We start from the raw sequence: 57671 nt of genomic DNA on the forward strand, positions 1-57671 counted from the left end.
GTGGCGGGTGCCGGGGCGATGCGCCAGATGTTCGTCAACATTTTCCCAAACTGCCTTGCGCCGCTGATTGTTCAGGCCTCGCTCGGTTTCTCTAACGCCATTCTCGATATGGCTGCCCTCGGCTTCCTGGGGATGGGCGCACAGCCGCCTACGCCGGAGTGGGGCACCATGCTCTCTGACGTGCTGCAATTTGCGCAAAGCGCCTGGTGGGTCGTGACCTTCCCTGGGCTGGCAATTTTGCTGACGGTACTGGCGTTTAACCTGATGGGTGACGGTCTGCGTGACGCGCTCGATCCCAAACTGAAGCAGTAAGGGGAGCGAGATGGCGTTATTAAATGTAGATAAATTATCGGTGCACTTCGGCGACGAAGGCACACCGTTCAAAGCCGTAGACCGCGTGAGCTACAGCGTAAATCAGGGCGAGGTTGTCGGCATCGTCGGCGAATCTGGTTCGGGTAAATCCGTTAGCTCGCTGGCGATTATGGGGCTGATTGATTATCCCGGCCGTGTGATGGCGGAAAGCCTGCAATTCAACGGTCAGGATCTGAAGCGTATCTCTGAGAAAGAGCGTCGCAATCTGGTGGGTGCCGAAGTGGCGATGATCTTCCAGGACCCGATGACCAGCCTCAACCCGTGCTACACCGTCGGCTTCCAGATTATGGAAGCGATTAAAGTGCACCAGGGCGGCAACAAGAGTACGCGCCGTCAGCGCGCCATCGACCTGCTGAACCAGGTGGGTATTCCGGACCCGGCTTCGCGATTGGACGTGTATCCGCACCAGCTTTCCGGTGGGATGAGTCAGCGCGTGATGATCGCCATGGCGATTGCCTGTCGTCCGAAGCTGCTGATTGCCGATGAACCGACTACCGCGCTGGATGTGACCATTCAGGCGCAGATCATCGAACTGCTGCTAGAGCTTCAGCGCAAAGAGAACATGGCGCTGATCCTGATCACTCACGATCTGGCGCTGGTAGCCGAAGCCGCGCACAAAATCATCGTGATGTACGCAGGCCAGGTCGTTGAGACGGGCGCGGCGGGCGATATCTTCCGCGCCCCGCGTCACCCGTACACCCAAGCTCTGCTGCGTGCGCTGCCGGAGTTTGCTCAGGATAAAGCGCGCCTGGCATCGCTGCCGGGTGTCGTACCGGGCAAATACGACCGCCCGAACGGCTGCCTGCTGAACCCGCGTTGCCCGTATGCGACGGATAAATGCCGCAGCGTAGAGCCTGAGCTGAACACCGTTGACGGTGCTCGCCAGTCGAAATGTCACTACCCACTCGATGATGCCGGGAGGCCCACACTATGAGTACGCACGAGGCCACCTCGCAGCAGCCGCTGCTGCAGGCAATTGACCTGAAAAAACACTACCCGGTGAAGAAGGGGATGTTTGCCCCGGAACGCCTGGTGAAAGCGCTGGACGGCGTATCATTTACCCTGGAGCGCGGCAAAACGCTGGCGGTGGTTGGGGAGTCCGGCTGCGGTAAATCGACGCTGGGTCGCCTGCTGACGATGATCGAAACGCCGAGCGGCGGTGAGCTTTATTATCAGGGGCAGGATCTGCTCAAGCACGACCCACACGCGCAGAAACTGCGTCGACAGAAAATCCAGATTGTATTCCAGAACCCTTACGGTTCTCTGAACCCGCGTAAAAAAGTGGGGCAGATTCTGGAAGAACCGCTGTTGATTAATACCTCGCTCAGCAAAGAGCAGCGCCGTGAAAAAGCGTTGGCGATGATGGCAAAAGTGGGCCTGAAAACCGAGCACTACGACCGCTATCCGCACATGTTCTCCGGCGGCCAGCGCCAGCGTATTGCTATTGCCCGTGGTCTGATGCTTGACCCGGACGTGGTGATTGCCGATGAACCGGTTTCCGCGCTCGACGTATCGGTGCGTGCGCAGGTGCTGAACCTGATGATGGATTTGCAGCAGGAGTTGGGGCTGTCCTACGTCTTTATCTCCCACGACCTGTCAGTCGTAGAACACATTGCCGATGAAGTGATGGTGATGTATCTGGGGCGCTGCGTGGAGAAGGGGACGAAGGACCAGATCTTCAACAATCCTCGCCATCCGTACACCCAGGCGCTGCTCTCCGCGACCCCACGTCTGAACCCGGACGACCGCCGCGAGCGTATCAAACTGACCGGCGAGCTACCAAGCCCGCTGAATCCACCGCCGGGCTGTGCGTTCAACGCCCGCTGCCGCCGCCGCTTTGGCCAGTGCACGCAGCTGCAACCGCAGCTGAAAGAGTATGGTGGCCAGCTGGTGGCGTGTTTCGCAGTCGATCAGGATGAGAATCCAGAAAAAACGGCGTAGCCCGATACTCATCCGAGATAGCAGAGCCGCAGGGATAAAACCCTGCGGCTTTTTTTGTCCCTGTAGCCCGGGCGAGGCGTTTACGCCGACCCCGGGGCTACTCGGTACTCATCCCGGCGTCGCTGCGCTCGGCCGGCCTACGGGTAGGTCGGGTGCTATTCTGAAAATGGGGTAGAGACGGCGAGTTGAAGGGCTGATTGCAGTAGTATCGTCGGCAAGCCGGGTTTCCCGGTGAGGCGCAATGTTGCGGGGGCTTGATCCCCGGCGGCATCGGTTGCTGGAAAGAGAAAACCCCCGCACGTTGTTTGGTATAAACCAGCAACATAACGGGGGCTATCACTTGACCAGACATCAAGAGAATAGCCGCGAACTGTTGCTATTGCAACCAAGGCGGCTACATGACGCTCGCAGAGCTTGGCGTGCTTTTCTGGCACGATCTGGCAGCTCCGATTGCGGTGGGAATTATCACCAGCGTGATTCTGAGCTGGTGGCGTAACCGGAAATAACGTCAACTGACGGGCGTTTGTCCGCCGCAGTGGCAGCATGCGCCCGAACCGGGCCGCAGGGGTAAAACCCTGCGGCCTTTTTTGTATTGGTAGCCCGGGCGAGGCGTTTACGCCGACCCCGGGGCTGCTCGGTACTCATCCCGGCGTCGCTGCGCTCGGCCGGGCTACGGGCAGGTCGGGTGCTATTCTGAAAATGGGGTGGAGACGGCGAGTTGAAGGGCTGATTGCAGTAGTATCGTCGGCAAGCCGGGTTTCCCGGTGAGGCGCAATGTTGCGGGGGCTTGATCCCCGGCGGCATAAGTTGCTGGAAAGAGAAAACCCCCGCACGTTGTTTGGTATAAACCAGCAACATAACGGGGGCCATTCTTTGACTCGCAAACAAAGGATAGCCGCGAACTGTTGCTATTGCAACCAAGGCGGCTACATGACGCTCGCAGAGCTTGGCGTGCTTTTCTGGCACGATCTGGCAGCTCCGATTGCGGTGGGAATTATCACCAGCGCGATTCTGAGCTGGTGGCGTAACCGGAAATAACGTCAACTGACGGGCGTTTGTCCGCCGCAGTGGCAGTATGCGCCCGAACCGGGCCGCAGGGGTAAAACCCTGCGGCCTTTTTCGTTTTACTGTGGGTACGGCACCCAGGAACCGCCGTTCAGGCGAACGTATGGTTTACCCTGATACTGAACGACGACGGCGTTAGAGTTCTCTGACACCGCGGCGGTCTGCGGCAGGTTGCCGGTAAAGGCCGACCAGTCGACGCTATCTTCGGTGAAGATTTTACCGTCTACCGCGCGGGCAACCAGTTCGGAAACCGCCAGGTAGCTGCTTGGCTGATTAATATCGATAGCGGCCCCCTGATGCGGTGCTTTCATACCGAAGAATTTAATCGCAGCCGGTACGTGGGTAATCGACGGGCTTGGGATGTCGCGCAAGCCAGAAACCTGCATTTTATCGCCCTGCAGCGCCGCGCCGTGTTCCGGCACCACGATGACCATCACTCTACGCCCCGACTTCTCGAGTTCGGTAAAGAAATCGTCCAGTTCATCAAACAACTTCTGCGCTCGGGTCTTATAGTCCGCCGTTTTGCTCTGCCCCTGATAATGGTTACCGTCATGTAGTGGGAGAATATTGTAGAAGGTCGCGGAGCGTCCACCGGCAGGCATATCCGGTGATTGTAACCAGCGGTCGAGTACCGCCAGATCGTCATACACCGGTGAACCATCGAAGGAGAGCAGGTTAACCGGCAGCTTGCTCTGGTCCATCAGTGGGCTTTGCATACCGCCATTTTCACGCACTTCTTTGAGGAAATCACCGAACACACCGTTGTGGTCCAGCATCAGGTGCTGGGTGAAGCCCAGCTTCGCCAGGTTATCAAACAGGTAGCACTGGTTGCCCGCTGGCTGATACAGGTTGGTGTGCGACGGCTGACCGCAGCTTGCACGCAGCAGACGAATCGCCGCTGGGCCGCTGTATGAGGTGGCGGAGTTGAAGTTGCTAAAGCGAATATCAAAGTGTGACCACAGCGGATGCTGCATCAGACCCGCGGCCTCCACATCGGAGTTAGCCAGCGAACAGATGTTGATAACCAGCAGATCAAATGGCTGAGCATCTTCCGGCAGTTGTGCCGGGAAGGTGGTGGTCCGTTTGCTTTCAGAAGCATAGAAGCTGTTCAGCCAGGCGTTCAGGTTATCTGACGTTGGTGCAGCGGTCTGTGCGGGGGTATCACCGCTTGCTGCTGCGCTACCTGCCGCCGCGGCAGGGGCCGTGGTGGTAGCAGCGGTAGCGTTAGTTGCCTGCCCAGTAGGCCACAGGTTAATAGAAGGGAGCAGTGGGCTGATGTTAACCCATATCATCGCGGCGACGACAAAAACGGTAATACGAATCCACTGGTTTAAGAACAGCCAGGCGACCACGAGGACAAAGAAGGCACCGACCATCTGCCAGTTAATAAAGCGGGTGACCAGATCCCAGATATAGTCAGCGCTAAAGCCCGCAATCTGCGAACCCTGGCTCATAATGCTTTCCGGGCCTGGCAGCCAGGTATCGTGCCAGAACAGCGCAAAGCCGAGTGGAATGGCAATCCAGTTGCGCCAGCGGTGCAGTCGGCTGTTCGGCAGAGGGAAAATCAGGAACGCCATGAAAACGAGGTTCATCATCGGATGGAAATTAAGGTATCCCGCCCACAGCAGGCCAAACTTGACCAGGAAATAGAGGTTCCAGCCAGACAGGCCCCGCCAGTAGTGCCAAAGCGGTGAAGGGGTAGCGGCGTCTTTTTTCGTCGATTTAGTCATTTTTTGATTTTGCCCTGACGGCCAGATCCCGGCGCAATACGCCGACGGGTTTAACATAGCGAGGTTTTAGAAACATCAAGCGGAACGTGTTCTCAATACGGCGCTGATAATGACGCGCCAGGTAACCCAGCGGGAAAAAGATCAGCGCGCAGAGGATCACGAGTTGAATAATATCGCTTATCGACATCATGATGATGTTCCTTTGGCATCTGTAGACAGGCGGCACGGTTCGGGATAGCGGCGCCAGCTGTTATCTTCGTAGGTCGCGTTAATCACGTTTTTTGGCTTCGGCGAGATCCGCAGCGGCTGCGTCCAGAGCTCCTGCTTCACGTCGCGCATATCAACCAGTTCTGCGGCGATCTGCTTATCTTCGAACCAAATCATGCGGTTAGAGAATATATCCCCGGTTGGCAGCGGGAAAATATGGTTCAGGGCTTTGTCGAGGTCGTTGACGCGGCAGAAGGAGAGGAACAGCACCAGGCGGCGATCGGCAATGGTCACGATATCGCCCATACGGTGCGGACGGCACAGGGTCAACGCCTGCTCAACGCGCAGTCCCGGCGCGGGTCTTAGCGCCACCATCACGCCTTTGCTGTCCGCAGGCAGCAGCGTGTTGTTGATGACTTTTTGCACCGCGTCGCAGAATACGTCCCACTTCTGGTAGCCCTTGAGCTTCAGCGGCTCAGTGTTGGCCAGCAGCGTCGTTAAATCTTCCGGTACGTGACGACTAAACTGCTGCGACTGAACGCTTTCAATTAAGGTCAGACTACGTGAGAGGGGGGCGCTTGCGGAGATAACGATGTTGGCCCCGCAGCTCAACAGCAGGCGTTCATCGGTGGCACGCAGGCTAGGAGTGGTCTCTCGGACAACAATTTTTAATGCGCTGCCGCGCTGTCGACGCAGCGTATGAATATATCGAGCAAGCTGCTCTATCTGGCTATTCTGGCTTAGCGAAAATATGACGGTTGCGGCCTGGGCGGTACGTGCGGCATTAAAAACGGCATCGTTGGTGTCGAATAAAGTCCAGTGCTCAGAAAGTGCGGGCGCACCTTCAAGAATAACGATGTTGCTGAGCACTTCTTTTTCGTCACTACGTGGCTGAACGTTTGCAACCTCTTCTTGCGCTAAATGCCAGCCGTTGTCGTTTTGTTTAATTAAGAGCTGTTGGCGGGCGCTAACGCCTTTTTCATTAGACCAGTAAGATATATCGAATAGTTGACTATCGCCCTGGTAACGTAAACTTGCCAGGCCGGAAAGGGCGCGATACTCGCCGAGTAAAACGGAAGTTTGGGCATCGGCATTGTTGCCGGGGCTGAGCACCAGAAGCGTGCAGCCATAGTATTTAGCCCATTTTTGAGACTTGTTTACCCAATCGTGGATTTTATCAGCTGGAATATTTTCCCAGGCATTGTGGGCGCATAACAGAATGACGAAATAACCGTTGGGTTCAAGCGTGCGCAGCAGGTCGCGGCGCATAAAGTATAGGCTATCTGCGCTACCCGGCATGGTAAACAGCGATATTTTATCAGGACCGGAGTTTCCCTTTAATTCTATAAGGTTATTGGGGTTTTGGCCCATGCACACCACCGCCACTTTCGCCGTATTCTGCTGCGCGGAGAGCGTCTGGTTGAGCAGGCTTACGGCATCTTCATGACGGTCAGTATTAATCCACCACACGCCGCCCGCAGGCATATGGCTCACTTCATCCCAAAGTGACTGGATACCAATAGAAAATATGGGGTTCATCGCGTCCCTCTTATCGACGATAATCCTGCGTTTAAGTTTACTAGTGTAAGCGCTAGAATAAACCTAATATTGAAATTAAATAGCATCAGATTTAGCATGTATACTCTTCATTATTAGAGTGAACATCAGGTGATAAGAGAATAAATCCCCTGAAATCTGCATAACTATGTAGTTGATGTGAGTAAGTTCTGAATCACTCGCCTACAATCTGAAGTATGACGAGTATAAACGAATTTCATGGAAAGGTTGCCCTTCAAGTGATGGGTGCATTCGTACTTTGAATTCAGAGGGAGAAAAAAATGTCAGATAATGAACCGGCGACATCAGTTGATTCTCAACTTGGCTACACTTTTCAGAATGATTTTATCGCTTTAAGTCGAGCTTTCTCTCTTCCCAATATAGATTACACTGATATTTCCCAGCGTGAGAAATTAGCCACGGCGTTTAAGCGCTGGCCTCTGCTGGCAGAGTTTGCAGAACAAAAAGCCGAACAAAAATAAGGAAGCCATAATGGCTATTCTGGGATTGCAGGGCGTACGTGGCGGCGTAGGTACAACGTCTATCACGGCGGCATTAGCGTGGTCATTACAGCTGCTCGGGGAGTCGGTGCTGGTCATCGATGCGTGTCCTGACAATATGCTACGTCTATCATTCAACGATGAAATTGGTCGTCAAAGCGGTTGGGCGCGAGCAGCGCTGGACGGTCAGGACTGGCGCGACGCCGGTTTGCGTTACACTTCGCTGATTGATGTTCTGCCATTCGGTCAGCTGCAACCGGGTGAGCTGGAACATACCGGAGCCCTGAGTGATACGCTATCGATGATAGTTTCTCTGGTGCAAACGCTGGAGCGCGAAGGCCACTACCAGTGGATTCTGCTGGATCTTCCCCACGGCTTTTATCCCTGGACCGCATCGCTTGTCGAAGCCTGCCACTTTACGCTAACGATTCTTAAACCGGATGCTAACTGCCACATTCGCCTGCATCAACAACCTCAGCCTGCCAACACGCATCTTTTGATCAATGGGTTACGCATGAGTAGCCCGTTGCAGGAAGACCTTTACCAGGTCTGGCTGCAAACCCAGCGACGTCTGCTTCCGGTGGTCATTCACCTCGATGAAGCGATGGCCGAAAGCCTGGCCAGCAAGCAGCCGCTGGGCGAATATCGCCATGATTCCCTCGCAGCTGAAGAGATGATCACTCTCGCGAACTGGTGCCTGATGCACTACGCGGGGCTTCGCCCGGTAACGGAGCGCGAAGCATGATTCGCCTCGGCAGCTGGATATTCGTGCCGCCGGTTTATGCGCGACTGCGCGAGCGCTATCTCGGCTATCGACAGGCGGGCTCATCCTGGCTTTCCGCGACCTTAACCTGCCTGTGGGTGGGGCTGGCGTGGCTCTTTCTGCCGCTGGAGAATCCCCGCTGGCAGGCACTAAGTGCCCGTCAGGATGAACTGTTCCCGCATATTAATTTTTCCCGGCCGCGTCCGCTTGATCCATTGCGTTTCGCGCTACAGGCGGTCTGGCTCATTGCCACCAAACCATCAGAACAGCGCAGCACGCGCCCGTGGAAAGCGCTGGCAGGCATTGACCTGATACGTGAGCGTTACAATCGCTGGGCAGAGGAACTGCCGAATCGGATGCGCGCGCAAACCGGTCATCTCGATGCCAAAAAAGAGCTGGCGCACCTGAATCCAAAGCTGCGCCGCCTGATTCTTGGTGTCGTGGTCACGCTGTCGCTGATGCTGGCGCTGGTCTGTATTACTCAGCCATTTAACCCGCTCTCACAGTTTATCTTCCTGCTGCTACTGTGGGGTGTGGCGCTACTGGTGCGACGCATCCCGGGGCGCTTCTCGGCGCTGATGCTGATTGTGCTTTCGCTGACGGTTTCCTGCCGCTACATCTGGTGGCGCTATACCTCAACGCTCAACTGGAATGATCCGGTCAGCCTGGTGTGTGGTCTGATCCTACTGTTTGCCGAAACCTATGCCTGGATTGTGCTGGTGCTGGGCTATTTCCAGGTCGTCTGGCCGCTGAACCGCCACCCGGTGCCGCTGCCAAAGGACATGAACGAATGGCCTTCGGTTGATATCTTCGTGCCGACCTATAACGAAGACCTGAACGTGGTGAAAAACACCGTTTATGCGTCGCTCGGCATCGACTGGCCAAAAGATAAGATTGAAATCTGGATCCTCGATGACGGCGCCCGCGAAGAGTTTAAGCAGTTCGCCAAAGATGTGGGCGTTCACTACATAGCGCGTACCACGCATGAACATGCAAAAGCGGGGAACATCAACAACGCGCTGAAGTATGCCAAAGGCGAGTTCGTGTCGATTTTCGACTGCGACCACGTGCCGACGCGCTCGTTCCTGCAGATGACCATGGGCTGGTTCCTGAAGGATAAGAAGCTGGCGATGATGCAAACGCCGCACCACTTCTTCTCGCCTGACCCGTTTGAACGTAACCTGGGCCGTTTCCGTAAAACGCCGAACGAAGGCACGCTGTTCTACGGGCTGGTGCAGGACGGTAACGACATGTGGGATGCGACCTTCTTCTGCGGCTCCTGCGCCGTGATTCGCCGTAAACCGCTGGATGAAATTGGCGGTATCGCCGTGGAAACCGTGACCGAAGATGCGCATACCTCGCTGCGTCTGCACCGTCGTGGCTACACCTCTGCTTACATGCGTTTGCCGCAGGCGGCGGGGCTGGCGACGGAGAGTCTGTCGGCGCATATTGGCCAGCGTATTCGCTGGGCGCGCGGCATGGTGCAGATATTCCGTATGGATAACCCCTTGTTTGGTAAAGGGCTGAAGCTACCGCAGCGGCTGTGTTACCTCAACGCTATGTTCCACTTCTTGTCGGGCGTGCCGCGGCTTATCTTCCTCACCAGCGCCGCTGGCCTTCCTGCTGCTGCATGCCTACATCATCTATGCCCCGGCGCTGATGATTGCGCTGTTCGTCCTGCCGCACATGATTCACGCCAGCCTGACCAACTCGAAAATTCAGGGCAAATACCGCCACTCCTTCTGGAGTGAAATCTATGAAACGGTACTTGCGTGGTACATCGCGCCGCCGACGATGGTGGCGCTGTTTAACCCGCACAAAGGTAAATTCAACGTCACCGCGAAAGGCGGGCTGGTGGAAGAGGAATACGTCGACTGGGTTATCTCGCGCCCGTATATCTTCCTCGTGCTGCTGAACCTGGTGGGTGTGGCATTTGGTATCTGGCGCTACCTGTACGGCCCGGCGGATGAAACGCTGACCGTGTGGATAAGCCTGGTGTGGGTGTTCTATAACCTGATTATCCTCGGCGGCGCGGTGGCGGTGTCGGTGGAAAGTAAACAGGTGCGTCGTTCGCATCGCGTTGAAATCAAAATGCCGGGGGCGATTTCCCGTGAAGACGGTCACCTCTTCTCCTGTACGGTGCATGACTTCTCTGACGGCGGCGTGGGTATTCGTATCAACGGTGACGCCCAGGTGCTGGAAGAGCAGAAGGTCAACCTGCTGCTCAAACGCGGCCAGCAGGAGTATGTCTTCCCGACGCAGGTGGTGCGCGTACTGGGCAGCGAAGTGGGTCTCAAGCTGCTGCCGATGAGCACCCGTCAGCATATCGATTTTGTACAGTGTACGTTTGCGCGTGCGGATACGTGGGCGCTCTGGCAGGACAGCTTCCCGGAAGATAAACCACTGGAAAGCCTGATGGATATTCTGAAGCTGGGATTCCGTGGTTATCGTCACCTGGCCGAATTCGCGCCACCGGTGGCAAAAGAGATTTTCCGGTCGCTCACCTCGCTGGTGGCGTGGGTGGCTTCGTTCATTCCGCGCCGTCCAGAACGTGAGGCGGTAATCGAGCATCCGCTATCGGCTATGGCTCAACAATAATGATGATGAACCAATGAAAAGAAAACTTTCCTGGATTTGTGCAGTGGCGGTGGGCATGGGCAGTTTACTGCCGCTCACGACGCATTCAGAACCGACAACAGAGGTGGCCGTAACGCCGACTGTTCAGGACAACGCAGCGGCTCCTGCCCCTGCCGATGCGGCAACCACGTCGCCGGTGGTGGTGGAAGATGCGCCATCTCGCGACGTAAAGCTTTCTTTTGCCCAGATTGCGCCGCCGCCGGGTAGCATGGTTCTGCGCGGAGCGAATCCTGACGGTGGCATCGAGTTCGGCATGCGCAGCGACGAAGTGGTGTCGAAGGCGCTGCTGAATCTGACCTACACGCTGTCTCCATCATTACTGCCGACCGTCTCTCAGCTGAAGGTTTATCTTAACGATGAGCTGATGGGCGTGCTGCCGGTTACCAAAGAGCAGTTGGGTAAAAAGGTTTCGACGCAGATCCCAATCGATCCGCTCTATATCACCGATTTTAACCGTGTGCGCCTTGAGTTTATTGGCCACTACCGCGACGTCTGCGAAAACCCGGCGAACACCACCGTCTGGCTGGACGTGGCGCGTAACAGCTCGCTGGATTTAACCTACCAGTCGCTGAAGGTACGTAACGACCTGTCGCATTTCCCGGTGCCGTTCTTTGACGCCCGCGATAACCGCGCGCTGAATCTGCCGATGGTCTTTGCCGGCTCTCCTGATCTACCACAGCAGCAGGCGGCCGGTATCGTCGCTTCGTGGTTTGGCGCGAAGGCCGGCTGGCGCGGCCAGACTTTCCCGGTGATGTTTAACACCTTGCCGGAAAGTAACGCTATCGTCTTTGCCACTAACGGAAGTCGTCCTGACTTCCTGCGCGATCACCCGGCGGTGAAAGCACCGACGATCGAAATGATCGACCATCCTAACAACCCGTACATGAAGCTGCTGGTGGTCTTTGGTCGTGACGATAACGACCTGCTGAAGGCCGCTCAGGGCATTGCGGCCGGTAATATTCTGTTCCGTGGCGACAGCGTGACGGTGGATGAAGTTAAACCGCTGCTGGCCCGTGCGCCGTACGACGCTCCAAACTGGGTGCGTACCGACCGTCCGGTCACCTTCGGTGAGCTGAAAACGTACGAACAGCAGCTACAGTCCACTGGGCTGGAACCGGCCTCTATCAACCTGTCGCTGAACCTGCCGCCGGATCTCTATCTGCTGCGCAGCACCGGCATCGACATGGATCTGAAATACCGTTACACCATGCCGTCGGTGAAGGACAGCTCACGGATGGATATCAGTCTGAACAACCAGTTCCTGCAGTCGTTTAGCCTGAACAGCACGCAGGATGTGAACAAGTTGATGATGCGTCTGCCGGTGCTGCAAGGCCTGCTGGACGGTAAGAATGACGTCAGCATCCCGGCGCTGCGTCTTGGTGCGATGAACCAGTTGCGCTTCGACTTCCAGTATATGAACCCGATGCCTGGTGGCTCGGTGGATAACTGTGTGACCTTCCAGCCGGTACAGAACCACGTGGTGATTGGCGACGATTCCACTATCGACTTCTCGCACTACTATCACTTCCTGCCGATGCCGGACCTGCGTACGTTCGCCAATGCAGGCTTCCCGTTCACCCGTATGGCAGACCTCTCTGACACGGTTATCGTCATGCCGAAGCAGCCGTCTGAAGCACAGGTGAGCACGCTGCTGAATACCGTGGGCGTGATTGGCGGCCAGACCGGTCTGGCCGGGTCGAACATGACCATCGTCGATGACGGTAGCAAGATTCAGGACAAAGACGCTGATCTGCTGTTGATTGGCTCTATTCCACAACAACTCAAGAACGACAAGCAAATTGACCTGCTGGTGGATGCGACCCAGAGCTGGGTGAAAACGCCGATGCGCCATAACGACCTGCCGAGCATCTATCTGGATACCGACGATCGTCAGCCTAGCGTACAGGCTGGGATCACCTCTTCTGGCCCAATGGCTGCCGTGGTTGGCTTTGAATCACCGTATTTCAAACAGCGTAGCGTGGTGGCGCTGCTTGCCGACAGCGCCAGCGGATATGACCTGCTGAACAACGCGTTGAACGATAGCGGTAAACGTGCGGCGATGTTTGGTTCGGTGTCGGTGATTCGTGAGTCCGGCGTGAACAGCCTGCGCGTAGGCGATATTTACTATGTTGGGCACCTGCCGTGGTTCGAGCGCGTGTGGTTTGCACTCTCTAACCACCCGGTGCTGCTGGCCATCTTTGCGGCAATTAGCATCGTGCTGCTGGCTTGGGTACTGTGGCGTCTGCTGCGTATCATCAGCCGTCGTCGTCTGAACCCGGAAGACGAGTAAGCCGCGATGAAAATGCTTCGCTGGATAGTTCTGCTATGTGTCCTCGGCGGTCAGGTACAGGCCGCCTGTAACTGGCCTGCCTGGGAGCAGTTCAAGCAAGATTTCGTGAGCGCGGAAGGTCGCGTTATCGATCCCAGCGATGCGCGTAAAATAACCACCTCGGAAGGGCAAAGCTACGCGCTGTTCTTTGCCCTTGCCGCGAACGACCAGCAGACTTTTGCCGCGCTGCTTGGCTGGACGCAAAACAACCTCGCACAGGGCTCGCTGCGCGAACACCTTCCAGCGTGGCTGTGGGGCAAAAAGAGCGATGACGAGTGGACGGTGCTGGACAGCAACTCCGCCTCGGATTCCGATATCTGGATTGCCTGGACGCTGCTGGAAGCCGGTCGTCTGTGGAAAAATGAAGATTACACGGCAACGGGTAAGGCGCTGCTGGCGAAGATTGCCGACGGCGAAGTGGTGAAAGTCCCCGGTCTAGGGCTGATGCTGCTGCCCGGCCGGGTTGGCTTTGCTGAAGAGGCACGCTGGCGCTTTAACCCAAGCTATTTCCCACCGCAGGTGGCGCAGTATTTCAGCCGTTTTGGCGCGCCATGGACGACCCTTCGCGATACCAACCTGAAGCTGCTCCTCGATACCGCTCCGAAGGGTTTCTCGCCGGACTGGGTAAGCTACGACAAAAAAAATGGCTGGCTGCTGAAGGAAGCAAACCTGGTAGGCAGCTACGATGCCATTCGCGTCTATTTATGGGTGGGCATGTTGCACGACGCCGACCCGCAAAAAGCCCGTCTGCTTAAACGCTTTAACGCGATGGCGGCACAGACCGTGAAGCAGGGCGTTCCCCCGGAAAAAGTCGCGACGGCTACCGGGGCGGTGACCGGCGATGGCCCGGTCGGTTTTTCAGCTTCGCTGATTCCATTCCTACAAAATCGCGATGCGCAGGCCGTTCAGCGCCAGCGCGTAGCTGACCATTTTCCCGGCGCGGATGCTTATTATAATTTTGTTCTGACCCTCTTTGGTCAGGGCTGGGATCAACACCGTTTTCGCTTTAGCGCCCGCGGCGAATTACTACCTGACTGGGGCCAGGAATGCGCAAGTTCACATTAAGTTTAATCACCCTCTCTCTGGGCCTGACGCTGGTACAGCCAGGCTATGCTGACACCTCGGCAGAAGAGCAGCTGCTCAACCAGGTGCGCCTTGGAGAAGCCAGCAAACGGGATGATTTGGTGCAGCAATCGCTGTATCGGCTGGAGCTGATTAATCCCAACAATCCACAGGTGCTAGCGGCGCGTCTGCGCTACCTGCTGCGCCAGGGCGACACCGCTGGCGCGCAAAAACAGCTGCAAAAGCTGGCGCAGGTCGCCCCCAATTCAACGGAATATAACACCGCCCGCGTGGAAATTGGCCTGAACACCGATGCGGGTCGTCAGGCGCTTCAGCAGGCGCGTTTGCTGGCGACAACCGGGCACGTGCCGGAAGCGCTGGCCGACTATGAAAAAGCCTTTAACGGTGCGCCGCCGGACGGTGACTACGCGGTAGAGTACTGGACCACGGTAGCCAAAATTCCGGCACGACGCGATGAAGCGCTCAAACACCTGCAAACGCTGAACAAGCAGAACCCAGGTAACGTTGGCCTGCAAATGACGCTCGCCAATATGCTGCTTGCCGCTAACCAGCGTGATGACGCGTTTAATGTGCTGGAGCAAATGGCGAAATCGTCAAGCGGGCGCGGACCGGCGAGCGACCTGTGGTTTAAATCTATCAAAGACCAGCCCGTCAGCCCGTCCAGCGTACAAGCCCTACAGCGCTATCTGATGATTTTCAGCAGCGGTGAATCGGCGGACAGCGCCCGGGCGATGCTGGCCGATCAGCAAAAGCAGATGGCGGACCCGGTTCTGCGCGCCAAAGCGGTAGAACAGGAAAAAGTGGCGCAGGCAGCGGACAATACGCCGCAGACCTGGCAACTCTATTGGCCGCTGATTCGCAAAGGCGATGCGGCGCTCAAGGCCAACAATCTGGCGCAGGCTGAAGGTTTCTACCAGCAGGCGCGTAAGCTTGATGCAACGGACAGCTATGCGGTGCTGGGGCTGGGCGATGTGGCGATGGCGCGCAAAGATAGCGCCTCGGCAGAACGTTTCTATCAGCAGGCACTGCGTCTCGACCGCGGCAACAGCAGCGCGGTACGTGGACTGGCGAATATTTATCGCGCCGAGTCGCCGGAAAAAGCGACCGCCTTTATCAACAGCCTTTCCGCCAGCCAGCGCCGGAGCATTGACGATATCGAACGCAGCCTGACCAATGACCGTCTCTCCCAGCAGGCTGAAGCGTTTGAGAATCAGGGGCGTTGGGCGCAAGCGGCTGAAATTCAACGCCGTCGACTGGCGCTCTCGCCGGACGATGTGTGGATCACCTATCGTCTCTCCCGTGACCTGGTGAGCGCCGGGCAGCGCGGCGAAGCCGACAATCTGATGCTCAATCTGGCGCGTAAAAAGCCAACCGATGCCGATCAGGTCTACGCCAACGGGCTTTATCTTTCCGGCAATGGTCAGGACCAGGCCGCGCTGGCGCATCTGGCGGCGCTGCCGCAGGCGCAGTGGAGCGATAACATTCGTGAGCTTGACCAGCGTCTGCGCAGCGACCAACTGATTGCTCAGGCCAACCGTCTACGCGATGGCGGCCAGGAAGTGCAGGCGATTGCGCTGTTAAAACAGCAGCCTGAATCCGCTCGTATTCACTCGACGCTCGCTGACTGGGCGCAGCAGCGGGGCGATAATGCCGTTGCGCTTGCGGAATATAACGCCGTGCTGGCGAAAGACCCGCATGACGACGATGCGCATCTGGGCATGGCGGAAGTCTATGCTGCTGATGGCAACGCGCTGGCAGCCCGCCAGCAACTGGCGCAATTGCCCGCGGAGGGCGAACGTTCACTCAATACTCAGCGCCGTATCGCGTTGGTTAGCGCAAAACTGGGTGATACCGCCGCGGCTCAGCAAATGATGACCGCCCTGATCCCGCAGGCAAAAGCGCAGCCACCGTCAATGGATACCGCGATGGTGCTGCGTGATGCCGCCCGTTATCAGGCGCAGGATGGAAACCCGAAACAGGCGCTGGAAACCTACAAAGATGCGATGGTAGCCGCGCAGGTCACGCCAACGCGGCCGGTGGATAACGACACCTTTACCCGTCTGACGCGTAACGACGAAAAAGACGACTGGCTCAAGCGCGGCGTGCGCAGCGACGCGGCGGATTTATATCGCCAGCAGGATTTAAACGTCACGCTACAGCACGATTACTGGGGTTCAAGCGGTACGGGTGGCTATTCCGATCTGAAAGCCCATACCACGATGTTCCAGGTGGACGCACCGCTGGCCGATGGTCGCATGTTCTTCCGTTCGGATCTGGTGAACATGGACGCGGGGAGTTTCTCCACCGATAAAAATGACCAGTATAAGAAACAGTGGGGCACCTGTGATTTATCTGCCTGTAGCGGGTCAACGCACCAAAGCGACAGCGGTGCCAGCGTGGCGATTGGCTGGAAAAATGACACCTGGAACGCAGATATTGGCACCACCCCGATGGGCTTTAACGTGGTGGACGTGGTCGGTGGCCTGAGCTACAGCAGCGACGTCGGCCCGCTGGGTTACACGGTCAATGCGCATCGCCGTCCGATCTCCAGCTCGCTACTGGCATTTGGTGGGCAAAAGGATAACGACAATGGTGCACACACAGGCACGACCTGGGGTGGTGTGCGCGCTAACGGCGGCGGCATTAGCCTGAGCTATGACAAAGGTGAAGCCAACGGCGTATGGGCTTCGCTCGGTGGCGACCAACTGTCGGGTAAAAACGTAGACGACAACTGGCGTGTTCGTTGGATGACGGGGTATTACTACAAGGTTATCAACGAGAATAACCGTCGGGTGACCGTTGGGCTCAACAACATGATCTGGCACTACCAGAAGGATCTGAGCGGCTACACCCTTGGTCAGGGGGGCTACTACAGCCCGCAGGAGTATGTGTCGTTTGCGGTGCCGGTTAACTGGCGTGAACGTACGGAAAACTGGTCGTGGGAGTTAGGTGGTTCGGTTTCCTGGTCGCATTCGCGCACCAGTACGGAGCCGCGCTATCCGCTGATGAACCTGATTCCGCAACCCTGGAAGCAAAAAGCCAGCGAGGATGTAAACCACGGCGGCAGTAGCCAGGGCTTCGGCTACACCGCGAGAGCCATCATCGAACGTCGTGTGACATCCAACTGGTTTGTGGGCGCAGGTGTCGATATCCAGCAGGCGAAGGATTACACCCCGAGTCACGCGTTGCTTTACGTGCGTTACTCTGCCGCCGGCTGGCAGGGCGACCTTGATATGCCACCGCAGCCGCTCACGCCTTACGCAGACTGGTAATCCTGCCGTTCCGAATATAGGTATTCGTCTTATATAACCCGGTACTACGCCGGGTTATAATTATTACGACGGAGTCTATTTTGACTTTGTCGCCAGCCTCGTTATTCTCGATGCCTGAGCAATACGTTCGTATTAGTGGAGAGCTCTTTTGCGCGTTAGCCGTTCCCTTACAATAAAACAAATGGCCATGGTGGCAGTTGTTACCATGTTGTTTTTATTCGTCTTTTGCTTCATCTTATTGTTCCACTTTGTCCAGCAGGATCGCTATAACACCGCGACGCAATTAGAGAGTATCGCCCGCTCGGTACGTCAACCGCTGTCGGCGGCCATCCTTAAAGCCGATATTCCCGAGGCAGAATCCATTCTTGGACGCATTCAACCTGCGGGCATCGTGAGTCGTGCCGACGTGGTGCTGCCAAACCAGTTTCAGGCGCTGCGGATGAGCTTTATTCCAGAGCGTCCGGTTCCGGTTAACATCACGCGTATTTTTGAACTCCCGGTACAAATTTCACTGCCGCTGTATTCGCTGGAGCGTCCGGCAAACCCACAGCCGTTGGCCTATCTGGTGCTTCAGGCTGATCCTTATCGTATGTATAAGTTCGTGATGAGCGCGCTGGCAACGATAGTGACCGCTTACTTTTTACTCGTTTTGATGCTGACCGTGGCGCTGACCTGGTGCATCAATCGGCTGATTGTCAGGCCGCTGCGCAGCATTGCCTATGAGATTCACGACCTGCCGGGGGCCGATCGCATTGGCCATCAGCTTTCGCTACCGCGCCTGCATCATGACGATGAAATCGGTACGCTGGTACGCAGCTACAACCGTAACCAGCAGGCGCTGCTGCGCCAGTATGACGAACTGAGCGGCCAGTCGACCCGTTTCCCGGTCTCAGACCTGCCAAATAAGGCTTTCCTGTTAGGGCTGCTGGAGCAGAGTCTGGCGCGCAAAACGCCGGTGGCGTTGCTGACCGTCGCCTGTGAAACCTTGCAGGACACCGCGGGCGTACTGAAAGAAGAGCAGCGGGAAATGCTGCTGCTGACGCTGGCTGAGAAGATTAAACAGGTTATTTCGCCGCGCATGGTGCTGGCGCAGGTGAGCGGCTACGACTTTGCGATTCTGGCCTACGACGTCAAAGAGCCGTGGCATGCGATTACATTGGGTCAGCAAGTACTCACTATCATCAATGAGCGTTTGCCGTTGCAAGGTATTCAGCTTCGTCCGAGCGCCAGCGTGGGTATTGCGATGTACAACGACGGACTCACGGCGGAACAGTTCTATCGACGCTCGCTCTCGGCGGCCTTTACTGCCCGTCGTAAAGGGAAAAACCAGATTGAGTTTTTCGACCCGGAGCAGATGGTAAAAGCGCAAAAGCGCCTGACTGAAGAGAGCGACATTCTGACCGCGCTGGACAACCAGCAGTTTTCTATCTGGCTCCAGCCTCAGGTAGCGACCACGACTGGCAAGGTGTGCAGCGCGGAAGTCCTACTGCGTCAGCGCCAGCCGGACGGCAGCTGGGCGCTGCCCAACGATCTTATCGACAGCATTGAGTCCTGCGGCCTGATGGTGACGGTCGGGCACTGGGTGCTTGAAGAATCCTGCCGCCAGCTTGCCGTCTGGCAGTCGCGCGGCATTATGCTGCCGATTTCAGTCAACATCTCTGCGCTACAGCTTCTGCATCACGATATGGTTTCTGACATGCTGGCGCTGCTCAACCGATACCGCATCGCGCCGGGTACGCTGATTCTGGAAGTGACGGAAAGCCGACGTATTGACGACCCGAAAGCCGCCGTGGCGATTTTACGTCCACTGCGTAACGCCGGGGTCAGAATTGCGCTGGATGATTTTGGTATGGGCTACGCCGGTCTGCGTCAGCTACAGCATATGAAATCGGTCCCCGTGGACATTCTCAAGATTGACAAAATCTTTATCGACAGCCTGCCGGAAGATACCAGCATGGTGGCGGCTATCATCCAGCTTGGGCGTAGTCTTAACCTGAAGATGGTTGCAGAAGGTGTTGAAAGTAAAGAGCAATATGCGTGGCTGCGAGCGGCGGATGTCGATATCCTGCAGGGCTTTTTGTTTGCGCGCGCCGTGCCAATCGACGTGTTTGAGCAAGATTATTTGGGTAAGGACAATTCACTGCTTCCGGGAGAGCAGAGTTAGTGATTGTGCGTGTCAGCTCAAAGTTTTAACAATTAAGTATCAAATTAACGTACAAATATTTCGATTATGTTTCTTGGATGTTATTTTGTGCCGACAGGTAAAAATAATCCCTACATTTCCTGTGGCTATAGCTTAAGGACATCCTATGAAAACCTCTTTCTTCAAAAGCCTCTACTTCCAGGTGCTGACGGCGATAGTGATCGGTGTGTTGCTCGGTCACTATTACCCGGAACTGGGCGCTCAAATGAAACCGCTCGGCGATGCCTTCGTTAAACTGATTAAAATGGTTATTGCGCCGGTTATCTTTTGTACGGTAGTCACCGGCATTGCGGGCATGGAAAGCATGAAAGCGGTAGGGCGCACCGGCGCCGTGGCGCTGCTCTACTTTGAAGTGGTCAGCACCATCGCGCTGATTATTGGCCTGATTATTGTTAACGTGGTTCAGCCGGGGGCGGGAATGAACGTTGACCCCGCCACGCTTGATGCCAAGGCCGTGGCGATGTACGCCGAGCAGGCAAAAGACCAGGGCATTGTTGCCTTCCTGATGGATATTATTCCTTCCAGCGTTATCGGTGCCTTTGCTAGCGGCAACATTCTTCAGGTGCTGCTGTTTGCGGTGATGTTTGGCTTCGCGCTGCATCGCCTGGGCAGCAAAGGCCAGCTGATCTTCAACGTTATTGAAAGCTTCTCGCAGGTTATCTTCGGTATCATCAACATGATCATGCGCCTGGCACCGATTGGTGCGTTCGGGGCGATGGCCTTCACCATTGGTAAATATGGCGTCGGTACCCTGGTGCAGCTTGGTCAGCTGATTATCTGTTTCTATATCACCTGTATTCTGTTTGTGGTGGTGGTGCTGGGTTCAATTGCCCGCGCGACCGGGTTCAGCATTTTCAAATTTATCCGCTATATCCGCGAAGAGCTGCTGATTGTGCTGGGGACCTCCTCTTCCGAGTCGGCGCTACCGCGTATGCTCGATAAGATGGAAAAATTGGGATGCCGGAAGTCGGTGGTGGGGTTGGTTATTCCGACCGGCTACTCGTTTAACCTCGACGGTACCTCGATTTACCTGACGATGGCGGCGGTATTTATCGCCCAGGCCACCAACAGCCACATGGATATTTTCCATCAGGTGACGCTGCTGGTGGTGCTGCTGCTCTCTTCTAAAGGGGCTGCTGGGGTAACCGGTAGCGGCTTTATCGTGCTGGCGGCGACCATCTCTGCGGTAGGTCATCTGCCGGTTGCCGGTCTGGCGCTGATTCTGGGTATTGACCGCTTTATGTCAGAAGCGCGAGCGTTAACCAACCTGATTGGTAACGGCGTGGCGACGATTGTGGTGGCAAAACGAGTGAAACAGCTGGACGCTAAACAGTTGGACGACGTGCTCAATAACCGTCCGACGGCTAAAAAATCGCACGAATTATCCTCTTAATCTCCTCACTTAAGCCCGTACTCCCTTGCTGGAGTGCGGGCTCCTGCGCATAATTAGGCGGCGTCATTATTTGGCTGCTTATAGCCAGTATTTTATTTTCCTTAGCCATGTGACGTTTTTGCGATTGTGTGGTCTAACTGACGTATTTACTTCATTATTTTAGGCAATCGCCCGCGGCGGTTGTCTTTTATACCCTAAAGAGCCCGCGCTCAAGCAGCCCGGACTCCGCTGGGGATAACCAGGAACGTTCATCAGGGGTTCACATGCAGGGCACAACAATTCGACTTTTAGCCGGTGGTTTGCTGATGATGGCAGCAGCCAGCTATGTGCAGGCAGAAGCACTCCAGCCGGACCCGGCCTGGCAACAGGGTACGTTGTCTAATGGCTTTCAGTGGCAGGTGCTTGCCACTCCGCAGCGCCCGAGTGACCGTGTAGAAATCCGGCTCTCGATTGATATTGGTTCATTAGATGAAAGCGCCCAGCAAACGGGTTATAGCCACCTTATTCCTCGTATCGCGCTAACCCAAAGCGGCGGCTTGCAAACGATGCAGGCACGCTCCATGTGGCAGCAGAGCATTGATCCAAAACGCCCGCAGCCGCCCGCGATCGTCTCATATGATTACACCCGATTTAACCTGAGCCTGCCAAACAACCGCAACGATCTGCAAAAAGAGGCGTTGAACTGGCTGGCTACCTCGATGGGTAAATTGAGCATCACGCCGGACACCGTCAACTACGCGCTGGGCGTGCAGGATATGGTGGCAACCTGGCCGCAGGATACCAAAGAGGGCTGGTGGCGCTACCGCCTGAAGGGTTCTACCATGCTGGGTCATGACCCGGCTGAGCCGCTGAAACTGCCGGTAGATGCGAAGCACTTAGCCGAGTTTTATCAAAAATGGTACACCCCGGATGCCATGACGTTGATTATCGTCGGCAACGTGGATAGCCGTTCTACCATTGAACAAATCAGTAAGATTTTCGGTGAGCTTAAGGGCAAGCGTGAAACGCCAGCCGCGGTGCCAACGCTGTCGCCGCTGCGTCCGGAAGCGGTAAGCATCATGACCAACGCCGTGCGCCAGGATCGTCTCTCCATTATGTGGGATACCCCGTGGCAGCCGATTCGTGAGTCCGCCGCGCTGCAGCGCTACTGGCGAGCTGACTTGGCGCGTGAAGCGCTGTTCTGGCATATCCAGCAGAAGCTGAGCCGCACAAACGTGAAGGATATCGGCCTGGGCTTTGACTGCCGCGTACTGTATCTGCGTGCCCAGTGCGGCATTAATCTGGAATCTCCTGGCGAGAAGCTGGAGAGTAATCTGAGCGTGGTGGCGCGCGAGCTGGCCGCTATCCGAGAAAAAGGTCTGCCGGAAGATGAGTTTGATTCTCTGATTGCGCAGAAAAAGCTGGAGCTGCAGAAGCTGTTTGCTACCTACGCGCGGATGGATACCGAAATGCTGATTAGCCAGCGTATGCGCTCGTTGCAGAACCAGGTTGTTGATATTGCGCCGGAGCAGTACCAGAAGCTGCGTCAGAGTTTCCTCGAGTCTCTGACCCCGGATATGCTAAATCAGGATCTGCGTCAGCAGCTGTCTCAGGATATGGCGCTGATTCTTCAGCAGCCGACCGGTGAGCCGGAGTACAACATGAAGGATCTGCAAGAGGTGTGGGGCAAGATTATGCTGACACCGACGGTGGAAGCGGCGACGGCGACGGAAGAGAGTCACCAGGATGTGACGGATATTCCGCCAGCGCAGTAGCGGTTTCCCGCTAACCCTCTCCCCATGGGGAAAGGGTACCTCCTGGTTTTCTCCCTCGCCCCTTTGGGGAGAGGGCCGGGGTGAGGGGAAACGCACAGACGAAAAAAAACCTCTTCCAACCGGAAGAGGTTTTTTTATACCCGCAAACTTACGCCGGCATCGCGTCGCGTGGAATAATCGCTCCACGGTGCTGAATCACGGTGCTCGCCGTCTGGTGACCGCGCTTCGCCGCCGCCGCCGCATCGCCGCCGGTCAGGCGAACGGACAGATAGCCTGCGCTGAAGGAATCGCCCGCCGCGGTGGTATCAACCACTTTCTCTTTCGGCAGCTTAACCGCTGGCACATCAACCAGCGCTTCGCCGGTAATCGCCACCAGGCAAGAGTCTGCGCCGCGTTTCACTACCACTTCGCTGACGCCAGCGGCCTGAGTACGTGCGATAACTTCTTCAACCGGCTTCTCGCCCCACAGCGCGTCTTCATCATCCAGCGTCAGGAAGGCAATATCGGTGCACTGCAGCATTTGTTGGTAAACCTGCTGAGTCTCTTCTTTGCTGGCCCACAGGCGCGGACGGTAGTTATTGTCGAAGATGACCTTACCGCCGTTAGCGCGGCACTGTTTTAGCAGCGCAATCAGCTTCTCACGGCTTGCCGGGCTGAGGATCGCCAGGCTGATACCGCTCAGGTAGAGGTAGTCAAAACCTGCCAGCTGTTCACAGATAGCGGCAGACTGCTCGCTCTCCAGCCAGAACTTCGCCGCGGCTTCGTTACGCCAGTAGTAGAACGTACGCTCGCCGGTCTCATCGGTTTCGATGTAGTACAGCCCTGGCATACGATCGCTCATGCGTTGAATCAGGTCGGTTTTGACGTTCTCAGCCTGCCAGGCATCCATCATCTGCTGGCTGAAGGTATCCGTACCGAGCGCGGTGACGTAATTGACGCTGAGTTCAGCAGGAGAGACCTGGCGAGCAATATAGACGGACGTGTTTAAGGTGTCGCCGCCAAAGCCGCGGTTAACTTGTGCGCCCTTCTCGGACAGCTCAATCATGCATTCGCCAATCACGGCAATTTTTTTGGACATAATCATCAACCTGATTCGGTAAATTTTTCGTAGTGTGCGCTGTGGCTAATCGTTGGTCAACTATATTAAAACAACATTCCATTATTTTTTTTGAGCTAGCGCGTGTTACGACCGATTTATTCATTTTAGCGGTAATAAAATGGCTAAAACTGAACATAAAGTTCTCACTTACCCCGCCGATAACTTTATCACTAGACCCTCTGACCCTCTCTTCACAGGAAGCTTAAATGACGTTAAAGCAGGTGAACCAGCGGGCGAGAGTACCTGATGCGGAGCTGGAAAGCCTACAGCAACTGCGATACTGGCAAGAGTGTGAGCGTGTCTATACCTACCAGCCTATCTACACTATTCATGGCCGTTTGATGGCGATTGAAGTGTTAACGATAGTGACCCATCCCTCTCAACCACAAAAGCGTATTGCCCCGGATCGTTACTTCGCTGCGGTTTCTATCGGCCAACGCATCCATGTCATCAAAGAACAGGTGGCAATGCTGGCAAAAAGAAAGCATTTCTTTGAGCAGAATAAGGTGCTGGCATCGGTGAACGTCGATGCGATGACGCTGCTGGAAATGCGTCAGGACCGGATCCTGAAAACCATGATTGAGACGCTGCCCTGGCTACGCTTCGAACTGGTTGAGCATATGGCGCTGCCGCAAGACTCTACGGTGGCCTCGCTGTGTGAATTTGGCCCGCTGTGGCTGGATGATTTCGGCACCGGCATGGCCAACTTCTCGGCGCTAAATGAGGTGCGCTACGACTACATCAAAGTGGCCCGCGATCTGTTCATCATGCTGCGCAAAACTCCTGAAGGCCGTAGATTGTTTATCCTGCTGATTGAGCTAATGAACCGCTACTGTGAAGGGGTGATTGTTGAGGGGGTTGAAACGCTGGAAGAGTGGCGTGAAATTCAAAACTCTCCCGCCGCCGCCGCGCAGGGGTATTTCCTTTCCCGACCGGTGCCGATGGATACCCTCGAAAACGTGTTAACGATCTTGTGAAACGCCCGCTTCCTTATGCCTGGACTATAGTTTTATAGGCAGAGTCATCAGGAAAGGGGATAACAATGTCAAAAACAGCCAGGGCTATATCCTGGACCGCAGGGATTATTTTGTTGTTGATTGTAGCTATCGCTATCTTTATCGCTACATTCGACTGGAACCGCCTTAAGCCAACCATCAACCAAAAGGTCTCGGCCGAGCTGAACCGACCGTTCGCGATACGCGGCGATTTAGGCGTGGTATGGGAACGTCAAAAAGAGGAAACCGGCTGGCGGAGTTGGGTGCCCTGGCCACACGTCCATGCCGACGACATTATTCTCGGCAACCCGCCGGATATTCCTGAAGTGACGATGGTTCACTTGCCGCGCATTGAGGCCACGCTAGCGCCGCTGGCGCTGCTGACAAAAACAGTTTACCTACCATGGATAAAACTTCAGCAGCCCGATGCGCGCCTTATCCGCCTGTCGGAGAAAACCAATAACTGGACCTTTAACCTCGCCGGCAGCGACGAGAAAGAGGCCAATGCACAGCCTTCCCCATGGTCTTTCCGTCTCGACAATATTCTCTTCGATCGTGGGCGAATTACGATTGATGACAAGATCAGCAAGGCTGATATCGAGATCCTGATCGATCCGCTGGGTAAACCGCTGCCGTTTAGTGAAGTCACCGGTAACAAAGCCAAAGGGGATAACGCCAAAGCCGGTGATTATGTTTTCGGCCTGACGGCGAAGGGACGCTACAACGGCCAGCCGCTAACCGGAACCGGCAAAATTGGCGGTATGCTGGCCCTGCGCAGCGACGGTACACCGTTCCCGGTACAGGCAGATTTCCGCTCCGGGAACACGCGGGTCGCCTTCACTGGGACGGTTAACGATCCCATGAAGATGGGCGGGGTCGATTTGCGGTTGAAGTTTGCCGGTGACTCTCTGGGAGCGCTGTATGAGCTGACCGGCGTATTGCTGCCGGAAACGCCGCCGTTTGAAACCGATGGGCACCTGGTGGCGAAGATCGACGCGCAGAAATCTTCGGTCTTTGATTATCGTGATTTCAACGGCCGTATTGGCGACAGCGACATTCACGGATCGCTGACCTACACCACGGGCAAACCTAGACCTAAGCTGGAAGGCGATATCGAGTCGCGCCAGCTGCGCCTCGCTGACCTGGGGCCGCTGATTGGCGTCGATTCGGGTAAAGGCACGAAGTCGAAAGAGGTGAAAAAGGACATTCAGCCTGCGGGCAAAGTATTGCCATATGAGCGCTTTGAAACCGATAAATGGGGCATGATGGATGCCGATGTCCGGTTTAAGGGCGGCAAAATCGAACATGGTAGTACGCTGCCAATAAGCAACCTTTCTACCCATATCATCCTCAAAAATGCCGACCTGCGTTTGCAGCCGCTGAAATTTGGCCTGGCGGGAGGGACTATCTCGTCCAATATTCACCTGGAAGGCGATAAAAAGCCGATGCAGGGGCGAGCGGATATTCAGGCGCGGCGGCTTAAACTCAAAGCGCTCATGCCCAACGTTGAGCTGATGCAAAAGACTCTCGGCGAAATGAACGGCGACGCGGATATTCGCGGGGTGGGCAACTCGGTAGCGGCGCTGCTGGGTACCAGCAACGGTAACCTTAAGCTGCTGATGAATGACGGGCTGGTCAGCCGTAATTTGATGGAGATCCTCGGACTCAACGTCGGTAACTTTATCGTTGGACAAATCTTCGGTGATGATGAGGTACGGGTGAACTGTGCAGCAGCAAATCTGGATTTGGTTAACGGTGTGGCGCGGCCGCAAATTTTAGCCTTCGACACGGAAAATGCCGTCATCAACGTGACCGGTACCGCCAGCATGGCCTCTGAGCAGCTTGATTTGACCATCGACCCGGAGAGTAAGGGGCTGCGTATTATCACTCTACGTTCGCCGCTGTATGTGAGGGGCTCGTTCAAAAATCCACAGGCGGGGGTTAAAGTTGGGCCGCTGATTGCGCGCGGTGCAGTGGCGGCAGCCCTTGCGACGCTGGTGACGCCCGCAGCCGCGCTGCTGGCGCTGGTTTCGCCGTCAGAAGGGGATGCGAATCAGTGTCGGACCATATTGTCCCAGATGAAGAAGTAATGAGGCGTTAGCTGTGGTGAACGGCAGGCCGGATGGTGGCGTAAACGCCTTATCCGGCCTGCCGTATCATTTTGCTTTTATAACGAGTGATGTTTGGTTTCGTGGGTCAACAGCAACGCAATCAGCGTCAGTGCCGCCATGGCTGCCAGATAGACACCCACGTAGAACAACCCATAGCTACTCTGCAACCAAGCCGCGATATACGGTGCAACAGACGCGCCCAGAATCGACGACACGTTGTAGGAGAACGATGCGCCGGTATAACGCACTTCCGTTGGGAACAGCTCCGGCAGCAGCGCACCCATTGGGCCAAAGGTCAGACCCATCAGGCTCAGACCAACCAGCAGATACAGCATAATCAGCGCCGGATTACCGGAGCCCAGCAGCGGCTGGAAGAAGAACAGCGCGAAGATAATAATCAGGCTGGTGATCACAATCATGCTTGGGCGACGACCGAAACGGTCAGCCAGCAGGCCAGCAATCGGCACCATCACGCCAAACCCAATCACCGCCAGCATTAACATCCACAGCACTTCGTTACGCGGCAGCCCCAGGCCATTTGGCGCGGCGGCAGTGCTGTAGGTCATCGAGTAGACGGTCATAATATAGAACAGCGTATAGGTCGCCAGCATGATGAAGGTGCCGAGCACCGTCACGCGGACGTGCTTGCTGAGCAGGGTGCCCATTGGCACTTTCACCTGTTTCTTCGCGGCAGCGACTTTGGCGAACACCGGCGTTTCGTGCAGCGAGACGCGCACGTACAGGCCGATAATGACCAGCACCGCAGAGAAGATAAACGGTACGCGCCAGCCCCAGGTCATGAACTGCTCGTCGGTCAGCAGCCAGGAGAGCAGCAGGAAGGTGCCGTTAGCAAAGAAGAAGCCAATCGGTGCGCCCAACTGTGGGAACGAGCCGTACAGCGCACGTTTGCGCGGCGGGGCATTTTCCGTTGCCAGCAGCGCCGCGCCGCCCCATTCACCGCCCAGACCCAGACCCTGACCAAAGCGCGCCAGCGCCAGCAGGACCGGCGCCATAATGCCGATGGTGGCATAGCTCGGCAGCAGGCCGATAACCACGGTAGAGATCCCCATGGTCAGCAGTGAAGCGACCAGCGTGACCTTGCGCCCAACACGGTCACCGAAGTGGCCGAAGAGCGCGGAACCTATAGGACGAGCGACGAAGGCGATAGCGAACGTTGCCAGCGATTGCAGCGTTGCCGCCGTCGGATCGCCCTGTGGGAAGAAGATATGCGGGAACACGATGACCGCGGCGGTGGCGTAAATATAGAAGTCGAAGAACTCAATGGCGGTGCCGATGAGTGAGGCCACGACGACTTTGTTACGCGAGTTAACCGGAGCGGAAGCCTGTTCGTTATCGAGTGTTGTGCTGGTCATAGTCTTTTCTAATATGTATAGCGAACGAAAGGCCATATTAGACATAGCAAAAGCGACATTTCAATCTGTAACAGGATTGTAAAATGGCGCAAAGAGCAGCAAAAAGTGGATAATTTCTATACCCGTAAATTATCAAACATGAAATGCTTCACATTTTTTGTAGATTAGATGATAAAACTGGTTTTTGGTTAAATAAAAGTTACAGGCTGGATTTATATGCTAATTCGGCGGGTTGGGCTGAAATTTTCAGCCCAACATAGCGTTTAGCGGTGGGTTTTTCCCGGCATTCTCGGGTCGTCTTTGTACTCTGCGGTGGCAATCCACGCAGCGCAGAACAGCGTCAGACGGGCGAAGAAGTAGAAGAACGCCATCAGGCCAAGCACCGAGCCAAACGCGGCGCCAGAAGGAGATTTCACCAGCGTTGGCAGCGTCCAGGTCATGATGATTTTGATCACCTCAAAGCCGATGGCAGCGATAAAGGTACCGCGGATTAACGCCTTTTTACGCGGGCGATGGCGAGGCAGTCGCCAGAAAATCCAGAAGAACAGCAGGTAGTTGGCGAAAATTGAAATCGCCAGGCCAATCAGCCGCCAGGCGGGCTTCAACCACTCAATGCTGTCGAGATACAGCGCCGAGATAATCATTTGCTGTGCGGAACCTGCCACCGACGTAATCGAGAGGGTGACAATCAGCGCAATCAGCAGGCCAATCAGCGAGATGAAGTCGCGCAGGTACTTAATCCAGATGGCCTCCTGATCCTGCGGCGTACGTTCCCAGACGTCTCGCGACTGGGCGCGAATGGCCTCGCGCAGGTTGCCCATCCAGTTGATCCCGGAGTAGAGCGCAATACACAGACCGACAAGACCAACGGTGGTACGCTGCTGGACGGCGGTGTTGATGGTGCTTTTGAGCGTGGCGGCGAGCGTTGGGTCGCTGACATTGGTCAGGATCTTATTGAAGATGTCCTGCAACAGCGTCGGGTGCGAGGCGAGGATAAACCCGGCGGCAGCGAACGACACCATCAGGATGGGGATCATCGATAAGAATGAAAAATAGGTGATCGCCGCGCCAAACTGATTTCCCAGCCGATCGTTGAAGCGCTCGGCGGCGCGAATCAGGTGCGCGATAATCGGCTGGCGCTGAATCTTCTGCGCCGTGGTGGTGACGCTATCCAGCGCCTTGCTAGCCTTTTGCTGTAGACGTTTATCGTTGTTTTCCGACGTCATCAGGTTGATTTTCCTTTTTATTGCTTTTACTTAAGTATAGAAGGTTCCCGGAGTCGGTGCGTTACACCTCGTCCGGGGGACCCATCGCGACCTGTAACCCGGCCAAGCAAAGCGCCGGCGGGATCAATCCACATACCCCTGCAACACCCCGGTTAACCACTCCATAAACAGGTGCACCCGCCGCGAAAGATTCCGGCGGTGCGGATAAATCAGCGACACCGGCATCGGCTCCGCCCGGTACTGCGGGAGAATTTCAACCAGCTCACCGCTGTGCAGCGCCTCGCGCACGCCCACCCGTGGCACCTGAATAATCCCCAACCCTGCCAGGCAGGCGGCGTGATAAGTCTCGGTACTGTTCACCGTCAGCACCCCGCCGGTTTTGACCCACTGGGTGCCGTTCTCTTTGGCCACTTCAAACCCCTGCGGGCGTACGCCAAGACTGGTGGCGTAGTGGACCAGCGCATGGTTGCTGAGGTCGTCCAGTGACTCCGGATAGCCAAAGCGCGACAAATAGCCTGGGCTGGCACAGTTGATGACGGTCAGCTTACCGAGCGGGCGGGCAATCAACCCGGAATCTTTCAGCGAACCCACGCGCACTACGCAGTCGAAGCCTTCCCGAATGACGTCCACCAGGCGATCGCTACTGCTGAGTTCGATCTCAATACCGGGATAGTGCTGTAAAAAAGCGGGCAGTTTGGGGATCACGATTTTACGCGCCACGCTGACCGGCATGTCCACGCGCAGCCGCCCGCTGACGCTGCTGGGGTCGCTCTGAAACATGCTGTCCAGTTCGTCGAGGTTGCTGAGCAGATCCTTAGCGCGCTCGTAGTAGACCATCCCATCCTGAGTCAGCAGCACCCGTCGAGTGGTGCGGTGTAGCAGGCGACAGCCCAGATGGTTTTCCAGCGCCTGAATTTGCCGCGATACGCTACCTTTAGGAAGGCCCAGGGTATCTGCCGCGCGAGAAAAACTCTCCAGTTCAGCGACGCGGATGAACAGCTGCATTGCGTGAATTTTATCCATCAGAATGCCCTATTGTTGTTCCAGATGAGACAGTGAAGCGTAATCAGGGATATTTATTGTTCTTTTATCACCTAATAAGCTTGTTCTCAACGAACACACCCACTGAAATGAGGTTTCCCATGACTCAACGTATTGCATTAGTAACCGGCGGTAGCCGCGGACTTGGCAAAAATGCGGTGCTGAAGCTTGCCGCGCAGGGAACGGATATTATCTTCACTTACAATAGCCAGCGTGATGCTGCACTGGAAGTTGTGGCCGAAATTGAGCAAACAGGGGCGAAAGCAGTCGCATTGCAGCTGAACGTCAGCGATGTTGCTAGCTTTGCTACTTTCACCCAACAGGTGAAAGAGGCACTGAATCAGGTCTGGGGTCGCGAGACATTTGATTATTTAGTGAACAATGCTGGCATTGGGCTCTACTCCTCCTTTGCCGAGACGTCAGAGGCGTTATTTGATGAGCTGATGAATATTCACTTTAAGGGACCCTTCTTCCTGACCCAGGGGCTGCTGCCGCTGATAGCAGAGGGTGGGCGTATTCTGAACGTCTCGACCGGACTGGCGCGTTTTGCCCTGCCGGGTTACGCCGCTTACGCTTCAATGAAAGGGGCAATGGAAGTGCTGACCCGTTACCAGGCGAAAGAGCTGGGCGCGCGCGGTATTTCGGTCAACAGCATTGCACCGGGGGCGATTGAAACGGATTTCGGCGGCGGTCGCGTTCGCGATAATGACGATCTGAACAAGTATGTCGCCTCGCAGACTGCGCTGGGCCGCGCAGGCCTGCCGGATGACATTGGCGATGCGATTGCCGCACTGCTCAGCGATAACCTACGCTGGATGACCGCGCAGCGTATTGAAGTCTCGGGCGGTATGTTCCTGTAAGCCACCGGATAACGCCTTTGAGAATCAAAGGCGTTATTTACACATCGTGCCAAATAAAGTCCTATTCCGGACTAGCCACTTCCCATTCTCCCGAGAATAATCTAAATTCCACCAATTAATATTTTCCCATCGACAGCTATATCATCCAATTCTTAATTGGGATGTGATAACTTATTTGAATGCGTAATCGCAGTGAGAGGGTTGTAAACATTCATAATTGTGATGTTTAGATTGCCAGATATCTACGTAAAATGACCCAGGCCAAACGACGGGTTCTTATTTTATGCCGTGAGGATTACTCTTCACGCCATTAGAATTCGCTTTACATTTTTATGGGGAATCCATTATGCAGGTAGTGATGTTTGACAGGCAGTCAATATTTATTCATGGAATGAAAATAAGCTTACAGGAACATATTCCAGGAATTGATATTTCTGCTGTTAGTCAGGCCGATGACCTGTGGCGGCAGCTGTTACAGCACCCGGATGCGATACTGATTCTGGACGGCGGTCTGGATCATGACTTCTGCCAATGGCTGTTGCAGGAAAAACATCAGCAGTTCCCGGAGTCAAAAGGTATCATTATTGTGAATGATTATAACCGCACCTGGCTGAATGACATGCTGGCCTATAACGTACAGGCTATTATTCCACGAGATGCTAGCGTTGAGATATTTGTGCAGACAATCAAAGGTGTGATGCGGGGGCTTATTTGCCTGCCGGGCGACTGGCGTATGGATTATGAACATGATAAGCAGGGGTTGGATAATCTCAGCCAGCGTCAGCGTGAAATATTATTGTTGTTGGCAAACGGTGAGTCGAATAAAGAGATCAGCCGGGCGCTGGATATTAGCGCCGGAACGGTGAAGGCGCACCTTGAGTCGTTGTACCGCCGGCTTGGCGTTAAAAACCGCACACAGGCTGCCATGCTGCTAAATAATCGAAAATCTTCAGGTAATATCTGCCTGGAATAATTCTGCTTCAGCCTGGCGCTCTGTCGCCAGGCTGCTCTGCAGTTTCCCTTCCTGTTGCCAGCCTGCAATAGCGTCAGCAAACAGGCCTTGATTAATGCTATGCAGGATAGGGGATTGTTGTAACGCCTCGGGCCCAAGACTGAATGCCAGCGATAGCAGGGCATCGAACTGGCGCTGGCTGACTGGCACCCGTAAGCATTGATGGAGTAAATGCTGGTAATCTGCGACATCCTGCTGAAAGAGCATTTCAGCCTGGCAGAGAGTTATTGCGGTCTCGAAGCGCTCATGGCCGCGTATCAGATGCCCGTAGCCTATCACCCACAGTCCCCCTTCATCCCGGTATGGTTCTCGCGACAACCCTTGATAACGCTTAATAAACTCTAATCCCGGCTGGCTCGGCGTAGCGATATTCAACATCTTTTCCCCTCATTTAACAGAATGAAAAGTGTAAAAGAGCCGTTTTGACACCGCTATTAGCCAGATGTCTGTGAATGATTATGTTCATGACTCAATAGGCTGAAGAGCCAGTCATTTTGCCACTCTCCTGCCAGGAAGTAGCTTTCTCGTAGCTCGCCTTCAAGCACAAATCCCATTTTTTCAAGCGTTCGCCGCGAGGCGATATTGCCCGCAGTGACCGTTGCCGTCAGGCGGCGTATGCCGCCGTGTTGAAAGGCGTAGTCACATACCGCACGAAGGGACTCGCTGCCATAACCTTTCCCCTGCGCTTCAGGGGCAAATAAAAAACCCACCTCCGCACAGTCGCTGTCCCGATGGATATAGCCCGTTACGCCCAGTGGCGTTTGCAGAGAGTCGCGCACTACCAGACATAACCAGTGTTCAGCACCGGGTGACCAGGGATGCAGCCTGGCGTCAAAAGCGGCCCTGATATCCTCTTCGTGTCGGTTATCAGCCACATAGCGCATGACCTGTGGATGCTGCTGTAGCGATAAGAAAAAAGACCAGTCGCTTTCGACGATTGGGGTACAGACTAAACGTTCTGTGGTGAGCGCGATCATAATTTCACATTCTGAAGGGGGGCCGGGACTGCTAATTTGCCTGAATTGCTCTATGGTGTAACGACAAAAATAACAAATAAGTAACCTATTAATCCTAAGGCGAAAAACCTTGCTGTTGATTAAGGAATGGGAAAATGTCGACGTTATCGCGACAGGTTGGCCAGCAGTATGAGCATTGCCTGAGCGTGATACGTCAGGCTTCGTTAGAAATCCTCACGCTGCTAAAGCTGCGCGTGACGGAAGGTAAAGATCCCCGTTGGTTTCTGGAGCAGCTTGATCAAGCACGACTTAACCTCGGCGGCTGGGGAGCCGTGGCCAAGCGGCTTAATATAAACGACAGCCAGTTGAGTGAATTTATGCTCCAGTTGAGGCATCTCCAGCAGGGGATCCCCTCCTATGAGCATGGCCTCACGGCAACGGAAAATCAGCTGATTGCCGCCGAACGGTTTGTGGTGACGCTTGAGCAAATCAAGCAGCAGCAGCCGTTACTGATGTTTAATACCGGCTATGCTGGCGATGCCGAACAGCTACAGGAACAGGCCGAACGGCAGATTCGCACCATTCAGCTTACGCTGCGCGGGCTGGTGATGCAGGTCTGGCCGGATATTCCCCACCTCCACCAGTATCTTAGCGTTCAGTTTGGTTCACACGATGTGATGCGCTGGCGTTCGCGCAGCCCGACGGAAAACGTCCTTGATGGCATGACGTTTAGCGAGCTGGCGCTGTTAATTGTGGATAAAAAGGCGTTCACGCGTTACTACTCTTCGCTTTTTAACCATTCTACCTCACTGACGTTTCTCGCCGAGCAGCGTCTGACGCTGCACACCTTTCTCGACGATGTGCGCCGGATGCGCAATACGTTGCTGGCACACCACCCGTTGACGGAAATGGAGTGCCAGCTGTTAGATCTCTATACCGAGCAAATCACCACCCCGGTTCAACACGCCTACGAACAGGGGCGCACGCGGGTTAACCCTGCCAGCCTGATGGTGGCGGACGGCAGTGAAATTCAGCGCTACTGGACGCTCGCACGGGACTTTGCCCATGCCTGGGGCGTTGATGGAAAACCGATTGCCGATAGTATTGAGCGTCTTTCGCATAAAGCGCGTGAACGCGCTGACACTCGCGAGCGGATTGCCGCAGCGGTACTGTGGGGGGCGGTTGCGGTATCGGTGTTAGGGATGGCGCTTGGCGGTATCAGTTTGCTGACTTCATCGCCGGAGTCGCGGCCCTACGTTGAACCTCCGCAGCCGGTTGTCGTGACCGAAGCCGAGAGTCCTTCGCCGACATCACCTCGTGAGATGCTGGCTCGTCGTGGGATCCTGTGGGATCGCAATGCGCTGCGTTCGGCCATTGATCGTAATGATACTGAAGTAACCACGCTGTTTTTACGCGCCGGCATGACCTGGCAGCTTGCGTGGACGGATGCGGCGATGGCGGCCCAGCATGAGGACGTGTTGAATCTGTTGCTGCGCTACCATTTGCAGATGGATGAACCTAAGCCCTGTCGGCGGTTTATCAACACGCTGACGCACGAGCTTTCACAGGGCGCTCAGCTAACCGCGATTCGTAAATCTTACCTTCAGTCTTTTTGTACCACGCCTGCGGTGGTGGCGCGTCAGCGCCTGGCTGTGGATAACGCCGAGCGGCGCAGTAAAGCGACGGGAGATGCCGATAGTAAAAAATGGTTGGCGATTCAGAAGTCGGTGTACGACGTTATCCGCTGAGGACAGGCACGGTGCGGTTCTCTCCCCCCATAAGGAGAGGGAACCGCACGATTGCAACTCAAAGCAGCCGGAAGTTCGCATCAGGCGTCATTTTTGCCGGAACCAGACTGTCTTTCACCATTTCCTTCAGGTCTATCTCAATAGCGTTGCATATCGCATTGAGCGGCAGGTCGTTATCTTCAGTACCGAAAGGGTCCTCGAGTTCGGTGGCGATAGCGTCGAGTGCCAGTAGTGCGTAGGTGGTGAAAATAGAAAACAGCAGCGTCATAAAGCCAAAATCATGAATCAGCAGCAGCGGATAGACGGCGCAAAAAATACCGACCGTCCGGTGAAGCAGCAATGAATAGGCGTAGGGAATTGGCGTATTGCTGATACGCTCGCAGCCCCCCTGAATAGTGCTCATCTGATTCAAATAGTCATTGAAATTACGGTACACAAACTCGTTGGGCCGATGCAGATAAAGCCACTGCCCGATATTTTGCAGCAGGGCGTTGCAGGGCGTCGTGAGGTGTTGGTAGTCCAGCGCGCGTGAAACCGGTACTGGCCCATGACGCAGTTTGGCTTTTAAGGTTGCGCAGTAGGTGACAACCAGGTCCAGTATCACCATTTTCTCTTCCGGGCTGGCCTTGGTGGTATTGATCACTTCCCGCATGAGCGATCGGCTCGCGATGAGCAGATCCCCCCACAGTTTGCGCGCTTCCCAGTAGCGCAGCCACGCCGTATTGTTGCGAAACCCGATAAAGACCGATATTGAAATCGACACGCCGATAAAATAAAACGAGCTCTCTTTTGCGATAATGCCGTGCAGGTGCATCAGCGGCAGCAAGAATAGATACGCGATGTTCAGCATGATGAAAAAACAGAGCTGGGGGGAAATTTTTCTCATGATAGACCCGCGCCATGAGAATAACTTACGCAACCAGGTTTGCTCCGGCCTGACGATCATGGGTTATGCCTTCTCTGGGGACAACGCTAAAATCGAGTCATAAACCATCTGTAGGCGCTCCAGGTAATGAGCAAATACGCGGGTTTTGTCATTAATGGAAATATGGCGGTCCAGATTACCCTGCATGTCGATGCAGGCAGACGGTAGCTCAATACGACCAAGCTCGGCGGATTCCGCTTCGAAGTGGATCTCTATTTCACCAAAAAGACGTGAACGAATAATATTGATGTAGACGCCATCGAACACGCACACGCAGAGACGGCCTTTTTCACTAGGCTGAATATAATGATGGTATAAACGTCCAGTGGTGGTGATTTGGGTGATAAGTTCCATGGAATAGAGATTCCAGTATTTATCCATTTTATTTTTCTGATTAAAAATCAGAAGCGATTTTTCTTCCGCAGAAATAGCGCTAGTGGTCATCTTATTTACTTATCGATATAGGTGGTTTAGGTATATGTAATGCGGCAACGCCACATTACATGGCATTATGGATAACGTCGTACTGGGTCACAAAATTGATATAGTCACGAAGTACCGCAGGGTTATGCGTTTTGCTCTGGTAAATCATCCAGAGATCTATTTTTTGTACTTCCCATTGCGGTAAGAGGGCGGCGAGCTGGCCGCTTTGCAAATAGGGTTTAACGATATATTCGGGCAAAATCGCGACACCGGTTCCCTGCAGCGTTTGCTGCAAGATATAGGTCAGATTATCGCTGGTATGGCGCAGCGGCATCGTCAATTCATAGGACTCATCGCGCTGGAAGAGCGTAATGCTTTTCCAGGTGCGGTGGATTATTAACTCGCAGGTTTTCAGCGCGTCAGGATGCTGAATATCGTGCAGTGATTTGTACTCTGGCGTGCAGACGATAAAACGGTTAAACGTCCCAAGAAAACGGCCAATGCAGGTATCATCGGATGGTTTACCGATGCGGTAGGCCACGTCAAACTCACTGCCCACTGAGCCGTAAAAGGAGTCGGCGGTTAACAGCTCAAGTTCGATATCCGAATGCGTCTGCAAAAACTGATGGTGTACCGCGGGAAGAATGCTCGCCATAAAACCCGGTGGCGCGATGATTTTCAGCTTTCCTCCGGTCTTGCTATGCAGCGCCTGGACCGTTCGGTCTCCGCGAACGCTGGCATCCACTATCTCATGGCAGTAGGCGAGGTAGCGCTCTCCGTCGGCCGTCAGCGATATTTTGCGCGTCGTGCGATTTAACAATCTGAGGTTGAGATACTCCTCAAGAGCGCTAATTCTCTGGCTGATGCGAGATTTTGTCATACCCAGTTCAGCGGCGGTTTTTGTAAATGAACCGTTTTCAACCAGCAGCGCAAAAAGCGCCATATCCTGAACGTGCTTGAGCATAACTTAACCTTAATGTATGACAGCGCGAAATTATACGGAGGGGTAATTGTCCTGTATATACCGGATTGTTTAATTCCTCACAGCGAATTGTTTAATTATCCGCACTAACAAAATAACATACTTCCGATATGAACAATGTGGCAATAAGCGTAAATAATAAAGTAGCTGTTGAATGCCTCTTACTGGTTATAAATATAATCAATGATGATTATTTTTGCTGATTATTTTCCTCGCCGTGATAGCCAGGTTAAAAAACAGTACGAAAGGAAGTGAATAATAAATATATGTTTCTAAAGCGTAAATAAGGTAGGCCGGATAAGCGAAGCGCCATCCGGCTCGATGTTGCACCGTGCCGGATGGGCCAGTTTGCCAGGTTAGTTCAGCGTAATACGCGCGACGCTATCCGGCCCTTTGGTGGAGTTATCTTTGTTGAAGTCCTGCTTCAGCGTCACGTACAGCGTGTTGCCATCATCAGAAAGCAGCAGGCTGTTCGGATGCGTACTGAAATCCCAGCTCTGCTTCACGGCATAGCTGGTGGCATCAAGACGCAGGACTTTTTTCGACTCGCGCTGGCTGATGAAGATCTCATTGCGCTTCGCGTCAAACTTAATACCCAGCGCATCGCCGTCAATACGTTTAATCACTTTGCCGGTGTGCTCATCAAAGACCAGCGTGGTTTTGGCCTTAGAATCATCGGTGACGAACAGGCGGCCGGTTTTTGGATCTTCCGCCATATTCAGCAGTAGATATTCCTTACCGTCGGCAGGCGTCCAGCGCTGCTCGATTTTGTAGCTTTGCGGGTTGATGACCAGCACTTCGCCGCCGCCGTTGGTCGCGTAAATGCGTTTAGTCACCGGAGAATAGATGATGCCGGTAACCCATTTACCTGCGTTATCGATACGCGCTTTCACGGTCATGGTTTTAGCATCGACCACCGAAATATAGCCCGGGTCGGCGACGCGGCCGATAAACAGCAGACCTTCGTGGAACAGCACCTCACGTGCGCCCGCAGGGTCACCGTCTTTGTCTTTGCCGTCGAGCATCAGACGTTGCATCACCTTGCCACTTTTCGCGTCCACTTTTGACACCCCGCCATCCAGCGAGTTGGTGACGTAGAACGTCTTGCCATCGCTATCGACCGCCATGCCAAAGTTTTTCAGATCGGTATGGGTGATACCGGTGACGGCAAGCGAGGTAGGGTCTACGCGATAAATCACGCCGCCGTTCACATCTTTAAAGCTCTGCGCGCTGGCAACAAACAGTGATTTCTCGCCGGAGAACAGCGCCATTTCATACAGACCATCGCCCAGCGCATTTTGCGTGACGCCAGCAGCGGTTTTCAGCGCCGCGGCGCTCTCGGCAGGCTGCGCATTTTCAGCAAGGGCAGGCAGCGAGTGGAGGGTAAAAGCAGCGACGAGTGCGGCGCAGAGCGCCGTTTTGCGCGGGCTGAATAACGTTACCATTCGAAACTCCATCATTGGATAAGCGGTTCCCGGCAGAGGCTGTGCGGTGACGGGACAATGTAATAAGAATGAGAATCATAATTATTTATCACAAATGCGCAAATTCGCCGATCCTATTTTTCAGTGGTCACGCACCCACATCTGTGCAAATTGAGCGCAAGCGAAGCGGGGAATTATGTCAACACTTTGATAATAAACATGTATACATTTCCTTACATTTAACTGATAAAACAGACTGCTTCATTTAAAGCGAGTAATTATCATTGGCATTCTCATTTGTGGTCGTTATCGCTTTTTATGCAGCTCAAAAGCTTACGGAAAAGCGCGTCATTTCTCGGCGCTGCGAGCGGAAAGACCTCACTCACAACAACAAGATCTGATGGGACCTAATATGTTTTTTAACGGCAGGGAAATCAGCGGGAAACCGCTCACCGTTTCGCTTCTTGCGCTAGCGATTCATGGCTTCGTTCACCAGGCTCAGGCCGCAGAAACCAGTCAGGAGATGGTGGTCTACGGCAGCGGAGAAAGTACGTCCGACGAGCAGCAGGATTACGCGGTAAAAACTACGCATGCGGGCACCAAGATGAATCTGGCACCGCGTGATATTCCGCAGTCCGTCAGCGTCGTCACGCACCAGCGCATGCAGGATCAGGACCTGCAAACGGTAGACGAAGTGTTGACCAACGCGACCGGCGTGTCGTCGCAGCAGATTGACTCTGAACGCAGCTATTACTACTCGCGCGGTTTTGAAATCACTAACTTCTCCTACGATGATATTCCCACCTCGCTGGGCGATGCCTGGAACTATGGTGATGCGGCGGAAGATACCGCCATCTATGACCGTATTGAGGTGGTGCGCGGCGCTAACGGGCTGATGACCGGGGCGGGCGACCCGGGCGCGACGGTCAACATGGTGCGCAAACGGGCTGACAGTAAGGTGGCAACCGGCAATATCAGCGCCAGCTATGGCAGCTGGAACAAGCAGCGCTATGTCGCCGACCTCTCTACGCCGCTGAACTCTGACGGCAGCCTGCGTGGGCGCATCGTCACCGGCTATCAGGATCAGGACAGCTGGCTTGACCGCTACCATAAAACCAAGAAATTCTTCTATGGCGTGGTGGATGCGGATCTTACCGACAGCACCACCGTGTCGCTGGGTTGGGACTACCAGAAATCTAATACCGGGAACCCAACCTGGGGCGGGCTGCCAAGCCTCTACAGCAACGGCACGCGTACGCACTATGACCGCAGCACCAACACGGCGGCAGACTGGACGCGCTATCAGGTTGAGTCCCGCAAGGTGTTTGTCGACCTGACCCACGAATGGGATAACGGCTGGTCGTATCGCTTTAATGGCACCCACGGCGAGCAGACCTTCAATGACACGCTGCTGTACGTGATGGGCAACCCCGATGCCGATACCGGCGACGGTGCCACCGGTTGGGGAAGTAAAGATAAAGGCAAACGTACCGTCGATTCCTTCGATACCTACGCCAACGGGCCATTTAAGCTATTGGGGCGTCAGCATCAGCTGATGGCCGGTGCGAGCTACAGCCGTCAGCACAACGCCACCTTCAGCCAGGATGGGCCGATGGATGCCAGCCAGATTGGTATCTTTGATAACAACTGGAACGGCAGCGTAGCGCAGCCGGAATGGGGCGACTGGTATCAAAATGCCGACGACATTGTGCGGCAGAAATCAGCCTATACGGCGGCTCGCCTGTCGCTTGCCGATCCGCTATCGCTGATTATTGGCGCGCGCTATACCCAGTACAGCACCGACGGCAGCAGCGGCGATATGCGCAAATATAACATCACACCGTACGGCGGCCTGGTGTATGACCTGACCGAAAGCCTGTCGGCCTACGCCAGCTACACCTCAATTTTCGCACCACAAACCAAACGTTCGGTCGATGGTTCATGGCTGTCGCCGGTGACCGGTAAGAACTATGAAACCGGCCTGAAGGCGGACTGGGCGGACGGGCGCTTAACCACCAACTTCGCGGTGTTCCGTATTGAGCAGGAAAACGCGGCGGAAGAGGTGAGCGGTGAGTTTGTCAACGGCTCCAGCGAGCAGGCGTACCGTTCGACCAGCGGCGCGGTGAGTAAAGGGGCAGAATTTGAGGTTAACGGCGCGGTCACCGATAACCTGCAGCTGACCTTCAGCGCTACGCGCTACGTTGCCACGGATAGCGATGGTCGCTACAACAGTTTTGCGCCGCAGACCCAGCTTAAGCTGTTCACCCGCTACCGCGTGCCGGTGATGCCTGAGTTGACCATCGGCGGCGGTGCGAACTGGCAAAACCGGGTCTATAAAGACGTGACCGGGCCGGACGGCGAAACTCAGCGTCTCTACCAGAGCAGCTACCCGCTGGTGAGCCTGTTCGCGCAGTATCAGGTCACTAAACAGCTGGCGGTGCAGGCCAACGTCAACAATCTGTTTGACCGTGAATACTACTCGTATCTGGATGATTCCGCGGTGTACGGTGAGCCGCGTAACGTCTCGGTCAGCATGACCTACGCTTTCTAAAACCACGCCCCGGCTTCACGCCGGGGCTACTCCTGCCGGGGTTGGGCAACCTGGCGGCGGATTTCCTCTAGCACTTCATCCAGAATAAACTGTACACGCCAGGGCTGATATTCACGTTTGCGGTAGATAGCCACCAGATCGAGCCACCATTCGTACTGTTCGGCGAAGCAGGGAGCGAGTACTCCGGATTGAATATCGGCCTGCACGCTACTTTTAGGTGCAAAGACAATGCCCAGCCCGTTGCGCGCCAGCTCAAGTGCCGCCTGAGTGTTGTCGCAGATGTAGTTGCCGGTAACGCGAAAGTCACGAACCTCCTGGCTTCCGGCGAGGCTAAAGCGCCAGATGTTGGCGTCATTAATTAGCATTGAATCCATCAGAATACAGGAGTGTTTGTCGAGATCGTCCGGCGAGCTGATAGGGTGCTCCGCAAGATACTGGGTGCTGGCATAGGCGCTGACCGCATATTTCGCGATAAAGCTTGCCACTAAGGATTCATTTTTGGGTTGCACGCAGGAAATTAAAATATCGCAGTCATCAGGAAATTCGGAACCTTCATAAAATGACTTTCGTTCCAGATTAAATGTTTTCAGATATAAACTGATGTTTCCGATATCTTTTATGGTATTTACCACGTTGCGTGCCAGATAGGCGTTAATCATTGTTGGTGAGTAAATCGTGACGCGGCCATTTTTTTCATGCTTATAGTCAGCCACGAAATGATTAAGTTGGTTTTCTTTTTCCAACAGGTCGTTAACGTAAGGCAGCAGTGATTCGCCAAAGCGAGTTGGCGTGAGCTTACGCGAACTACGCTCAAAAATTTTAAGCCCAATTTTTGATTCAACATCAGAAAGATAGCGGCTGACATTGGCCTGAGCCATGCCCAGCACGGTAGCAGCGTGGCTAATATTTTCGCTGGCGGCCACCACCGATATTATTTTTAATTCCTGAGGCTTAATCTGAAGTTTCTTCATTGCCCAGCTCTATATATAAATTGATATAGATCTATATAAATATTGAGATTGCATCAATATAAATACGAATATTATCATACTTGACACTAGGGTATTATATTAGGTCGGGACAACGGGAATGTCAATTAAGCGTAATGCGGCGCTGCTTTTAATTATGTCTTTTATTTCAGGTATGTCATCGGCAGCGTTATCGGTTGGGGCAGGAGCGGTATTTAATGAATCTATTTATCGCGGATATAATGAAAATACTCATGCGGTGCCTATTGTTAATTACGAAGGCGATTCATTTTATATTCGCCAGACCACGCTAGGCTACGCATTCTTTAAAAATCAGCGCGATGAAGTCAGCCTGACGGTCTCCTGGCTGCCGCTGACCTTCGATCCGTCGGATAACGACGATAGCGCTATGAAGCAGTTAGATAAGCGTAACAGTACCGCAATGGCCGGCGCGGCGTGGTATCACCACGAAAAGTGGGGCAGCGTGAAAGTTTCGGCGGCGGCGGATATTCTGGATAACAGCAACGGCTGGGTGGGGGAACTCTCTTATTTCCGCGTGCTGCCAGTGGGCCGTTTGGCGATTATCCCTGCGCTGGGGGTTTATTACTATGACGATAGCTTCAACCGCTATTACTACGGCGTGTCGAGGGCGGAATCTCGCCGCAGTGGATTAGCACAATGGTTGCCGGGCAGCAGCTGGATGCCATACGTTGGGCTGACGATGAAGTACCCGCTGACCAACAACCTGATGCTGACGGCAAATGCGAGCTACAGCGTGCTGCCGGATGAAATTAAAAATAGCCCGATGGTTGATCGTGATGGCAGTTTTACCCTGTTGACTGGGGTGACCTGGCGGTTCTAGGGTTTAGTGCAATCCCGGCGGCGCTTCGCTTGGCCGGGCTACACGCGCATGCAGCCCAGGCGAGGCGTTTACGCCGACCCCGGGGAAGCGCGCATAAAAAAAGCCAGACATTCGTCTGGCTTTTTGTCGTTCAGGCAATGTGCCTTAGCGCATGGTCACGAACTCTTCCGCCGCCGTAGGATGAATCGCCACGGTGTTATCGAAGTCCTTCTTGGTCGCGCCCATCTTCAGCGCCACGGCGAAGCCTTGCAGGATTTCATCCATGCCGAAGCCAATACCGTGAATACCGACGATCTTCTCTTCCGGGCCAACGCACACCAGCTTCATGCGGCACGGCTGACGGTGTGAAGTCACGGCGGTATACATCGCGGTGAAGGAGGATTTATAGACCTTCACGGCGTCGTCACCGTACTGCTCACGCGCCTGCGGCTCGGTTAAGCCCACGGTGCCGATTGGCGGGTGGCTGAAGACCACGGTCGGGATATTGCTGTAGTCCAGATGTTCGTCCGGCTTGTTGTTAAACAGACGCTCGGAGAGGCGACGGCCTGCGGCTACCGCTACCGGGGTCAGCTCTACCGCACCGGTGTTATCACCCACGGCATAAATACCCGGAACGTTGGTGTTCTGGAACTTATCAACGACGATGTAGCCTTTATCGTTGGTTTTCACGCCCGTTGCGGCCAGATTGAAGTTATCGTTCGCCGGTTCGCGACCAATCGCCCAAATCAGGCAGTCGACGGTCTGGCTGCGGCCGTCTTCCAGCTCCAGGGTCAGGCTGCCATCGGCATTCTTGACCACCGCTTTTGGAATCGCATTGGTATGCAGCTGCGGGCCTTCGGCGTTCATCACCTCAAGGAGCGTCTCGACGATTAACGGGTCGAAGCTGCGCAGCGGCGCGTGTTTACGCACGAACAGATGGGTTTCAGAGCCCAGACCGTTGATAACGCCTGCCAGTTCCACGGCGATATAGCCTGCACCCACCACGGCAACGCGCTTCGGCAGCGCCGGCAGCTCGAAGAAACCGTCGGAGTCGATACCGTATTCCACGCCTGGAATATTCGGGTGGCTCGGACGACCGCCTGTCGCGATCAGAATATGATCGGCGGTGATCGTCTCACCGTTTACTTCGATGGTTTTGGCATCGACGAAGCGCGCAAAGCCCTTAATCACATCAACCTTGTTCTTACCCAGTACGTTGTCGTAAGAGGTATGAATGCGGTCGATGTAGGCGGTACGGCTGGCAACCAGCTTGTCCCAATCGAAGTTATTGATGGTGGTGTCGAAACCGTAGTCCGGGCCATACATGTGAATTGCTTCGCGAATCTGCGCGGCATGCCACATCACTTTTTTCGGTACGCAACCAACGTTCACGCAGGTGCCGCCGAGATCTTTGGCTTCGATTAACGCGCACTTCTGGCCATACATGGCCGCACGGTTAATGGAGGCGATACCGCCGCTGCCGCCGCCAATGGCGATGTAGTCGTAATGTTTGGTCATGGCCGCTCCTGAATGTTTATTGTTGAGTGGGTGAGCCTCATGCTCCCCGTCAAAATACTCGCGATTGTATACCTGAAACTGATAGGTTCCACCGATGCCTGCAATTACTCCGGCACGATCCAGTTTACCAGCGTATGACCGGTACCTGCCGGAACCAGCTTGCTGTGCAGCCACGGCAGCACGTTGTTCATCTGCGCTTCCAGTTTCCACGGCGGGTTGATAACAATCATGCCGGAAGCGGTCATGCCGCGCTGATCGCTGTCCGGACGCACCGCCAGCTCAATTTGCAGAATTTTGCGAATGCCGGTCTCTTCGAGGTCGCGGATCATGCGCTTGATTTGCTGGCGCAGCACTACCGGATACCACAGGGCATAGGTGCCGGTGGCAAAACGCTTGTAGCCATCGTTGATACCGCTCACGACCGCCTGGTAGTCGGTTTTAATTTCGTACGGCGGGTCGATAAGGATCAGGCCGCGACGAGAAGCCGGTGGCAGCTTGGCTTTCAGCTGCTGGTAGCCGTCGGCACGATCAACGCGGGCGCGGTTATCTTTCTGGAATTCAGAGCGCAGCAGCGGGAAATCGCTCGGGTGTAGCTCGGTCATCTGCAGGCTGTCCTGCTCGCGCAGCAGCTGGCGGGCAATCAGCGGGGAGCCAGGGTAGTAGCGCAGCTGGCCGGTGCGGTTGAAGTGTTCCACCACGGAGATATACGGCACCAGTTCTTCCGGCAGGTCGTCCTGCTGCCAGATGCGGGCGATTCCTTCCAGGTATTCCCCGGTTTTTTCGGCGTGCTCGCCACTCAGCTGATAGCGGCCTGCACCGGCGTGGGTGTCCAGATAGAGAAACGGTTTCTCTTTCTCTTTCAACGATTCAATGATCAGACTCTGAACGGTGTGTTTTAAAACGTCGGCGTGGTTGCCTGCGTGAAAGCTGTGGCGATAACTGAGCATGGATGCGGATATTCCGGGAATTAAACAAGATAGCTGACAGTTTACCGCAGATCCGCGCAGATTACCGCTGTAGCGCTGCGTCGTTTCCATTTGTGGCAATACTGTTGCAAAACGTGAACGTGTCATAAAAACGTCAAACGACAGGTTTAGCGTCAACGGCAGGCAAGGTAATTGTTTGAATAAAAGGAAAATAATGAAACTGCAAATCACACTGCTGGCCGCTGCGATGGCGCTGGCAATGCCGGTACTGGCAAAAGACGTTTCCGTGAATCAGGCGGCGACAATCGCTAACACCGTGACGCCAACGGCGGTCAGTCCGGCATTTGACGCGCTGGAAGGGCAATCGCTGACGGCGCTGCGTGCGGCGCTGAAAGGCGACGCGCCGACGCTCACCCGCGACCAGCTGGAAAAAGCGAAGCAGAGCAAAACGCAGGCCGATAAAGCCTGGCTCAAGGCCAGTGGCTATGACTTCCAGACCAAAGCCAACCAGCAGGCCGGTATCGAACTGCTCTCGGCGTTCAGCGCCCTGCCTGAGACGGTAGTGAAGCAGAACCTGGCGACGGTGACCGATATTAACCGTGATGCGACCCAAACTGCCCGCCACCAGGCGCTGGCGGATGCGGAAGGCATCAACCACCTTTACTTCCTGAGCGATGCAATGGGGCCACGTTTGGGCAAAGCGTTTATCGCGGCCTACGACAAAGGTGAGCTCAGCAAAGCGGCAGCGCTGATTAAAGCCTCCGAAGTGAGCACCAGCGCGGCGAAAAAACACTTCAATAACCCGCGTCCGTTCCTGATTCAGGGCAACACCATTCACCTGGTGCCGGACGATGTGGTGATTAAAGATAACCATCCGTATACCGCCGACGGCGGCTCATTCCCAAGCGGCCATACCAACACCGGCTATACCGACGCGCTGCTGATGGCGGAGATGATCCCCGAGCGTTTTGACGCGCTGGTGACTCGCGGCGCGCGCTATGGCTACTCGCGTATCGTGCTCGGCGTGCACTACCCGCTGGACGTCATGGGCTCCCGCATGGTGGCGCAGCGTAACGTTGCCCACTACCTGAACGACGCGAAGTTCCGCGCGCTGTTTAACGAAGCCCGCGACCAACTGCGCGCGGCGCTGGAGAAAGAGTGCGGCACGACGCTGGCTGAATGCGCAAAAACGGCGGGTAAAGATGACCCGTACCGCGACCCGGCGATGCGCGATTTCTACCGCTTTACCATGACCTACGACCTGCCGCAGCAGAAGGGTGAGAAGCAGACCATCACGGTGCCGCAGGGCGCTGAAGTGCTGCTGGAAGCGGCGCTGCCGAATCTCTCTGCCGCACAGCGTCGCGCGCTGATGGTGAAAAGCGCGCTGCCGGCGGGTTATCCGCTGTCAGGCACCACCGCTGACCAGCAGTTCTGGCAGCGTCTGAACCTGCCTGCCGCCTATGAAATGGCGAAAAAGCCGCACTAATTAGCGCAGCATGTTGAGGGAAGGCGGTACCGGCTGCGGTATCGCCTTTTTTAAATGTGCATGTAGCCTTGCAATCTCCGGCGATTGCGCCGAAGCCTTCGGCCACACCAACCAATAACCATCCCCGGTAGCGACGGCGTCGTTAAAGGGCAGCGTCAGCAGACCGCTGGCGAGCGCCTCCTGGCTCAATAGCAAATCACCAATGGCGACCCCATGCCCACCAATGGCGGCCAGATAGCCCTGCTCAAGGGTATCGAACACCTTACCGCGCGCGGTATTCAGCGTTGAGAATTGCCCGGTTCGTTTTAGCCAGCGCCGCCAGTCGCGGCGATCCGGTGAGGGGTGAATCAGCTCGCAGCGCTCGAGATTTTTCCTGGCCTGTGCGGAGATCTGGGGGGCACAGATAGGTATCAGCCACTCTTCAAACAGCAACTGACTTTGTGTCCCGGAACCAAATTGGCCGTCGCCCAGCAAAATGGCGCAGTCGTAGGGTTCCCGGCTGAAATCAACCGTATCGGTATCCATCCACACGCTGGAGAGCGCAATTTGCGGTGAGGTGAGCGGTTGAAGTGCTGCCAGCAGCCAGCGCATTGTCAGCGTGGACGGTGCTTTCAGGCGAAGCTCGCGACGACGATGACCAAATGCCTCGCAGGCTCGCTCCAGACTTTGAAAGCCCTCACCGAGCTGTGCCGCCAGCGTTTGTCCGGCATCGGTGACGGTGACGCGCGGCCCGTGGCGCTGAAAGAGCGCGCAGTCGAACCATTGCTCCAGCGTGCGGACATGACGGCTCACCGCGCCGGGCGTCACGTTGAGTAATTCAGCGGCTTTGCTGAAGGAGCCTAAGCGAGCAGCGGCTTCAAAAGCGCGCAGGGCGTACAGCGGCGGTAGCGACATAGTGATGTTCTATTGTGAGTTTTACTCACATTGAAGCGTAGTTTTTTCCGTTTTTCAATGCGCGGCCCGCGCCGAATAATGGGTGTGCCGTGCAGGTCTGTTAATCATCAGGAAAAAACCATGAATCTGACGTTACTTGCCGCCTATATGCTGGCGGTATTATTGCTGCTAGCAACGCCCGGCCCGGTGGTGGCGCTGGTCACGGGAACCGCCGCGCGGGAAGGCAGCCGCCGGGCGTTTATCACGGTGATAGGAACTAACGCCGCGTCGCTGGTGCTGATTGTGCTGGCAACCCTGATGCTGCTCGGCGTGGTGGCATTGTCACCGGTCATGCTGTCGCTGCTGGGGATGGCGGGCTCGCTCTATATCGGCTGGAGCGCCATCAGCAGCTTGATGCACAAGGCGCAGGAGGTGCAGATGACTCCTGCGCGCGGCGGCCTGCTGAAGGGCTTTCTTATTGGTATTTCAAATCCGAAGGACATCCTCTTTTTTGTCGCCTTCTTCCCACAGTTTATTGCCGTCACGCAGGACTTCACGCTGAGCATGCTGACGCTCTCGCTGGTGTGGGTGCTGTTTGATGTTACCGTGTTGTCGCTCTATATCCTGACGGTTCAACGCTTGCTGTCAGGAAAGTATGCGCTTCGCCTCGAACGCCTCTCCGCGCTGTTTTTACTGGCCGTTGCGCTGTTCGGCATCGTTTACAACGTCGGTGAAATGAGTGCCCACTATCATTGAAATTCCCCCAACTATCCCCCATTCTAGATCTATCGCTAAAGCGCCGATGAGCGCTTCATTTCTTTCTTAGACCAGGACTGCGCATATGACCAATCCATTACTGACCCCCTTCGACCTACCGCCGTTTTCCCAGATTCAGCCCGAACATGTTGTCCCTGCCGTGACCAAAGCACTGAACGACTGTCGTGAGAATGTGGAACGCGTAGTGGCGCAGGGCGGGCCGTATAGCTGGGAAAACCTCTGCCAGCCGTTGGCGGAAGTGGACGACGTGCTGGGGCGTATTTTCTCGCCGGTGAGCCACCTGAACTCGGTCAAAAACAGCCCGGAGCTGCGTGAAGCCTATGAGCAGACGCTGCCGCTGCTGTCGGAATACAGCACTTGGGTCGGTCAAAACGAAGGGCTTTACAACGCCTACCGCGACCTGCGTGATGGCGATAACTACGCCACGCTGAACACCGCACAGAAAAAAGCGGTCGATAACGCGCTGCGTGATTTTGAACTGTCCGGCATCGGTCTGCCGAAAGAGAAGCAGCAGCGCTACGGCGAAATTGCGACGCGTCTGTCAGAGCTTGGCAACCAGTACAGCAACAACGTGCTCGATGCCACCATGGGCTGGAGCAAGCTGGTTGCCGATGAATCTGAACTTTCTGGCATGCCGGAAAGCGCGCTGGCCGCGGCGAAAGCCCAGGCTGAAGCCAAAGAGCAAGAAGGTTACCTGCTGACGCTGGATATCCCAAGCTACCTGCCGGTGATGACCTACTGCGACAACCAGGCGCTTCGTGAAGAACTGTACCGCGCCTACTCCACTCGCGCCTCCGACCAGGGACCGAACGCCGGGAAGTGGGATAACACGCCGGTGATGGAAGAAATTCTGGCGCTGCGCCACGAGCTGGCTCAGCTGCTGGGCTTTGAAAGCTACGCCTTTAAATCGCTCGCCACCAAAATGGCGGAAAACCCACAGCAGGTGCTCGACTTCCTGACCGATCTGGCCAAACGGGCCCGTCCGCAGGGTGAAAAAGAGCTGGCCCAGCTGCGCGCCTTCGCCAAAGCCGAATTTGGCGTTGATGAACTGCAACCGTGGGATATCGCCTACTACAGCGAAAAACAGAAGCAGCACCTCTACAGCATCAGCGACGAGCAGCTGCGCCCGTACTTCCCGGAAAACAAGGCCGTTAACGGTCTGTTCGAAGTGGTTAAGCGCATTTACGGCATCACCGCCAAAGAGCGTACCGACGTTGACGTCTGGAATCCGGAAGTGCGCTTCTTCGAGCTGTATGACGAAAGCAACGAACTGCGCGGCAGCTTCTACCTCGACCTGTACGCCCGCGAGCACAAGCGCGGCGGGGCGTGGATGGATGACTGTGTCGGCCAGATGCGTAAACTCGACGGCACGCTGCAAAAACCGGTCGCCTACCTGACCTGTAACTTTAACCGCCCGGTGAACGGCAAACCGGCGCTGTTTACCCATGACGAAGTGATCACCCTGTTCCACGAGTTTGGTCACGGCCTGCATCATATGCTGACCCGCATCGAAACCGCTGGTGTTTCCGGTATCAGCGGGGTGCCATGGGATGCCGTCGAACTGCCAAGCCAGTTTATGGAAAACTGGTGCTGGGAGCCGGAAGCGCTGGCGTTTATCTCCGGCCACTATGAAACCGGCGAACCGCTGCCGAAGGAACTGCTGGATAAAATGCTGGCGGCGAAAAACTACCAGGCGGCGCTGTTTATCCTGCGTCAACTGGAGTTCGGTCTGTTCGACTTCCGCCTGCACGCCCAGTATGACCCGCAGCAGGGCGCGAAAGTGCTTGAGACGCTGGCCGAAATCAAGAAACAGGTCGCCGTGGTACCAGGTCCAACTTGGGGTCGTTTCCCGCACGCTTTCAGCCACATCTTTGCGGGTGGCTATGCGGCAGGCTACTACAGCTACCTGTGGGCCGACGTGCTGGCGGCAGATGCCTTCTCTCGCTTTGAGGAAGAAGGGATCTTCAACCGTCAGACCGGGCAGTCGTTCCTCGATAACATCCTGACCCGCGGTGGTTCTGAAGAGCCAATGGCGCTGTTCAAACGCTTCCGTGGCCGTGAACCGCAGCTTGATGCGATGCTTGAGCACTACGGCATCAAGGGTTAACTCGTTCGTGAAAATTTGTCTACTTGATGAAACGGGCGCCGGAGACGGCGCCTTATCTGTTCTTGCCACCCGCTGGGGGCTGGAACAGGACGACGACAACCTGATGGCGCTGGTGATGACGCCGGAGCATCTGGAACTGCGTAAACGCGACGAGCCAAAGCTTGGCGGCATCTTCGTGGATTTTGTCGGCGGGGCGATGGCGCACCGGCGTAAATTCGGCGGCGGTCGCGGTGAAGCGGTGGCGAAAGCCGTGGGCGTGAAAGGCGGCTATCTGCCTGACGTGGTGGATGCGACGGCGGGGTTGGGGCGTGATGCGTTCGTGCTGGCTTCCGTTGGCTGCCGAGTGCGGATGCTGGAGCGTAACCCGGTGGTGGCGGCATTGCTCGACGATGGCCTGGCGCGCGGTTACGCCGACCCGGAAATTGGCCCGTGGTTGCAGGAGCGGCTACAGCTGATTCATGCCTCCAGCCTGACGGCGTTAACGGATATCACCCCGCGTCCGCAGGTGGTGTATCTTGACCCGATGTTCCCGCATAAGCAGAAAAGCGCGCTGGTGAAAAAAGAGATGCGCGTGTTTCAGTCGCTGGTGGGACCGGATCTGGATGCGGATGGTCTGCTGGAACCGGCGCGTCAGCTGGCAACCAAACGCGTGGTGGTGAAACGCCCGGATTACGCGCCGCCGCTGGCGGACGTGGCGACACCGAATGCGGTGGTCACCAAAGGGCATCGGTTTGATATTTATGCGGGGACGGCGGAGTAATTTCCCCTAACCCTCTCCCCAAAGGGGAGAGGGGATCGACCGCGCGGCCTGCACTCTCTGCCTTTCCCCCTCGCCCCTATGGGGAGAGGGCCGGGGTGAGGGGGCTTGCACAATCTTAAACAAACGGTGCCAGCGGGTCCGCAATCTCAAACGCCACTGCACGATCCGCTTTCGGTGGATAAATCAGTTCGCTGACAATCGACACTTTCAGCTTCTTCGCCTCTTCACGCGTCAGCTTTACCTGCTGATCCCAGCCTTCACTGTACACCGCACCCCATGCACCCAGATCCAGACAGGTAACGTACATCTCCTGACGATACGGCAGCGGGGCGACATTCAACAGGCTTGCTGCCACGTTGTTACCGGCAAATTTGCCTAGCAGAATGGCGTGCTGGCAGGTCATCAGCGCATGGTTGCCCTTATCGTCGGTGGCTGCGTAGGCGACGTCGCCGGTGGCGTAAATGTCTTCGTGCCCTTCAACCTGAAGATTTGCGTTCACGTGCAGACGACCCTGGTGGTCGCGCGGCGCATCAATCTGCGCCGTCAGACCATTAGCCTGAACGCCGACGGTCCAGATAATGGTCTGGGAGGCAATAACCTGCCCATCTTTCAGCGTTACGCCGGACGCATCCACGCTTTCCACTTCCGCATTCACCAGCCACTCCACGCCCAGCTCGGCAGAGGCTTCGATAATCACATCGCGTAACTCTTTGCTCCAGCGCCCGCCCGGCTGCGCGCCGCGCTCAACTACGACAACTCTGGTCTTAGCATCTTCACCCAGAATTTCACGCAGACGGCCCGGAAGCTCCAGCGCCATCTCAATCCCGGTGAAGCCGCCGCCGCACACGACTACGGTGTTACGCGCGTCGCTCTCAGGCTGGCCGGCCAGATCTTTCAGATGCTGCTCCAGCACCGTCGCGCTTTCCAGTTGGTCAAGGTCGAACGCATGTTCGGCGGCACCGGCAACGATATCGCGGTTGACGTGGCTGCCGCTGGCAAGCACCAGACGGTCGTAACGGCGCAGACGCACTTCACCGTTCTCGTCTTTCCAGCTCACCTCTTTCGAGGCCGGAAGGATCTGCTCAACGGTGCCGCGCAGGAATTTAACGCCGGTGACGTCGAACAGCGGCATCAGTGGCGAAACCAGCGTCTGAACGTGGCTTTCATAAAAACGCGGACGAACGCGCAGCTCCGGCTGTGGCGCAATCACCGTAATATCAACGGCCTGCTGGTGTTTGTCTGCCAGACGCGCGGCGCTCAGCGCTGCCCACATACCGGCAAAACCGGCACCGACGATCAGAATTTGTTTACGCATTAGGTTTGTCTCACTGTTCACTACGATTAATTGACTAGGATTTTATTGGTCGTAGTTAAGGATTGCAATGTGATTCGTGTCGGTAATCGCACCAGAAGACACATTTTGATTTTATCTATTTGATATTTAATTAATTAAATTTTTAATTGCTCGGTATTTATGCTTGCTGTCTGGAATGCGTCTGGCGAAAAAGCTACAATAACTCAGATTCATTTTGGCTGAGATAAGAGCGCATGGCATTCTACAGTTCTGGGGTTGAGTACGGCATACATAGTCTGATGTGCATGGTGGACGGCAAAGGGGATGCCCGCGATATGAGCGTGCGCGAAATTGCTGAGCTGCAAAGCGTGCCCTATGACTATCTGGCCAAAATCTTTACCCGCCTGTCGAAAGCCGGGCTGGTGCGCAGCATCGAAGGGAAGGGCGGCGGTTTTCAGCTGGCGAAACCGGCTGAGGACATTACGGTACTGGACGTGGTCAACGCTATTGACGGCGATAAGCGTATTTTCGAGTGCCGGGAAATTCGTCAGCGTCTGGCGGTCTTTGATGAGCAGCCGCCGGAGTGGGCCTGCGAAGGTATCTGCGGCGTGCGTTCGGTGATGGACATGGCGCAGCAGCGAATGGAAGAGGCGTTAGGCCAGCATACGATTCTGGACCTGGCGCGTAAGATGTACCGCAAAGCGCCTGACACCTTCGTGGTGGAAGTGCAGGAGTGGATTGCCGGGCGCAAAGGCTAGAAATAAAAACGCCTGCATAGGCAGGCGTTTTCACGATGCTCGATGAGAGATTTATTCTTCTTCGTCGTCGCGCAGCGGAACAATCAGCATATCAACGTGAACGGTGTTGATAAGCTGACGAGCAGAAGACATCAGTTTGCTCCAGAAATCCTGGTGATGACCGCAGACAACCAGGTCCATATCGTATTTCTTGATAGCATCAACCAGCACCTGACCCAGGTCGCCGCTACCGCTCAGGGTTTCGGTGATTGGGTAGCCTGCACCAGTAGAGAGTTCGCTCAGCGCGTGGTGAGTCTCTTCGGAGATTCGTTTCTGCATGTCGCCCAGATTGACGTCAATCAGCCCGGTGTAGAGATCGGAATAGTTCACGTCAACGTGAATCAGAGAGACTTTCGCATTGTAAGGGCGAGCCATTGATACCGCTTTCTCTACCAGTACTTTGCTCTCTGGTGAAAGGTCGACGGCGATAAGAATGTGTTTGTAAGCCATAGTGTTACTCCTTCCATAAAGTTGTCGATGACTGTTGGACCAGACAGCCCATGCGCTGTCCCTTGCCCGCGTCCTGCGTGCTATCTGCGCGGGGTTTGCCCTTAAAGACCTAATTGTAGAAGATATTTCTACCTTATATTGGCCTTGGGGCGCCGTCAATGCATCCGGTTCGCCAATTAGTTAAACAAATTTTTCCATCTTACGTATTGATAACGATTAACCTTGTGGTAAAAAATTTAACTGATCTCCTACACTATTTAATGAGCCGGTCGAATAAATAAACGTGATCGGAATCGCACTCTTTTACTGAGGTGTTGGTGGGAAATTGGGGAGCGGTATGCCCTGGGGGATATCTCTGAGGGCTGGTCGCCGGGGAGGAGTTATGATCAGCACAATTGCGCTGTTTTGGGCCCTGTGTGTCGTTTGTGTGGTGAATATGGCACGTTACTTCTCATCGTTACGTGCGTTATTGGTTGTACTACGAGGTTGCGATCCCTTGCTCTATCAGTATGTCGATGGCGGTGGTTTTTTCACCTCTCACGGCCAGCCGGGCAAGCAGATGCGTCTGGTCTGGTACATCTACGGGCAGCGTTACCGCGACCATCACGACGATGAGTTTATCCGTCGCTGTGAGCGCGTTCGCCGTCAGTTTATTTTGACCAGTTCACTTTGTGGATTGGTGGTCATTAGCTTAATTGTTTTGATGATTTGGCACTGAGTAAAAAAAACGGGCCAGTTTCCTGACCCGTTTTTATGTTTTTATCACTGTGAGCTTAGATAAGCTTCAGCGAGATCCAGTACAGCACGCCGGACAGAATGATAGAGGCCGGCAGGGTGAAGACCCAGGCCATCAGGATGTTGGTCACGGTTTTACGCTGTAACCCGCCGCCATCGACCAGCATGGTACCCGCCACGGAAGAGGAGAGTACGTGCGTCGTGGAAACCGGCATCCCGGTATAACTTGCCAGACCGATGGACACCGCAGAGGTCATCTGCGCGGCCATGCCCTGTGCGTAGGTCATACCTTTCTTACCGATTTTCTCGCCGATAGTGGTAGCAACACGGCGCCAGCCGATCATGGTACCAATGCCCAGCGCCAGTGCGACGGCCATAATAATCCAGATTGGCGCGTACTCAATGGTGCTCAGCATGTCGGTTTTCAGTTTCTTCAACAGACGCTGATCGTCGGCATTCACTTCCGGCATCTTCGCCACTTTATCGGTGGTGTCAGAGATGCAGAGCATGATGCGACGAAGCTGACCACGCTGCTCTACCGAGAGTTTATCGTAGCTCTCGATTCCTGACAGCATCGCCTTCGTGCGGTCAAGCGCGTTCATGGTGTTCGCCGGGTGACAATGGAACTCAGTGGCTTGCAGTGCTTCAGGGGTTAACGGGTCAGCGCTGTTTTGTACTTTCAGCAGCAGCTCAGGGCGCTGCTGGAAGAAGGTTTCAACGTTGTTGACCGCATCGCGGGTACGGGTGATTTCGTAGCCGGAAGCGTTCATGTTAACCACGAAACCTGCCGGAGCAACGCCAATCAGTACCAGCATCACCAGGCCAATGCCTTTCTGACCATCGTTCGCACCGTGGGAGAATGCCACGCCAATTGCGGAGAGGATCAGAGCAATACGAGTCCAGAACGGCGGCTTTTTCTTACCGTCTTTCTTTTCACGTTCAGCAGGAGTCAGGTGGATACGAGCACGTTTTTTGGTACCGCTCCAGAAACGACGCAGCACGAAAATCAGACCGCCAGCAAACACCAGACCCACAATTGGCGACACGATCAACGACGCGAAAATGTTAATCACTTTCGGGATGTTGAGTGCATCAACCACGGACGTTCCGGTCATCAGCGCATTGGTTAAACCAATACCGATGATGGCACCGATAAGCGTGTGGGAGCTGGACGCAGGCAGACCGAAGTACCAGGTGCCGAGGTTCCAGATAATAGCCGCCAACAGCATGGAAAAGACCATGGCGAGGCCGTGAGCGGAGCCCATATTGAGCAACAGATCCGTCGGCAGCATATGCACGATGGCATAAGCTACACTCAGGCCGCCCAACAGAACGCCGAAGAAGTTAAAGATTGCGGCCATTGCAACAGCAAGCTGCGAACGCATGGCGCGGGTATAAATTACGGTGGCCACTGCGTTAGCCGTATCATGGAAGCCGTTAATCGCTTCGTAGAAAAGAACAAACAACAGTGCCAGTACTAACAACAGCCCGGTATGTAAATCCAGACCAGCAAACAAATGTAACATAGGACGTTACGCCATTTTGAGGACATGAACGCGCGGCATTATCAGGGACATTGGCGGCGCGGGCAAAGTGAAATCTCTATTTTTTTTGATATTTATCCATGTAATTTTAAAGGTCGAAAAGAATTATTTATTTTGTATCAATCGGATAAGTCGGGTTTGCGGATATTTCACTGGTACGACTTCGGTGAAAAATTTACAATTCCCGACAATACCTAAGTTGAGGATAGTGCGTGGAAAGGTTTGATGCCATTGTAGTGGGTGCCGGAGCGGCAGGAATGTTTTGTGCCGCCATGGCTGGACAGGCAGGGCGCCGCGTTTTGCTGCTGGATAACGGCAAGAAACCGGGGCGTAAAATCCTGATGTCCGGCGGCGGTCGCTGCAATTTTACTAACCTTTATGTCGAACCCGCGGCATATCTGAGCCAGAACCCGCATTTCTGCAAATCTGCGCTAGCGCGCTATACCCAATGGGACTTTATCGACATGGTCGGTAAGCACGGCATTGCCTGGCATGAAAAGACTCTCGGGCAGCTTTTCTGCGATGACTCCGCCGATCAAATCGTGGCGATGCTGGTTGCCGAGTGCGAAAAGGGCAATGTCACCACGCGTCTGAGAAGTGAAATCCTGAGCGTCACCCGTGATGACGAGGGCTACACGCTTGTGCTTAACGGTGATGAAGTGTCGGCCAATAAGCTGGTCATTGCCAGCGGTGGCCTGTCGATGCCGGGACTCGGGGCGACGCCTTTCGGCTATAAGGTGGCCGAGCAGTTTGGTCTGAAAGTATTGCCAACCCGCGCGGGCCTGGTGCCATTCACTCTGCATAAACCGATGCTCGAACAGCTACAGGTATTGTCTGGCGTGTCGGTGCCGTCGGTCATCACCGCGCAGGACGGCACGGTATTCCGCGAAAGTCTGCTTTTCACCCACCGCGGACTATCTGGCCCCGCAGTGCTGCAAATCTCAAGCTATTGGCAGGCGGGTGAGTTCGTGAGCATTAATTTACTGCCGGATATCGACCTGGCGGATTTCCTCGACGTGCAGCGCGCCGAGCACCCGAACCAGAGCCTGAAAAATACGCTGGC

47 protein-coding genes and 1 pseudogene (2 of these 48 cut by a window edge) are annotated in these 57671 nt (G+C 55.1%); 28 read left to right on the forward strand and 20 right to left on the reverse strand.

The features are described from left to right. From dppC to MY052_RS01070, 5 genes are all read left to right on the forward strand, one after another. Window positions 1-312: the final stretch of a dipeptide ABC transporter permease DppC gene (gene dppC / locus MY052_RS01050; protein WP_035893087.1), read on the forward strand. Its footprint begins 591 nt before the window's first position; only the last 312 of its 903 coding nucleotides appear in the window; its start codon lies beyond the left edge, outside the window; its stop codon occupies window positions 310-312. A gap of 10 nt (window positions 313-322) precedes the next feature. Continuing rightward, window positions 323-1306, forward strand: coding sequence for a dipeptide ABC transporter ATP-binding protein (dppD, locus tag MY052_RS01055; protein ID WP_202217008.1), 984 nt, complete (start codon window positions 323-325; stop codon window positions 1304-1306). Then, window positions 1303-2313: a dipeptide ABC transporter ATP-binding subunit DppF gene (dppF, locus tag MY052_RS01060; RefSeq protein ID WP_123650937.1), complete on the forward strand. Its 1011-nt coding sequence runs from the start codon at window positions 1303-1305 to the stop codon at window positions 2311-2313. Before dppD ends, dppF begins: the two co-directional genes overlap by 4 nt. A 398-nt stretch (window positions 2314-2711) precedes the next feature. Then, on the forward strand, window positions 2712-2819 hold the full coding sequence (locus MY052_RS01065) for a type I toxin-antitoxin system toxin Ldr family protein (RefSeq protein ID WP_248538063.1): 108 nt from the start codon (window positions 2712-2714) through the stop codon (window positions 2817-2819). Window positions 2820-3243: 424 nt separating this feature from the next. Then, window positions 3244-3351, forward strand: coding sequence for a type I toxin-antitoxin system toxin Ldr family protein (locus MY052_RS01070; protein WP_115073682.1), 108 nt, complete (start codon window positions 3244-3246; stop codon window positions 3349-3351). A gap of 86 nt (window positions 3352-3437) precedes the next feature. On the opposite strand, the gene bcsG is transcribed toward MY052_RS01070, so the two are convergent. Genes bcsG through bcsE form a run of 3 tightly spaced genes read right to left on the reverse strand, consistent with a single transcriptional unit; the run spans window position 3438 to window position 6854 of the window. Next, entirely contained in the window at window positions 3438-5108 is a 1671-nt protein-coding gene (bcsG, locus tag MY052_RS01075; protein ID WP_248538064.1) for a cellulose biosynthesis protein BcsG, read from the reverse strand. Next, window positions 5101-5298: a cellulose biosynthesis protein BcsF gene (gene bcsF / locus MY052_RS01080; protein WP_035897099.1), complete on the reverse strand. Its 198-nt coding sequence runs from the start codon at window positions 5296-5298 to the stop codon at window positions 5101-5103. The genes bcsG and bcsF overlap by 8 nt, the downstream gene beginning before the upstream one ends. Next, complete coding sequence (gene bcsE, locus MY052_RS01085; protein ID WP_035897098.1) at window positions 5295-6854, reverse strand: cellulose biosynthesis protein BcsE; 1560 nt, start codon at window positions 6852-6854, stop codon at window positions 5295-5297. Before bcsE ends, bcsF begins: the two co-directional genes overlap by 4 nt. Before the next feature lie 299 nt (window positions 6855-7153). Between bcsE and bcsR the strand changes: the two genes are divergently transcribed. The 9 genes and pseudogenes from bcsR (at window position 7154) to MY052_RS01130 (ending at window position 22806) form a co-directional block, all read left to right on the forward strand. Continuing rightward, window positions 7154-7354: a cellulose biosynthesis protein BcsR gene (gene bcsR / locus MY052_RS01090; RefSeq protein WP_248538065.1), complete on the forward strand. Its 201-nt coding sequence runs from the start codon at window positions 7154-7156 to the stop codon at window positions 7352-7354. A 10-nt stretch (window positions 7355-7364) separates the two neighbouring features. Further along, a complete protein-coding gene (gene bcsQ / locus MY052_RS01095; RefSeq protein ID WP_248538066.1) occupies window positions 7365-8117 on the forward strand; it encodes a cellulose biosynthesis protein BcsQ in 753 nt (250 codons plus the stop codon). After that, window positions 8114-10733 (forward strand): annotated as a pseudogene (gene bcsA / locus MY052_RS01100) (UDP-forming cellulose synthase catalytic subunit). The gene bcsQ and the pseudogene bcsA overlap by 4 nt, the downstream one beginning before the upstream one ends. Window positions 10734-10746: 13 nt before the next feature. After that, the gene (bcsB, locus tag MY052_RS01105; RefSeq protein WP_248538067.1) at window positions 10747-13062 is read left to right on the forward strand and encodes a cellulose biosynthesis cyclic di-GMP-binding regulatory protein BcsB; all 2316 of its coding nucleotides are present in this window, start codon (window positions 10747-10749) and stop codon (window positions 13060-13062) included. Between the two features lie 6 nt (window positions 13063-13068). Beyond that, complete coding sequence (gene bcsZ / locus MY052_RS01110) at window positions 13069-14166, forward strand: cellulose synthase complex periplasmic endoglucanase BcsZ (RefSeq protein WP_248538068.1); 1098 nt, start codon at window positions 13069-13071, stop codon at window positions 14164-14166. Further along, a complete protein-coding gene (gene bcsC, locus MY052_RS01115) occupies window positions 14148-17456 on the forward strand; it encodes a cellulose synthase complex outer membrane protein BcsC (protein ID WP_115073685.1) in 3309 nt (1102 codons plus the stop codon). Before bcsZ ends, bcsC begins: the two co-directional genes overlap by 19 nt. 148 nt (window positions 17457-17604) lie before the next feature. Further along, window positions 17605-19620, forward strand: coding sequence for a biofilm formation regulator HmsP (gene hmsP / locus MY052_RS01120; protein ID WP_248538069.1), 2016 nt, complete (start codon window positions 17605-17607; stop codon window positions 19618-19620). A gap of 145 nt (window positions 19621-19765) precedes the next feature. After that, entirely contained in the window at window positions 19766-21052 is a 1287-nt protein-coding gene (locus tag MY052_RS01125) for a dicarboxylate/amino acid:cation symporter (protein WP_035893929.1), read from the forward strand. 263 nt (window positions 21053-21315) lie between these two features. Next, window positions 21316-22806, forward strand: a complete 1491-nt coding sequence (locus MY052_RS01130) for a M16 family metallopeptidase (protein WP_248538070.1) — start codon at window positions 21316-21318, stop codon at window positions 22804-22806. Between the two features lie 148 nt (window positions 22807-22954). Here MY052_RS01130 and kdgK read toward each other — a convergent pair whose 3' ends face one another. Next, complete coding sequence (gene kdgK / locus MY052_RS01135; RefSeq protein WP_035893927.1) at window positions 22955-23884, reverse strand: 2-dehydro-3-deoxygluconokinase; 930 nt, start codon at window positions 23882-23884, stop codon at window positions 22955-22957. Between the two features lie 227 nt (window positions 23885-24111). Here kdgK and pdeH point away from each other — a divergent pair, with 227 nt between their 5' ends. Together pdeH and MY052_RS01145 are read left to right on the forward strand one after the other, a co-directional pair. Beyond that, window positions 24112-24882, forward strand: coding sequence for a cyclic-guanylate-specific phosphodiesterase (pdeH, locus tag MY052_RS01140; protein ID WP_248538071.1), 771 nt, complete (start codon window positions 24112-24114; stop codon window positions 24880-24882). 65 nt (window positions 24883-24947) lie between these two features. Next, complete coding sequence (locus MY052_RS01145; RefSeq protein WP_248538072.1) at window positions 24948-26990, forward strand: AsmA family protein; 2043 nt, start codon at window positions 24948-24950, stop codon at window positions 26988-26990. Between the two features lie 77 nt (window positions 26991-27067). Here the strand turns inward: MY052_RS01145 and MY052_RS01150 are convergent, their stop codons facing one another. The 3 genes from MY052_RS01150 to MY052_RS01160 all read right to left on the reverse strand — a co-directional run bounded on the left by MY052_RS01150 (window position 27068) and on the right by MY052_RS01160 (window position 30633). Continuing rightward, window positions 27068-28384 (reverse strand): MFS transporter, encoded by a 1317-nt coding sequence (locus MY052_RS01150; protein ID WP_123650924.1) that lies wholly within the window; start codon window positions 28382-28384, stop codon window positions 27068-27070. A 263-nt stretch (window positions 28385-28647) separates the two neighbouring features. After that, window positions 28648-29610: an inner membrane protein YhjD gene (gene yhjD / locus MY052_RS01155; protein WP_035893919.1), complete on the reverse strand. Its 963-nt coding sequence runs from the start codon at window positions 29608-29610 to the stop codon at window positions 28648-28650. A gap of 123 nt (window positions 29611-29733) precedes the next feature. Next, complete coding sequence (locus MY052_RS01160) at window positions 29734-30633, reverse strand: LysR family transcriptional regulator (protein ID WP_123650923.1); 900 nt, start codon at window positions 30631-30633, stop codon at window positions 29734-29736. A gap of 119 nt (window positions 30634-30752) precedes the next feature. Between MY052_RS01160 and MY052_RS01165 the strand changes: the two genes are divergently transcribed. Further along, entirely contained in the window at window positions 30753-31511 is a 759-nt protein-coding gene (locus MY052_RS01165) for an SDR family NAD(P)-dependent oxidoreductase (protein WP_123650922.1), read from the forward strand. A 346-nt stretch (window positions 31512-31857) separates the two neighbouring features. Next, entirely contained in the window at window positions 31858-32484 is a 627-nt protein-coding gene (locus MY052_RS01170; RefSeq protein WP_035893914.1) for a response regulator transcription factor, read from the forward strand. Here the strand turns inward: MY052_RS01170 and MY052_RS01175 are convergent. Both MY052_RS01175 and MY052_RS01180 read right to left on the reverse strand, forming a co-directional pair. Then, on the reverse strand, window positions 32461-32901 hold the full coding sequence (locus MY052_RS01175; RefSeq protein ID WP_248538073.1) for a lysozyme: 441 nt from the start codon (window positions 32899-32901) through the stop codon (window positions 32461-32463). The genes MY052_RS01170 and MY052_RS01175 overlap by 24 nt on opposite strands. A gap of 56 nt (window positions 32902-32957) precedes the next feature. Continuing rightward, on the reverse strand, window positions 32958-33500 hold the full coding sequence (locus tag MY052_RS01180) for a GNAT family N-acetyltransferase (protein ID WP_248538074.1): 543 nt from the start codon (window positions 33498-33500) through the stop codon (window positions 32958-32960). Between the two features lie 134 nt (window positions 33501-33634). Between MY052_RS01180 and MY052_RS01185 the strand changes: the two genes are divergently transcribed. Further along, complete coding sequence (locus MY052_RS01185) at window positions 33635-35227, forward strand: STY4199 family HEPN domain-containing protein (protein ID WP_248538075.1); 1593 nt, start codon at window positions 33635-33637, stop codon at window positions 35225-35227. Window positions 35228-35285: 58 nt separating this feature from the next. Here the strand turns inward: MY052_RS01185 and MY052_RS01190 are convergent, their stop codons facing one another. The 4 genes from MY052_RS01190 to MY052_RS01205 form a co-directional block, all read right to left on the reverse strand. Beyond that, complete coding sequence (locus MY052_RS01190; protein WP_248538076.1) at window positions 35286-36113, reverse strand: bestrophin family protein; 828 nt, start codon at window positions 36111-36113, stop codon at window positions 35286-35288. Between the two features lie 63 nt (window positions 36114-36176). Beyond that, window positions 36177-36596 (reverse strand): hypothetical protein, encoded by a 420-nt coding sequence (locus MY052_RS01195; protein WP_035893906.1) that lies wholly within the window; start codon window positions 36594-36596, stop codon window positions 36177-36179. Window positions 36597-36651: 55 nt separating this feature from the next. Then, window positions 36652-37539: a LysR family transcriptional regulator gene (locus tag MY052_RS01200; RefSeq protein ID WP_248538077.1), complete on the reverse strand. Its 888-nt coding sequence runs from the start codon at window positions 37537-37539 to the stop codon at window positions 36652-36654. Window positions 37540-37913: 374 nt separating this feature from the next. Continuing rightward, on the reverse strand, window positions 37914-39002 hold the full coding sequence (locus MY052_RS01205) for a YncE family protein (RefSeq protein ID WP_248538078.1): 1089 nt from the start codon (window positions 39000-39002) through the stop codon (window positions 37914-37916). Window positions 39003-39393: 391 nt separating this feature from the next. Here MY052_RS01205 and fhuE point away from each other — a divergent pair, with 391 nt between their 5' ends. Continuing rightward, entirely contained in the window at window positions 39394-41532 is a 2139-nt protein-coding gene (fhuE, locus tag MY052_RS01210) for a ferric-rhodotorulic acid/ferric-coprogen receptor FhuE (protein ID WP_248538079.1), read from the forward strand. A 26-nt stretch (window positions 41533-41558) separates the two neighbouring features. Here fhuE and MY052_RS01215 read toward each other — a convergent pair whose 3' ends face one another. Then, window positions 41559-42503 carry a LysR family transcriptional regulator gene (locus MY052_RS01215; protein WP_248538080.1) on the reverse strand — a complete coding sequence of 315 codons (945 nt, stop codon included), beginning with the start codon at window positions 42501-42503 and terminating at the stop codon, window positions 41559-41561. A 118-nt stretch (window positions 42504-42621) separates the two neighbouring features. Between MY052_RS01215 and MY052_RS01220 the strand changes: the two genes are divergently transcribed. Beyond that, window positions 42622-43362 (forward strand): MipA/OmpV family protein, encoded by a 741-nt coding sequence (locus MY052_RS01220; RefSeq protein ID WP_248538081.1) that lies wholly within the window; start codon window positions 42622-42624, stop codon window positions 43360-43362. 144 nt (window positions 43363-43506) lie between these two features. Here the strand turns inward: MY052_RS01220 and gorA are convergent, their stop codons facing one another. Together gorA and MY052_RS01230 are read right to left on the reverse strand one after the other, a co-directional pair. Next, the gene (gorA, locus tag MY052_RS01225) at window positions 43507-44859 is read right to left on the reverse strand and encodes a glutathione-disulfide reductase (protein WP_035893896.1); all 1353 of its coding nucleotides are present in this window, start codon (window positions 44857-44859) and stop codon (window positions 43507-43509) included. A gap of 104 nt (window positions 44860-44963) precedes the next feature. After that, a complete protein-coding gene (locus tag MY052_RS01230) occupies window positions 44964-45806 on the reverse strand; it encodes a 23S rRNA (adenine(2030)-N(6))-methyltransferase RlmJ (RefSeq protein WP_202217021.1) in 843 nt (280 codons plus the stop codon). 193 nt (window positions 45807-45999) lie between these two features. Here MY052_RS01230 and MY052_RS01235 point away from each other — a divergent pair, with 193 nt between their 5' ends. Beyond that, a complete protein-coding gene (locus MY052_RS01235; protein WP_202217022.1) occupies window positions 46000-47271 on the forward strand; it encodes an acid phosphatase in 1272 nt (423 codons plus the stop codon). Here MY052_RS01235 and MY052_RS01240 read toward each other — a convergent pair whose 3' ends face one another. After that, on the reverse strand, window positions 47272-48165 hold the full coding sequence (locus MY052_RS01240; protein WP_248538082.1) for a LysR family transcriptional regulator: 894 nt from the start codon (window positions 48163-48165) through the stop codon (window positions 47272-47274). 120 nt (window positions 48166-48285) lie between these two features. Between MY052_RS01240 and MY052_RS01245 the strand changes: the two genes are divergently transcribed. The 3 genes from MY052_RS01245 (at window position 48286) to rsmJ (ending at window position 51788) form a co-directional block, all read left to right on the forward strand. Next, window positions 48286-48900, forward strand: coding sequence for a LysE family translocator (locus MY052_RS01245; RefSeq protein ID WP_248538083.1), 615 nt, complete (start codon window positions 48286-48288; stop codon window positions 48898-48900). An 85-nt stretch (window positions 48901-48985) separates the two neighbouring features. After that, window positions 48986-51028 carry an oligopeptidase A gene (gene prlC, locus MY052_RS01250; RefSeq protein WP_035893886.1) on the forward strand — a complete coding sequence of 681 codons (2043 nt, stop codon included), beginning with the start codon at window positions 48986-48988 and terminating at the stop codon, window positions 51026-51028. A gap of 7 nt (window positions 51029-51035) precedes the next feature. After that, window positions 51036-51788, forward strand: a complete 753-nt coding sequence (gene rsmJ, locus MY052_RS01255; protein WP_248538084.1) for a 16S rRNA (guanine(1516)-N(2))-methyltransferase RsmJ — start codon at window positions 51036-51038, stop codon at window positions 51786-51788. A 115-nt stretch (window positions 51789-51903) separates the two neighbouring features. Here the strand turns inward: rsmJ and MY052_RS01260 are convergent, their stop codons facing one another. Then, window positions 51904-53103 (reverse strand): NAD(P)/FAD-dependent oxidoreductase, encoded by a 1200-nt coding sequence (locus tag MY052_RS01260; protein ID WP_248538085.1) that lies wholly within the window; start codon window positions 53101-53103, stop codon window positions 51904-51906. A 233-nt stretch (window positions 53104-53336) separates the two neighbouring features. On the opposite strand from MY052_RS01260, the gene MY052_RS01265 reads away from it, so the two are divergent. After that, window positions 53337-53840 (forward strand): RrF2 family transcriptional regulator, encoded by a 504-nt coding sequence (locus MY052_RS01265; protein WP_035894836.1) that lies wholly within the window; start codon window positions 53337-53339, stop codon window positions 53838-53840. A gap of 51 nt (window positions 53841-53891) precedes the next feature. On the opposite strand, the gene uspA is transcribed toward MY052_RS01265, so the two are convergent. Further along, the gene (gene uspA, locus MY052_RS01270) at window positions 53892-54329 is read right to left on the reverse strand and encodes a universal stress protein UspA (protein ID WP_035894835.1); all 438 of its coding nucleotides are present in this window, start codon (window positions 54327-54329) and stop codon (window positions 53892-53894) included. A gap of 382 nt (window positions 54330-54711) precedes the next feature. On the opposite strand from uspA, the gene uspB reads away from it, so the two are divergent. Beyond that, on the forward strand, window positions 54712-55047 hold the full coding sequence (gene uspB / locus MY052_RS01275; protein ID WP_248538086.1) for a universal stress protein UspB: 336 nt from the start codon (window positions 54712-54714) through the stop codon (window positions 55045-55047). A gap of 55 nt (window positions 55048-55102) precedes the next feature. Here the strand turns inward: uspB and pitA are convergent, their stop codons facing one another. Next, window positions 55103-56590, reverse strand: a complete 1488-nt coding sequence (gene pitA / locus MY052_RS01280; protein ID WP_035894833.1) for an inorganic phosphate transporter PitA — start codon at window positions 56588-56590, stop codon at window positions 55103-55105. Window positions 56591-56820: 230 nt separating this feature from the next. Between pitA and MY052_RS01285 the strand changes: the two genes are divergently transcribed. Further along, a protein-coding gene (locus MY052_RS01285; RefSeq protein WP_248538087.1) for a BaiN/RdsA family NAD(P)/FAD-dependent oxidoreductase crosses the window boundary here: on the forward strand, window positions 56821-57671 show its 5' portion. 340 nt of this gene lie beyond the right edge of the window; 851 of the gene's 1191 nt are visible here — the first part of the coding sequence; it begins with the start codon at window positions 56821-56823; its stop codon lies beyond the right edge, outside the window.

The sequence above is a fragment of the Kluyvera ascorbata genome (assembly GCF_023195735.1).
In the GTDB taxonomy this organism is placed as follows: domain Bacteria; phylum Pseudomonadota; class Gammaproteobacteria; order Enterobacterales; family Enterobacteriaceae; genus Kluyvera; species Kluyvera ascorbata.

Excerpts from the sequence above, each read along its gene's own strand:
- yhjD (WP_035893919.1), bottom strand. The coding sequence starts at position 29,610 with ATGACGTCGGAAAACAACGATAAACGTCTACAGCAAAAGGCTAGCAAG.
- bcsB (WP_248538067.1), top strand. The coding sequence starts at position 10,747 with ATGAAAAGAAAACTTTCCTGGATTTGTGCAGTGGCGGTGGGCATGGGC.
- MY052_RS01205 (WP_248538078.1), bottom strand. The coding sequence starts at position 39,002 with ATGGTAACGTTATTCAGCCCGCGCAAAACGGCGCTCTGCGCCGCACTC.
- MY052_RS01130 (WP_248538070.1), top strand. The coding sequence starts at position 21,316 with ATGCAGGGCACAACAATTCGACTTTTAGCCGGTGGTTTGCTGATGATG.
- MY052_RS01215 (WP_248538080.1), bottom strand. The coding sequence starts at position 42,503 with ATGAAGAAACTTCAGATTAAGCCTCAGGAATTAAAAATAATATCGGTG.
- MY052_RS01175 (WP_248538073.1), bottom strand. The coding sequence starts at position 32,901 with ATGTTGAATATCGCTACGCCGAGCCAGCCGGGATTAGAGTTTATTAAG.
- bcsG (WP_248538064.1), bottom strand. The coding sequence starts at position 5,108 with ATGACTAAATCGACGAAAAAAGACGCCGCTACCCCTTCACCGCTTTGG.
- MY052_RS01065 (WP_248538063.1), top strand. The coding sequence starts at position 2,712 with ATGACGCTCGCAGAGCTTGGCGTGCTTTTCTGGCACGATCTGGCAGCT.
- MY052_RS01220 (WP_248538081.1), top strand. The coding sequence starts at position 42,622 with ATGTCAATTAAGCGTAATGCGGCGCTGCTTTTAATTATGTCTTTTATT.
- dppD (WP_202217008.1), top strand. The coding sequence starts at position 323 with ATGGCGTTATTAAATGTAGATAAATTATCGGTGCACTTCGGCGACGAA.
- gorA (WP_035893896.1), bottom strand. The coding sequence starts at position 44,859 with ATGACCAAACATTACGACTACATCGCCATTGGCGGCGGCAGCGGCGGT.
- bcsF (WP_035897099.1), bottom strand. The coding sequence starts at position 5,298 with ATGATGTCGATAAGCGATATTATTCAACTCGTGATCCTCTGCGCGCTG.
- dppF (WP_123650937.1), top strand. The coding sequence starts at position 1,303 with ATGAGTACGCACGAGGCCACCTCGCAGCAGCCGCTGCTGCAGGCAATT.
- pdeH (WP_248538071.1), top strand. The coding sequence starts at position 24,112 with ATGACGTTAAAGCAGGTGAACCAGCGGGCGAGAGTACCTGATGCGGAG.
- bcsC (WP_115073685.1), top strand. The coding sequence starts at position 14,148 with ATGCGCAAGTTCACATTAAGTTTAATCACCCTCTCTCTGGGCCTGACG.
- uspA (WP_035894835.1), bottom strand. The coding sequence starts at position 54,329 with ATGGCTTACAAACACATTCTTATCGCCGTCGACCTTTCACCAGAGAGC.
- uspB (WP_248538086.1), top strand. The coding sequence starts at position 54,712 with ATGATCAGCACAATTGCGCTGTTTTGGGCCCTGTGTGTCGTTTGTGTG.
- MY052_RS01235 (WP_202217022.1), top strand. The coding sequence starts at position 46,000 with ATGAAACTGCAAATCACACTGCTGGCCGCTGCGATGGCGCTGGCAATG.
- kdgK (WP_035893927.1), bottom strand. The coding sequence starts at position 23,884 with ATGTCCAAAAAAATTGCCGTGATTGGCGAATGCATGATTGAGCTGTCC.
- MY052_RS01145 (WP_248538072.1), top strand. The coding sequence starts at position 24,948 with ATGTCAAAAACAGCCAGGGCTATATCCTGGACCGCAGGGATTATTTTG.
- MY052_RS01195 (WP_035893906.1), bottom strand. The coding sequence starts at position 36,596 with ATGACCACTAGCGCTATTTCTGCGGAAGAAAAATCGCTTCTGATTTTT.
- MY052_RS01160 (WP_123650923.1), bottom strand. The coding sequence starts at position 30,633 with ATGGATAAAATTCACGCAATGCAGCTGTTCATCCGCGTCGCTGAACTG.
- MY052_RS01165 (WP_123650922.1), top strand. The coding sequence starts at position 30,753 with ATGACTCAACGTATTGCATTAGTAACCGGCGGTAGCCGCGGACTTGGC.
- MY052_RS01190 (WP_248538076.1), bottom strand. The coding sequence starts at position 36,113 with ATGAGAAAAATTTCCCCCCAGCTCTGTTTTTTCATCATGCTGAACATC.
- MY052_RS01230 (WP_202217021.1), bottom strand. The coding sequence starts at position 45,806 with ATGCTCAGTTATCGCCACAGCTTTCACGCAGGCAACCACGCCGACGTT.
- MY052_RS01150 (WP_123650924.1), bottom strand. The coding sequence starts at position 28,384 with ATGACCAGCACAACACTCGATAACGAACAGGCTTCCGCTCCGGTTAAC.
- bcsQ (WP_248538066.1), top strand. The coding sequence starts at position 7,365 with ATGGCTATTCTGGGATTGCAGGGCGTACGTGGCGGCGTAGGTACAACG.
- MY052_RS01245 (WP_248538083.1), top strand. The coding sequence starts at position 48,286 with ATGAATCTGACGTTACTTGCCGCCTATATGCTGGCGGTATTATTGCTG.
- fhuE (WP_248538079.1), top strand. The coding sequence starts at position 39,394 with ATGTTTTTTAACGGCAGGGAAATCAGCGGGAAACCGCTCACCGTTTCG.
- MY052_RS01260 (WP_248538085.1), bottom strand. The coding sequence starts at position 53,103 with ATGCGTAAACAAATTCTGATCGTCGGTGCCGGTTTTGCCGGTATGTGG.
- pitA (WP_035894833.1), bottom strand. The coding sequence starts at position 56,590 with ATGTTACATTTGTTTGCTGGTCTGGATTTACATACCGGGCTGTTGTTA.
- MY052_RS01170 (WP_035893914.1), top strand. The coding sequence starts at position 31,858 with ATGCAGGTAGTGATGTTTGACAGGCAGTCAATATTTATTCATGGAATG.
- MY052_RS01185 (WP_248538075.1), top strand. The coding sequence starts at position 33,635 with ATGTCGACGTTATCGCGACAGGTTGGCCAGCAGTATGAGCATTGCCTG.
- prlC (WP_035893886.1), top strand. The coding sequence starts at position 48,986 with ATGACCAATCCATTACTGACCCCCTTCGACCTACCGCCGTTTTCCCAG.
- MY052_RS01200 (WP_248538077.1), bottom strand. The coding sequence starts at position 37,539 with ATGCTCAAGCACGTTCAGGATATGGCGCTTTTTGCGCTGCTGGTTGAA.
- bcsE (WP_035897098.1), bottom strand. The coding sequence starts at position 6,854 with ATGAACCCCATATTTTCTATTGGTATCCAGTCACTTTGGGATGAAGTG.
- MY052_RS01125 (WP_035893929.1), top strand. The coding sequence starts at position 19,766 with ATGAAAACCTCTTTCTTCAAAAGCCTCTACTTCCAGGTGCTGACGGCG.
- bcsR (WP_248538065.1), top strand. The coding sequence starts at position 7,154 with ATGTCAGATAATGAACCGGCGACATCAGTTGATTCTCAACTTGGCTAC.
- MY052_RS01070 (WP_115073682.1), top strand. The coding sequence starts at position 3,244 with ATGACGCTCGCAGAGCTTGGCGTGCTTTTCTGGCACGATCTGGCAGCT.
- MY052_RS01265 (WP_035894836.1), top strand. The coding sequence starts at position 53,337 with ATGGCATTCTACAGTTCTGGGGTTGAGTACGGCATACATAGTCTGATG.
- MY052_RS01240 (WP_248538082.1), bottom strand. The coding sequence starts at position 48,165 with ATGTCGCTACCGCCGCTGTACGCCCTGCGCGCTTTTGAAGCCGCTGCT.
- bcsZ (WP_248538068.1), top strand. The coding sequence starts at position 13,069 with ATGAAAATGCTTCGCTGGATAGTTCTGCTATGTGTCCTCGGCGGTCAG.
- MY052_RS01180 (WP_248538074.1), bottom strand. The coding sequence starts at position 33,500 with ATGATCGCGCTCACCACAGAACGTTTAGTCTGTACCCCAATCGTCGAA.